Annotated in this window: 55 protein-coding genes (2 of these 55 cut by a window edge); 31 read left to right on the top strand and 24 right to left on the bottom strand. The window is 65.3% G+C overall.

The genetic code is table 11. The annotated features are described in order from the left end of the window. A protein-coding gene (locus tag VF34_RS21115) for a YihY/virulence factor BrkB family protein (protein ID WP_045842004.1) crosses the window boundary here: on the top strand, positions 1-521 show its 3' portion. The gene continues 316 nt to the left of window position 1, outside the view; 521 of the gene's 837 nt are visible here — the last part of the coding sequence; the start codon falls outside the window, past its left edge; the stop codon is at positions 519-521. On the opposite strand, the gene VF34_RS21110 is transcribed toward VF34_RS21115, so the two are convergent. From VF34_RS21110 to VF34_RS21095, 4 genes are all read right to left on the bottom strand, one after another. Next, a complete protein-coding gene (locus tag VF34_RS21110) occupies positions 469-1,182 on the bottom strand; it encodes a CDP-alcohol phosphatidyltransferase family protein (protein ID WP_051365079.1) in 714 nt (237 codons plus the stop codon). The genes VF34_RS21115 and VF34_RS21110 overlap by 53 nt on opposite strands. Before the next feature lie 98 nt (positions 1,183-1,280). Next, positions 1,281-1,478, bottom strand: a complete 198-nt coding sequence (locus VF34_RS21105) for a hypothetical protein (protein WP_156158546.1) — start codon at positions 1,476-1,478, stop codon at positions 1,281-1,283. Between the two features lie 133 nt (positions 1,479-1,611). After that, entirely contained in the window at positions 1,612-3,861 is a 2,250-nt protein-coding gene (locus VF34_RS25645; RefSeq protein WP_231578258.1) for a glycosyltransferase, read from the bottom strand. 65 nt (positions 3,862-3,926) lie between these two features. After that, complete coding sequence (locus tag VF34_RS21095; RefSeq protein WP_052718711.1) at positions 3,927-4,871, bottom strand: WcbI family polysaccharide biosynthesis putative acetyltransferase; 945 nt, start codon at positions 4,869-4,871, stop codon at positions 3,927-3,929. A 202-nt stretch (positions 4,872-5,073) separates the two neighbouring features. Between VF34_RS21095 and VF34_RS21090 the strand changes: the two genes are divergently transcribed. From VF34_RS21090 to VF34_RS21070, 5 genes are read left to right on the top strand one after another with little or no spacing between them, the layout of a single operon-like run. Next, complete coding sequence (locus VF34_RS21090; RefSeq protein ID WP_230074238.1) at positions 5,074-6,108, top strand: glycosyltransferase family protein; 1,035 nt, start codon at positions 5,074-5,076, stop codon at positions 6,106-6,108. Then, on the top strand, positions 6,105-7,217 hold the full coding sequence (locus tag VF34_RS21085) for a glycosyltransferase (RefSeq protein WP_032366263.1): 1,113 nt from the start codon (positions 6,105-6,107) through the stop codon (positions 7,215-7,217). Before VF34_RS21090 ends, VF34_RS21085 begins: the two co-directional genes overlap by 4 nt. Further along, positions 7,214-8,233, top strand: a complete 1,020-nt coding sequence (locus VF34_RS21080) for a glycosyltransferase (RefSeq protein ID WP_032366262.1) — start codon at positions 7,214-7,216, stop codon at positions 8,231-8,233. The genes VF34_RS21085 and VF34_RS21080 overlap by 4 nt, the downstream gene beginning before the upstream one ends. Beyond that, on the top strand, positions 8,230-9,081 hold the full coding sequence (locus VF34_RS21075; RefSeq protein ID WP_045842002.1) for a glycosyltransferase family 2 protein: 852 nt from the start codon (positions 8,230-8,232) through the stop codon (positions 9,079-9,081). Before VF34_RS21080 ends, VF34_RS21075 begins: the two co-directional genes overlap by 4 nt. Before the next feature lie 33 nt (positions 9,082-9,114). After that, positions 9,115-10,137: an LLM class flavin-dependent oxidoreductase gene (locus VF34_RS21070; RefSeq protein WP_045842001.1), complete on the top strand. Its 1,023-nt coding sequence runs from the start codon at positions 9,115-9,117 to the stop codon at positions 10,135-10,137. A gap of 69 nt (positions 10,138-10,206) precedes the next feature. Here VF34_RS21070 and VF34_RS21065 read toward each other — a convergent pair whose 3' ends face one another. After that, on the bottom strand, positions 10,207-11,400 hold the full coding sequence (locus tag VF34_RS21065; protein WP_027496218.1) for an esterase/lipase family protein: 1,194 nt from the start codon (positions 11,398-11,400) through the stop codon (positions 10,207-10,209). Between the two features lie 353 nt (positions 11,401-11,753). On the opposite strand from VF34_RS21065, the gene VF34_RS21060 reads away from it, so the two are divergent. Both VF34_RS21060 and VF34_RS21055 read left to right on the top strand, forming a co-directional pair. Next, entirely contained in the window at positions 11,754-13,010 is a 1,257-nt protein-coding gene (locus VF34_RS21060) for a PucR family transcriptional regulator (protein WP_032366259.1), read from the top strand. After that, positions 13,007-13,741, top strand: coding sequence for an EAL domain-containing protein (locus VF34_RS21055; protein ID WP_231578257.1), 735 nt, complete (start codon positions 13,007-13,009; stop codon positions 13,739-13,741). The genes VF34_RS21060 and VF34_RS21055 overlap by 4 nt, the downstream gene beginning before the upstream one ends. 62 nt (positions 13,742-13,803) lie before the next feature. Here VF34_RS21055 and VF34_RS21050 read toward each other — a convergent pair whose 3' ends face one another. Continuing rightward, positions 13,804-14,001 carry a CsbD family protein gene (locus VF34_RS21050; RefSeq protein ID WP_027496220.1) on the bottom strand — a complete coding sequence of 66 codons (198 nt, stop codon included), beginning with the start codon at positions 13,999-14,001 and terminating at the stop codon, positions 13,804-13,806. Between the two features lie 118 nt (positions 14,002-14,119). Here VF34_RS21050 and VF34_RS21045 point away from each other — a divergent pair, with 118 nt between their 5' ends. Beyond that, positions 14,120-14,581, top strand: a complete 462-nt coding sequence (locus VF34_RS21045; protein ID WP_027496221.1) for a hypothetical protein — start codon at positions 14,120-14,122, stop codon at positions 14,579-14,581. A 74-nt stretch (positions 14,582-14,655) separates the two neighbouring features. On the opposite strand, the gene VF34_RS21040 is transcribed toward VF34_RS21045, so the two are convergent. From VF34_RS21040 to VF34_RS21030, 4 genes are all read right to left on the bottom strand, one after another. Continuing rightward, complete coding sequence (locus tag VF34_RS21040) at positions 14,656-15,204, bottom strand: Dps family protein (RefSeq protein WP_027496222.1); 549 nt, start codon at positions 15,202-15,204, stop codon at positions 14,656-14,658. Between the two features lie 79 nt (positions 15,205-15,283). Next, complete coding sequence (locus VF34_RS21035) at positions 15,284-16,348, bottom strand: TerC family protein (RefSeq protein WP_027496223.1); 1,065 nt, start codon at positions 16,346-16,348, stop codon at positions 15,284-15,286. Continuing rightward, entirely contained in the window at positions 16,345-16,500 is a 156-nt protein-coding gene (locus VF34_RS25380) for a hypothetical protein (protein WP_167326732.1), read from the bottom strand. Before VF34_RS25380 ends, VF34_RS21035 begins: the two co-directional genes overlap by 4 nt. Positions 16,501-16,660: 160 nt before the next feature. Beyond that, positions 16,661-17,875, bottom strand: a complete 1,215-nt coding sequence (locus VF34_RS21030) for a PucR family transcriptional regulator (protein WP_032366258.1) — start codon at positions 17,873-17,875, stop codon at positions 16,661-16,663. Positions 17,876-18,090: 215 nt separating this feature from the next. Here VF34_RS21030 and VF34_RS21025 point away from each other — a divergent pair, with 215 nt between their 5' ends. Further along, positions 18,091-19,530, top strand: a complete 1,440-nt coding sequence (locus tag VF34_RS21025) for an amino acid permease (RefSeq protein WP_032375651.1) — start codon at positions 18,091-18,093, stop codon at positions 19,528-19,530. Further along, complete coding sequence (locus VF34_RS21020) at positions 19,527-20,426, top strand: universal stress protein (protein ID WP_027496226.1); 900 nt, start codon at positions 19,527-19,529, stop codon at positions 20,424-20,426. Before VF34_RS21025 ends, VF34_RS21020 begins: the two co-directional genes overlap by 4 nt. Positions 20,427-20,433: 7 nt before the next feature. Here VF34_RS21020 and speB read toward each other — a convergent pair whose 3' ends face one another. Next, positions 20,434-21,393, bottom strand: coding sequence for an agmatinase (gene speB, locus VF34_RS21015; RefSeq protein WP_032375625.1), 960 nt, complete (start codon positions 21,391-21,393; stop codon positions 20,434-20,436). 115 nt (positions 21,394-21,508) lie between these two features. Between speB and VF34_RS21010 the strand changes: the two genes are divergently transcribed. From VF34_RS21010 to VF34_RS21000, 3 genes are read left to right on the top strand one after another with little or no spacing between them, the layout of a single operon-like run. Continuing rightward, positions 21,509-22,141: a helix-turn-helix domain-containing protein gene (locus VF34_RS21010; protein WP_032375626.1), complete on the top strand. Its 633-nt coding sequence runs from the start codon at positions 21,509-21,511 to the stop codon at positions 22,139-22,141. Continuing rightward, positions 22,138-22,983, top strand: a complete 846-nt coding sequence (locus VF34_RS21005; RefSeq protein WP_032375627.1) for a carbon-nitrogen hydrolase family protein — start codon at positions 22,138-22,140, stop codon at positions 22,981-22,983. Before VF34_RS21010 ends, VF34_RS21005 begins: the two co-directional genes overlap by 4 nt. After that, positions 22,980-24,665 carry a flavin monoamine oxidase family protein gene (locus tag VF34_RS21000; RefSeq protein WP_032375628.1) on the top strand — a complete coding sequence of 562 codons (1,686 nt, stop codon included), beginning with the start codon at positions 22,980-22,982 and terminating at the stop codon, positions 24,663-24,665. Before VF34_RS21005 ends, VF34_RS21000 begins: the two co-directional genes overlap by 4 nt. Here the strand turns inward: VF34_RS21000 and VF34_RS20995 are convergent. Both VF34_RS20995 and VF34_RS20990 read right to left on the bottom strand, forming a co-directional pair. Further along, positions 24,662-25,372, bottom strand: coding sequence for a YoaK family protein (locus tag VF34_RS20995; protein ID WP_032375629.1), 711 nt, complete (start codon positions 25,370-25,372; stop codon positions 24,662-24,664). The genes VF34_RS21000 and VF34_RS20995 overlap by 4 nt on opposite strands. Positions 25,373-25,400: 28 nt before the next feature. Then, a complete protein-coding gene (locus VF34_RS20990; RefSeq protein ID WP_032375652.1) occupies positions 25,401-26,897 on the bottom strand; it encodes a PucR family transcriptional regulator in 1,497 nt (498 codons plus the stop codon). Positions 26,898-27,026: 129 nt separating this feature from the next. Here VF34_RS20990 and gabT point away from each other — a divergent pair, with 129 nt between their 5' ends. Together gabT and VF34_RS20980 are read left to right on the top strand one after the other, a co-directional pair. Continuing rightward, positions 27,027-28,391: a 4-aminobutyrate--2-oxoglutarate transaminase gene (gene gabT / locus VF34_RS20985; protein WP_032375630.1), complete on the top strand. Its 1,365-nt coding sequence runs from the start codon at positions 27,027-27,029 to the stop codon at positions 28,389-28,391. Position 28,392: 1 nt separating this feature from the next. Next, the gene (locus VF34_RS20980) at positions 28,393-29,844 is read left to right on the top strand and encodes an NAD-dependent succinate-semialdehyde dehydrogenase (RefSeq protein WP_032375631.1); all 1,452 of its coding nucleotides are present in this window, start codon (positions 28,393-28,395) and stop codon (positions 29,842-29,844) included. A 108-nt stretch (positions 29,845-29,952) separates the two neighbouring features. Here VF34_RS20980 and VF34_RS20975 read toward each other — a convergent pair whose 3' ends face one another. Both VF34_RS20975 and VF34_RS20970 read right to left on the bottom strand, forming a co-directional pair. Next, on the bottom strand, positions 29,953-30,984 hold the full coding sequence (locus tag VF34_RS20975) for a Glu/Leu/Phe/Val family dehydrogenase (protein ID WP_045842106.1): 1,032 nt from the start codon (positions 30,982-30,984) through the stop codon (positions 29,953-29,955). Between the two features lie 283 nt (positions 30,985-31,267). Then, on the bottom strand, positions 31,268-31,747 hold the full coding sequence (locus tag VF34_RS20970) for an Lrp/AsnC family transcriptional regulator (protein ID WP_027496234.1): 480 nt from the start codon (positions 31,745-31,747) through the stop codon (positions 31,268-31,270). 134 nt (positions 31,748-31,881) lie between these two features. On the opposite strand from VF34_RS20970, the gene pdhA reads away from it, so the two are divergent. From pdhA to VF34_RS20955, 3 genes are all read left to right on the top strand, one after another. Continuing rightward, the gene (pdhA, locus tag VF34_RS20965; RefSeq protein WP_032375633.1) at positions 31,882-32,964 is read left to right on the top strand and encodes a pyruvate dehydrogenase (acetyl-transferring) E1 component subunit alpha; all 1,083 of its coding nucleotides are present in this window, start codon (positions 31,882-31,884) and stop codon (positions 32,962-32,964) included. Further along, a complete protein-coding gene (locus VF34_RS20960; protein WP_032375634.1) occupies positions 32,961-33,965 on the top strand; it encodes an alpha-ketoacid dehydrogenase subunit beta in 1,005 nt (334 codons plus the stop codon). Before pdhA ends, VF34_RS20960 begins: the two co-directional genes overlap by 4 nt. A gap of 75 nt (positions 33,966-34,040) precedes the next feature. Continuing rightward, positions 34,041-35,336 (top strand): dihydrolipoamide acetyltransferase family protein, encoded by a 1,296-nt coding sequence (locus tag VF34_RS20955; protein WP_032375635.1) that lies wholly within the window; start codon positions 34,041-34,043, stop codon positions 35,334-35,336. A 32-nt stretch (positions 35,337-35,368) separates the two neighbouring features. On the opposite strand, the gene VF34_RS20950 is transcribed toward VF34_RS20955, so the two are convergent. Beyond that, positions 35,369-36,838: an MDR family MFS transporter gene (locus VF34_RS20950; RefSeq protein ID WP_032371088.1), complete on the bottom strand. Its 1,470-nt coding sequence runs from the start codon at positions 36,836-36,838 to the stop codon at positions 35,369-35,371. A gap of 110 nt (positions 36,839-36,948) precedes the next feature. Here VF34_RS20950 and VF34_RS20945 point away from each other — a divergent pair, with 110 nt between their 5' ends. Then, on the top strand, positions 36,949-37,596 hold the full coding sequence (locus VF34_RS20945) for a TetR/AcrR family transcriptional regulator (RefSeq protein WP_052063193.1): 648 nt from the start codon (positions 36,949-36,951) through the stop codon (positions 37,594-37,596). 67 nt (positions 37,597-37,663) lie between these two features. On the opposite strand, the gene VF34_RS20940 is transcribed toward VF34_RS20945, so the two are convergent. Next, the gene (locus VF34_RS20940; protein ID WP_032375654.1) at positions 37,664-38,806 is read right to left on the bottom strand and encodes an NAD(P)/FAD-dependent oxidoreductase; all 1,143 of its coding nucleotides are present in this window, start codon (positions 38,804-38,806) and stop codon (positions 37,664-37,666) included. Beyond that, positions 38,803-39,300 (bottom strand): Lrp/AsnC family transcriptional regulator, encoded by a 498-nt coding sequence (locus VF34_RS20935; protein ID WP_027496240.1) that lies wholly within the window; start codon positions 39,298-39,300, stop codon positions 38,803-38,805. Before VF34_RS20935 ends, VF34_RS20940 begins: the two co-directional genes overlap by 4 nt. A 172-nt stretch (positions 39,301-39,472) precedes the next feature. Here VF34_RS20935 and VF34_RS20930 point away from each other — a divergent pair, with 172 nt between their 5' ends. Continuing rightward, on the top strand, positions 39,473-40,039 hold the full coding sequence (locus tag VF34_RS20930; RefSeq protein ID WP_032366526.1) for an antibiotic biosynthesis monooxygenase: 567 nt from the start codon (positions 39,473-39,475) through the stop codon (positions 40,037-40,039). A 46-nt stretch (positions 40,040-40,085) separates the two neighbouring features. Further along, positions 40,086-40,610, top strand: a complete 525-nt coding sequence (locus tag VF34_RS20925; protein ID WP_027496242.1) for a peroxiredoxin — start codon at positions 40,086-40,088, stop codon at positions 40,608-40,610. 3 nt (positions 40,611-40,613) lie between these two features. On the opposite strand, the gene VF34_RS25725 is transcribed toward VF34_RS20925, so the two are convergent. Beyond that, a complete protein-coding gene (locus tag VF34_RS25725) occupies positions 40,614-40,736 on the bottom strand; it encodes a hypothetical protein (protein WP_255032376.1) in 123 nt (40 codons plus the stop codon). 91 nt (positions 40,737-40,827) lie between these two features. On the opposite strand from VF34_RS25725, the gene VF34_RS20920 reads away from it, so the two are divergent. Beyond that, a complete protein-coding gene (locus VF34_RS20920) occupies positions 40,828-41,946 on the top strand; it encodes a class I SAM-dependent methyltransferase (protein WP_032375636.1) in 1,119 nt (372 codons plus the stop codon). A gap of 24 nt (positions 41,947-41,970) precedes the next feature. Here VF34_RS20920 and VF34_RS20915 read toward each other — a convergent pair whose 3' ends face one another. Then, positions 41,971-42,396 carry a hypothetical protein gene (locus tag VF34_RS20915; RefSeq protein WP_027496244.1) on the bottom strand — a complete coding sequence of 142 codons (426 nt, stop codon included), beginning with the start codon at positions 42,394-42,396 and terminating at the stop codon, positions 41,971-41,973. A 197-nt stretch (positions 42,397-42,593) separates the two neighbouring features. Here VF34_RS20915 and VF34_RS20910 point away from each other — a divergent pair, with 197 nt between their 5' ends. Next, a complete protein-coding gene (locus VF34_RS20910; RefSeq protein ID WP_032375637.1) occupies positions 42,594-43,442 on the top strand; it encodes a Bax inhibitor-1/YccA family protein in 849 nt (282 codons plus the stop codon). A gap of 63 nt (positions 43,443-43,505) precedes the next feature. Here VF34_RS20910 and VF34_RS20905 read toward each other — a convergent pair whose 3' ends face one another. Together VF34_RS20905 and VF34_RS20900 are read right to left on the bottom strand one after the other, a co-directional pair. After that, entirely contained in the window at positions 43,506-44,726 is a 1,221-nt protein-coding gene (locus VF34_RS20905; protein WP_027496254.1) for an acetyl-CoA C-acetyltransferase, read from the bottom strand. A gap of 72 nt (positions 44,727-44,798) precedes the next feature. Beyond that, positions 44,799-45,845 carry an SGNH/GDSL hydrolase family protein gene (locus VF34_RS20900; RefSeq protein ID WP_371828237.1) on the bottom strand — a complete coding sequence of 349 codons (1,047 nt, stop codon included), beginning with the start codon at positions 45,843-45,845 and terminating at the stop codon, positions 44,799-44,801. A gap of 62 nt (positions 45,846-45,907) precedes the next feature. Between VF34_RS20900 and VF34_RS20895 the strand changes: the two genes are divergently transcribed. Next, the gene (locus VF34_RS20895) at positions 45,908-47,293 is read left to right on the top strand and encodes a cystathionine beta-synthase (RefSeq protein ID WP_032375640.1); all 1,386 of its coding nucleotides are present in this window, start codon (positions 45,908-45,910) and stop codon (positions 47,291-47,293) included. Between the two features lie 87 nt (positions 47,294-47,380). On the opposite strand, the gene VF34_RS20890 is transcribed toward VF34_RS20895, so the two are convergent. Both VF34_RS20890 and VF34_RS20885 read right to left on the bottom strand, forming a co-directional pair. Beyond that, complete coding sequence (locus tag VF34_RS20890) at positions 47,381-48,580, bottom strand: DDE-type integrase/transposase/recombinase (protein WP_231578256.1); 1,200 nt, start codon at positions 48,578-48,580, stop codon at positions 47,381-47,383. Between the two features lie 144 nt (positions 48,581-48,724). Further along, positions 48,725-49,897, bottom strand: a complete 1,173-nt coding sequence (locus VF34_RS20885; protein ID WP_032373922.1) for an acyl-CoA dehydrogenase family protein — start codon at positions 49,895-49,897, stop codon at positions 48,725-48,727. Positions 49,898-49,978: 81 nt separating this feature from the next. Between VF34_RS20885 and VF34_RS20880 the strand changes: the two genes are divergently transcribed. The 6 genes from VF34_RS20880 to madC all read left to right on the top strand — a co-directional run. Further along, positions 49,979-51,151, top strand: coding sequence for a cystathionine gamma-synthase (locus VF34_RS20880; protein WP_032365667.1), 1,173 nt, complete (start codon positions 49,979-49,981; stop codon positions 51,149-51,151). Then, a complete protein-coding gene (locus VF34_RS20875) occupies positions 51,148-51,918 on the top strand; it encodes a glutamate racemase (RefSeq protein ID WP_032373921.1) in 771 nt (256 codons plus the stop codon). Before VF34_RS20880 ends, VF34_RS20875 begins: the two co-directional genes overlap by 4 nt. Positions 51,919-52,002: 84 nt before the next feature. Then, entirely contained in the window at positions 52,003-53,235 is a 1,233-nt protein-coding gene (locus VF34_RS20870) for an MFS transporter (RefSeq protein WP_032373920.1), read from the top strand. Positions 53,236-53,433: 198 nt separating this feature from the next. Then, positions 53,434-54,705, top strand: a complete 1,272-nt coding sequence (mdo, locus tag VF34_RS20865; RefSeq protein WP_027496261.1) for an NDMA-dependent methanol dehydrogenase — start codon at positions 53,434-53,436, stop codon at positions 54,703-54,705. An 82-nt stretch (positions 54,706-54,787) separates the two neighbouring features. Beyond that, the gene (locus VF34_RS20860; RefSeq protein WP_032373919.1) at positions 54,788-55,825 is read left to right on the top strand and encodes a MadB family AAA-type ATPase; all 1,038 of its coding nucleotides are present in this window, start codon (positions 54,788-54,790) and stop codon (positions 55,823-55,825) included. Then, positions 55,822-56,717: the 5' portion of a MadC family VWA domain-containing protein gene (madC, locus tag VF34_RS20855; protein WP_032373918.1), read on the top strand. Its footprint extends 622 nt past the window's final position; only the first 896 of its 1,518 coding nucleotides appear in the window; the start codon lies at positions 55,822-55,824; the stop codon falls past the right edge of the window. The genes VF34_RS20860 and madC overlap by 4 nt, the downstream gene beginning before the upstream one ends.

The raw sequence follows: 56,717 nt of genomic DNA, 5'->3' as shown, positions 1-56,717 counted from the left end.
GAGAGGGTCTGCGGAGGGCGATCGTGCGCTTCGCCCCGACCCGTGAAACGTTCACCGGGTGGCGAGGCAGAGCTGCGATGGTGCCCTTTTTCGTTGCCGCCCCGGTGTTGCTCCTCGGGGTGCTGACCGTCGCACGCGTCCTGCAGGCGACCACGGGCGGCGGGGGTGCCGGTGCGCTGGCTCTACGAATATTTCTGGGGTTCAACTGCCTATGGCTGATCCTGGCCGTTCCGCTTGCCTGGACCTACCGGGTCATCGCGCCGCGGGCGGTGGGGTGGCGGGCACTCGTGGCCGGCTCCTTGGTCACGTCGTCGATCGTCACCGGGTTCATGCACGGCTTCATCTTGTTCCTGGCCATTCCGGTCGACCTCGGTGCACCGTTCGGCGGTCTCACCGACATCGGCGGCGGTGTGGCAATCATGCTGTGGATGTTCGTCTTTCACGTGCTGGCGCTCGCCGGCTGGCTGATCACCGCCGAGTTCGATCGGCCCGTCGGTACAGCCCGAACATCAGCTGGGTGAACCCGAGAACAGCCAGACCACACGTCACCGATATTCCGATCGTCGCGGACGTCTGAGCGCTACCGGGGCCCGCGCCCGCAACGGTCGCGGTGACGACTGCGGCAACGACCCGAGACGGCCGCTCCCACACTGTCAGAAAGCCGACGTCGGAAATCCCGGCTCCGACGGCACGCGCGCGGGCCGTCTCGTGCAGCAATGTCGTCACACCGACGGCAACGACGATGGGCATCGGAGCGCCCAGCGCGAGGCTGCCCGCGAGGAACAGCAGATCGCTGCACCGATCCGACACCGTGTCCAGCAGATAGCCCCACTGCGATTGGGAACGGCCGATCATGGCCACGCCGCCGTCGATACCGTCGAGCAGCCCGGAGAACACGATGAGCACCGCCGCCAGGAGGGGCAGCGAGGTGCCCGGCCGGGACAACGCCACCGATCCTGCAGCCGCAACCACCGCGGCGACGGTGACGACGTGGGCCGAGACGGATGCGCGCACGAGCGGGGCGCTCAGGAAGTACACCAGACGAAGCCACGTCGACACGAGCACCGACGACGATGGATCGATGTTGCTGTGCAGACCCGACCATGTCGACAGATATTCCTGGCGGGTCGCCGGAAGTTCGGACGAAGTGCGCCGGCTCGGTGTGCTGCGCTGGTTGACCATCGACGATCCTTGCTCGGCAAATCGAAAGACCGACTCTACGAAAGATTCGTCGGTGTATACCCGCCTATTCGAAACCCACACCCGAGCGGCTCCAACAGTTACTGCTCGTCGGAGTTGCTCTGTCTCCTGCGGGCTTTGAGCCGCGATATTTTGATCCCGACGGCCGCGAACAGAATCAGCCATCCCGCGATCAACACTCCGCCTCCGACGAATGCCGCTCGCTGCAGAGGATGGGTGTCTGCGTACACGTAACCGACTGTGCCCCACAGCAAAGCGACGAAAAAGATAATCGCCATCATCCACATCATCGAATACAGCGTTCTGTTCATCATTCGCCCGATCTCGCCGTTGCTTTTGTCTGCCGCCGATTTACATTCTCCCACTGGCCGTACCCGATTCGGTCGAGTCGACACCGGAACCACCCCACATTCACCACGCGAGTTTCGGTTGAACCTCGCCCGCGAAGAGCCCGAACTCCGCGCCTGTCCGATGCATGTGCCCGAACAGGGCCTCCGCGAGGTCCTCGGAAGCCGTTCCCATCGTCGACGACCACCGTCGAGCGCGAGCGCTCGACCGAGACGTGCGCAGTTCGACCGTGCCCGAGTTGCCCACGTCGACCGTCAGCCGATCCGCTCCTGTCTCCACGAGACGACGAAGTGCGCCGGCACCGAACAGGACGAGGCCGCGCACCTCGAGCACCGCGTGAGAACGTGCGGTGTCTCCCGGAAGACCCACCTGGATGCGGCAGTCGGCGTCGCCCCACTGCCGCCGTAATTCTTCGGCACCGGGTCCGTGAATCCACACTCGACAATCAGGATGCCTCAGGACCGAGCCGACGGTCTCGAGGAGGGACGCAGCGCTGTGCCCGGTGGTATCGACAACCGCGACGATCTCCGGCAGCGCGTAGGTCAGACCCTGGGAACGCGCCGCAGGGTCGGTGATGCGGGAGGCCAGCATCAGCGCTTCGGCGTTCTTCCGCTCTCGGTCTCCGCCCGTGCGTTCGGCCCAGTCGGGCCCGTCGTGCCAGGCGACTGCTCGCGGCCGATGGGCCAGGACGGCACCTGCGGCGTAGGCCCGATGCGCGAATTCCCAGTCTTCTCCGCCGTACCCGACGAACGTCGGGTCGAACCCGCCGAGTTCCTCGAACAACGTTCGGCTGCAGGACATCACGGCACTGATGACGTATCGGTACGAACGACGGTCCGCGTCCAGAAGGTCTCGCGAGCCGGCGTAACCGTCACGAAGCCATGGAGGCTCGGTGAATTCCGTCGGGCCCGCAGATCGGCCGTCGAACCAGGTACCGACGTCCGCGGGCGACCACCCGCCGAGATCGGCATGTCGACGCCTACCCACCGTCACCGCATCGGGAAGGGCCACGATCAGGCGTACCGATTCCTCGATGTAATCGGGTTCGGGCACGGTGTCGGCGTCGAGGAAGCAGAGGATGTCTCCGCGCGCTGCGGACGCACCGAGATTGCGTGCGGCGGCGGCCCGGAATCCGAGATCCGGTTGGCGCACGACGGTGATGTCGAGAGCCGAGCCGAATTCCTCCACGTTCGGTTCCTCGGGAGATCCGTCGTCGGCGACGATCACCTGGATGCGGGACGCGGGCCAGGTCTGCGCGGTCAACGCTGTCAGAACCAGGTCGAGCTGGTGCTGCTGCCGGAAGTAGGGAATCACGACCGACACTCGGGGCGTGTCGGATGCGGTCGGTGCCAGATCCCACCGATTGTGCGGAACCACCGAGCGGCCATCGGGCAGCGCGATGGACGGTAGAGCCATGCCTTCTCGGAACAGGGAGCTGTACAGGTCGGCCGCCTGCGCCGGCGATGGATACGGTGCCGAGTCGGCGGCCTGCCATGTCTTCTCGGGTCGGCGTAACGCTTCTGCCATGGCCTCGGCCAGGCCCTCCACTGTGTCCTCGTGAATCCACAGCGCATCGGGCGAATTGACGGCCATCTCGTCGACGTATCGACCACGAGGGACCAGAGGGCGACGGCCCGCCGCGATCCAGGTGTTGATCGAACCGGATGCCGATACATGCCGGTGGAAAGCAACCGGGACAGCAATGGACCGCAACCGGCCGCCCAGTTCGGCATCGGGCACGAAGCCGGTCGTCGAAAACGGCCTGCCCAGATGCCGGGCAGTGCCGCGTAGTTCGTCGAGCACGTCCTCGTGTCCGGCCGACGCGGCCCCGACGATCTCGAACCCGACGTCGGTGTCCAGTGCAGACATGGCACCGAGTACTTCGCTGTGTCCCTTCCCCGGATAGACGAACCCGAGAATCCCGACGACTCGCCGGGGGACGACGTCGTCGGATCGTAGTGCCGGGCGGTCTATCGGTAGGGGAATGACCCGGATGTCGGGTCGGCTGTCGAGTATGTCCTCGACAAGCAGTCGCTCGTGCACACTCGACACCACGACCGTTGCAGCGCAGTCGATCACTCGGCGGTAGCAGTCGGTGCGTGCCGCAAACGCGGAGCCGTCCGAGATCTGGGGTACGTCGTGCAGCGTAACGGTGATGCGGGCTCGATGCTGCTGTGCCAGTGCGACAATGGCATCGGCTGCCTCGTGCGCGGTACGTCCGAACAGCCGGTCGGTGAAGTGAATGTGGACGGGAGTGTCGGGCGGTAGTCGGTCGGGAGCGGTCACCACGGGACTCGCTGTGGCCGTAGCCATGTCGCGGGCACACCGGACGACTCCGTGGTCCGGTGGGCCGACCACGAGATGATGCACGGGTGCGATCACGGCGTCGTCTGCAGGATTCGCAGGAGCTCGGAGTGGCGGGCCAGTGCGGCGTCGACGAACTGGGGATGTGCCGCATACCAATCGAGGTGAGCGCGGTGCACGACGTCGCTGGACACGTCGGAACCGTCGACCGTCCAGTCTGGGCGAGCTTCACCGGGGAGGCCGAGGGCGCGCAGTACCCGACGTTCGACGGGCGCTCGCACACCGCCGAGCAGTTCTCTCCCTGGATCACCCACAGTGCAGGCGGTGTCGAGGTGGTCCAGGATCCGCTGCGCGAGTGCAGTCAACACCACGTTGGTCGGATGGTTGATCGTATGAGTGGCACGGCTTCCCGCACTCTGGAACAGGTCGGACGCAGCGATGTCGGTGTCGCGGCTCTCGCGTCGTCGTAGCTCGTCCAGGCTCGCCTGCGCGGCATCACGAAAGCCGGCGTCGGATACCGGGAGGTCCCAGTTCTCGCCGGGCCGCACGCCACGCTCGAAGGCCACGATCGTCCGCAGATCGTGGTACGGAACGAGATCCGGAACGGCCGCTGGGTCGCTCGGATGCCGAACGATGACTTGAAAAGGATGCAGCGCAGCGTATCTCAGCACGGGCCAACGAAGTACCACGGCGTGCGGCGGGAGTGCTCGTGTCAGATCGGGGACCCCGAGCGGCAAATCCCGATAGCCCTCCCGCACAGGCTGAGTCAGCAGTACCGAGGTCTGCCGGACCAATCGATCGACGTGCGGCAGATCGGCGGATTCGAGTTCGTGTACCGGCGGGATTCGTACCGTCCGAAACGGCATCGCCGCATCCGAGCTCAGCAGAATGCGCATCGCCTCGGCCTGGCAGTTACCCCAGACGAGCAACAGGGGGCGATCGTCGACGGGTGTACGTGGCGCGGCCTCGAGCCCCGATATTCCGTAGAAATCGTCGTAGTGGCGAGTACGCCCGTCCATGTCTGCCCCGACGTCGTGTGAGTGCGTGTGTTCGACCATTCTTCTGGTCAACGTAGCCCCGCCGAACCTGCGACGCCAACCGCGATTGAACTCGGTACGAAGTGGGTACAGACCCCATGCGCGTGTCGGGAACAGGCACGATTCGTCTGACCTGTACCCGAAGGAATTCATGATTCGTATTGCGTCCGTACCCTCCTCTCACGTGTACGTACAGCACGTGCAGCCGGTGCCAGACGGCTCCGGTAACTCGGTGGTCCTCTTGCCCGATCCGACGCCGGTTCGCGTCGATGTGCCGGGCCAGTGGTGGCCGCCTCGTCTCCTCGACGCCGGGTGGTTGGCCGAGCAACCCGATTCGAGCTTCGACGTTCTGCACGTGCACTTCGGCTTCGAGTCCTTCTCACCGGAAGACTTGACCCGCACGGTCGAGTATCTGAGGGCCCGTCGCAAGCCCCTGGTGCTCACGGTCCACGACGCGCACAATCCCCACTTCGCGGACAACACCGGTCATCTGGAGCAGCTGGACGTGTTGATACGTGGTGCCGATGCCGTGATCACCCTCACCGAGGGAGCAGCTGCGTGGATAGCCGATCGGTGGAACGTGCATGCGACGGTGATCGAGCACCCACACGTGGTGCCTCTCGAGAGAATGAACGTCCCACGCCCGGTGTCGGACTCGTTCGTCATCGGAGTCCACGCCAAGAACCTGCGAGCGAACATCGACCCGCTTGCGGTGATGGACGCCGTCGTCGAGGCGGCTCGATCGCTACCGGCTGCGACGGTGCGGTTGGACATCGACGAGGACGTGTTCGACACGGCCGGCCACTGGTACGACCCGACCGTCGGCGCGAAGTTGCTGGACTACAACAGTTTCCCCGACGTCGATGTGCGGGTGCACGCCCGATTCGACGACGAGCAACTGTGGGACTACCTGTCTTCGATCGACGTCTCGGTGCTGCCGTATCGGTTCGGTACACATTCGGGTTGGCTCGAGGCCTGTCGGGATCTGGGAACGGCCGTCGTCGCGTCCGATTGCGGCTTCTATGCCGACCAAGCGCCGATTCACAGTTTCGTCATGAACACCGACTCGTTCGATCCCGCCACGTTGGTGGCAGCCGTGCAGGCGGCCCACGCCGATCGGACCACAGCGCTCGACGCCGCAACCCGGGCCGAGCAGAGACAACGAATCGCAGCGACCCACGCTGGGATCTACGCAGCAGTGACAAAGGAGATGCGTTGAACGAGAAGCCACTTCGCATCGCGGTGCTGGCGTCATCGAGTTTTCCGGTGGCACAGCCTTTCGCGGGCGGTCTGGAGGCACACGTCTACAATCTGGTGCGGGCGCTGACCGACCGTGGGCACCACGTCAGTCTGTTCGCCGCAGACGGATCGAGCGTCGATCTGGATGCCACGATGTTGCCGGTCCGAACGCTGGATCTGACACCGATTGCCCTCGCCGATCTCGCGGTCACCCCCACTGCGGTTCGCGAGCACCACGCATACCTCGCCGTGATGATGGAACTGGCCGGTGCGCTGTCGAACTCGTTCGACATCGTGCACAACCACAGCCTGCACTACCTGCCGTTGGCTATGTCCGCCACACTGCCGGTGCCGATGGTGACCACTCTGCACACGCCGCCGTTCGCGTGGCTGGAGTCGGCTGTTGCCCTGGCTCCGTTCGGTGCCAACACTTTTGCTGCGGTCAGTGCGTTCGCAGCCGAACAATGGGCCGACGTCGCGTCCGGGACGATCGTCATCCGGAACGGGATCTCGCTGCAGGACTGGCCGTTCGGTGCGGGCGGCGACTACGTGGTGTGGTCCGGACGGTTGGTTCCCGAGAAAGGATTGCACCTGGCCATCGCCGCCGCGAAGCTCGCCGGCCGGTCACTACGAATCGCCGGACCCATCAGCAACCTCGAATACTTCCACGGTGTCGTCGAACCCCTGCTCGACGATCGAGTCCGATACGTCGGACACCTCGATCAGCCGGCCCTCGCCGCGCTGGTGGCCGGTGCCGAGGTCGCGCTGGTGTCGCCGGTGTGGTCCGAGCCGTACGGTCTGGTGGTCGCCGAAGCTCTGGCCTGCGGTACCCCGGTGGCGGCGTTCGCCCGCGGAGGGATACCCGAGATCATCGACGCCTCGTCCGGAGTGTTGGTACCCGCCGACGACGTGGCCGGGCTGGCCGCCGCGATTCCCGCCGCGGCAGCGTTGAACAGGCACGACGCGCGGGCGCGCGCCGAGCAGGTGTGTTCGGTGGACCGGATGGTCGACGAGTACGAGGAGCTGTACCGATCGACCCTCGAGTCCGCATCGGCACCGGAGTCCGCCCACGGTCTCGCGATTGCATGATCGGCTACTACGCACACCACCACGGGGTAGGCCACGTCACTCGGTCCGACGCGATTGCGCGCCGCCTGGGTGAGCCGATCACGGTGCTGTCCTCGCGGGCGCGGCCTCCGGAACATGCTGCAGCGGAATGGATCGCACTCCCGCTGGATGTGAACGACACCGTGGGCGAGGCAGCCGCCGACGACATCTCGGCGGGGGGAGTGGTGCACTGGGCACCCCACGACGTCGACGGGCTGACCGCACGGATGGCGATCATCGCCGACTGGGTTGCGCGTGAGCGACCGCGGGCAGTGGTTGTCGATGTGTCCGTGGAAGTGGCGATGTTTCTGCGGCTGATGGGTGTCCGGGTGATCGTCATGGCGATTCCGGGAAACCGGGCCGATCCCGTCCACGCGATGGCCTATCGCGCGGCGACGCACATTCTCGCACCGTGGTCACGCAGTGTGTACGACCCGGCCTGGTTGCATCCGTACGCCGCCAAGACGACGTACTCGGGCTCGATCAGCCGGTTCGCCGGACGAGCCCGAACGGAGGGCTCGAACACTGCGGCCACCGAAGGCCCGGTTGTCGTACTGGGTGCGGCGGGCGGCACCTCGTTGACGCGTGAACTGGTGGACTCGTGGTCCGCCGCGGACGACCGGTTCGACTTCCGCACACTCGGAGTGGCGGGCGGTGACTGGGTGGACGACGTGTGGCCGGTGCTGTGCTCGGCGGCCCTCGTGGTGACCAACGCCGGGCAGAACGCCGTGGCCGACGTCGCCGCGTCGGGCACACCGGCCATCGTGGTTCCGCAAGCCCGGCCGTTCGACGAGCAGGCTGCCACCGCGCACGCACTGGCGGCCGGATCCATCGCCGCGGTGCTCGACGAGTGGCCCTCGGTCGATCGGTGGCGACGCGCTGCCGACTGCGCCCTGGGCATCGGCGGACGGACATGGTCGCTGCTCGGTACCGACGGCGCACCCGATCGGGCGGCTCGCGCGATCGAGCAGGCTGCGTCCGGGACGGCTCGGCGATGAACGTGGTTGTCGTGACCGTGGTCTCGGGCCGTCACGATCACCTCGCCGCGCAGATTCGCGGGTGGGCCGAGTCCACCGACCGGCCCGTCGAGCACATCGTGGTCGCCATGGGCGATGACGACATTGCGGACGTGGTCGCCCGATCCGGCTCTGCGGCAACGGTTCTCGACATGGTGGCACAGACCCCGCTGCCGGTGGCGCGAGCGCGTAACCTCGGGGCAGCCGCTGCCCTCGATCGGGGTGCCGAGCTGGTGGTGTTCCTCGACGTGGATTGCATACCCGCCCCGGAGATGCTCGACAGGTATCGCCGCGCCGCGCTGCGCCCCGACAGTCGGCGAACTCTGTTGTGCGGACCGGTGACCTACCTGAAACCCGACAGCGTCGGGCTCGAAGGTGACGCTCTGATCCCGCTCACCGCGCCGCATCCGGCTCGACCGAATCCGCCCGCGGGCGCAGTGGAACCCGGACACGATTTCGACCTGTTCTGGTCGTTGTCCTTCGCCGTGCACGCCGACACGTGGACCGAGATCGGCGGCTTCTGCGAGGACTACACCGGGTACGGGGGCGAGGACACGGATTTCGCGGCCACGGCCCGCGCGTCGGGCATCGGGTTGCGGTGGGTGGGCGGCGCTCACGCGTACCACCAGTTCCATCCCGTGTCCGATCCTCCGGTGGAACATCTCGACGACATCGTCGTCAACGCTCGGATCTTCTTCCGTCGGTGGGGCCGGTGGCCGATGGTCGGATGGCTCGAAGCGTTCGCGTCGCTCGGACTGCTCGAGTACGGCGGCACCGAGATTCGCCGTCTCACCGCCGCTGTTCACGACACCGACGACGGTGTGAATTAGGCTGGCCGGACTTTCACGAAACGAGGTCCAGACGTGCCCGAACCATCCAGGCCCCTGCGTTCGCTCGGATTTTTGACCATCGGGCTCTTCGACGAGAACGCACCCGGGGTCGGCCACGAATCGACGCTGCGCATCATCGAACTCGGGGAGCGGCTGGGATTCGACAGTGCGTGGCTTCGTCATCGTCACCTGCAGTTCGGTATCTCGTCTCCCATCGCGGTCATGGCCGCCGCGTCGCAACGTACCGACCGCATCATGCTCGGTACTGCGGTGACGCCGTTGGGTTGGGAGAACCCGTTGCGTCTCGCCGAGGACCTGGCCACGGTGGATGTGCTGTCCGGTGGGCGCGTCAACGCGGGAATCAGTGTGGGACAACCGATGCACTTCGATCGCGTCGCACACTCGTTGTATCCCGACACCGCCGAGGACGAGGACTTCGGCTACGACCGAGTCTCGCGGCTGCTTCGGTTCGTAGCCGGTGAACCTGCGTCCACGTGGTCGGGGACCGAGGGAATCGAAGCGTATTCCGAACGAGTACAACCGTATTCGCGTGGTCTACGGGACCGAATGTGGTACGGCGGGGCCAGTCTCCGGTCTGCCCAGTGGGCAGGGGAGAACGCGATGAATCTTCTGGTGAGCAGTGTGGTGCGCGCCGAGGACTCGACGGATTTCGATGCGATCCAGCGCGCGCACATCGCGCGGTTCCGCGAGGCTCACCCGGCCGGGGCCGACGCGCGGGTCTCCCAGGGGCTGGTGGTCATCCCCACCGACAGTGCTTCCGCCGCGCAGAAGCGCAAGTACGAGGACTACGTTCACACGCGTACTGCACGGACCGGAGCACCGCAGGGGCCGGCTCGGATGATGTTCGCACCGGACCTCGTGGGTACCTCGGACGAGATCGCGGAGCAGTTGTACGCCAATCGATCTTTTCGCGAGGTCGACGAGGTGGCGTTCGCGCTGCCGTTCAGCTTCGACCACGAGGACTACGTGCAGATCCTGACCGACACGGCGCAGAAGCTCGGCCCGGCGCTGGGGTGGACCCCAGCACAGAACTGACCCGGACTTCCGCCGAGGGCGATCGGCCCGATCGGCCGATCGCCCTGGTGGAACAGAGGTACCGGTGTCCTACTGGCCCGTGATGGGCGAGTTGTAGGCACACGGGATCGACTTCGCGGGGAAGCCCTTCGGATCCAGTGCGTTCTTGACGATGCCGATCGCGCGCGGTGAGACGGAGATCGACAGGTGGTCCGACAGGTCGATGCCGCAGCCGTCCTGCAGGGTGACATTGTTGACGGTGGCACCGGGGCCTGCGGTGAGGAACGTCGTCTTGTACGGGGTGACGACCTCGTCGTACTTGGTGCCGATCACGGTGTACTTGATGCCGGGGTCGGTGTCACCGCCGACGGCCAGTCCCTTGACGAGTGGCGAGTCGATCACCTGGTCCGAAGCTGCCGGCCCGGCGATGGCACCGACGACTCCCAGGACGTTGAGTCCCAGGTTGTTGATGGTGCGCCCCAGAGTTCCGATGCCTACGAGGGTGGTGCCGTGATTCGATCCGGCGACGCTGACGACCGTGTTCACTTTGTTCTTGGTCGGGTCGGTCGGATTGGCACCGCCCTCGAAACGGAGGTACTGACGGGTGACGAGCCCACCCTGGGAGTGGCCGACGATGTCGACCTGCGCAGAGCCCGTGGCCGTCCGCACAGCGTCGACGTAGGTGGCGATCTCCTTCGCGTTGGACGCGACCGATGCGGTACCGCGAAGCGACGGGAGATTGCCGACGACACTGGAGTCCCCGTCTCCGTAGTTGAGCGCGAAGATGCAGTAGCCCTCCTTCTTCAGGGCAGGCGACATGCGCGCGAAGTTGTTGTACGCGTTCTCCCAGGTGCCGTGCAGGAGGACGACCGGGCGGGGGTGCGCGGCGGTGGGCTTGCAGTTCCAATCGTTGGCACCTTGGGGTGCGACGTTGGGGTTGACGATGCTGTAGAGGAATCCGGCCAGGAAGTTCTTCTGATCGGGCCCGTATCCGGTGGTCTCGGTCCGTGGGTCGTACGTCGCGGTGGCGGGGGCAGCCGAATCGATGCTCGGTGCCGTGATGCCCTGATCCGAGGCCTTCGGGTATGCGCCGGTCGGCCCCGGCGGAACAACGGTGTTGCCCTGCACGGTTGCGGGCGGTGCCGGTACCGGGACGGGTGCCGGCTGAGCCTGTGCTGCGAAACCGGAACCGAGGGCAACGGAGCATGCCATTGCAGCAATCATCGCAGCGCGGACTGTCGTGGCCTTCCTCGTTGCACGGAAGGTGGACCGAGAAGTGGTCATGGAGCCTGACTTTCGACGAGGGTCAAGTGGACAAGTCGGAACTGTAGGCCCGGATTTCGGCCCGGAACGTGCGCCGCATCACGTTTGGAAACCGCCCGCACGTGACCGTTCATTCGTGATGGGGCGTCACAAATGACAACGAACCGGACGCTAATGCGGATTTGTTGCCGGGTTCACGGTCCAAAACAATCCCCAGGTTTTATTTGTGCACTATGGTTCGAGTGTCTTCACCCCGGCCGACGGTTCGGCCGGGGAAGGACGGTTCGATACCGAGGCAGGGGCGTTGTGGGCAGACATCGGCCGCCTGAAGGACATGACCTGACGCGGGTTTCGAGTACGAGGGGTGGGGTTCGGTGACTGCAACAGACAGTGTGGACACGGCGCAGGAGGAGTACGCAGGTGGTCGACGTGCATCGGACCGCTTGCGGACGCCCCGGGAGACTGCCGCGCGAATGCTGAACCGGTATTTCGTCGATCCGGAGGACGTACCGCCGCCGCGCGACTGTGCACGGGGCGAACTCGACGACATGGCGACCACCTGCAGCGAACTGGCTGCAGGTGTCCTCGATTCCGGTCGACTACCGGTCGCGGGGGCCATGGACACCTTCCGGGACGCCGCAACGCGGTGGGCCCGCGACGGAGTGCCACTCGGCCGAATTCAGCACGCGATCAACGAGGGCTGCGCGCTGGGTCTACGGGCTGCCGAGTCAGCGGTGAACCGGGAGGCAGGCGCGGCGGGTGATGACCGGACGATCCTGATCATGGAGCTTCTGAACGTGGTCACCGAGGCGGTGTCCGACGCTTATCTCACCGAGTTTCGCACGTTGGCGCAGAACGGTCCACGGCACGACGTCGAATTGCTCGACGCTCTGCTGACCGGCGACGGCACTGCCCGCAGGATCGCCGATCGAATGGGTGCGCTGCTCGCCGAGGAGTATCACGTCGTGGCCCTGCACTTTCCGGCGCATGCCGACGAAGGGGGTAGGCGCGGCGATGCGGCGATGATGGCCGCACGGAAGCTGCGGAGAATTCACGCGGCCCTGGCAGCGCACAACGGAGACATCGCCCCCATCGCATCCATCAGTGCGACGGGCGGAACGGTACTGCTGCCCGACGTTCCGGGTGCCGACGTCGACGAACTGGTCGAGCGGCTTGCCGACGCCGGCCAGGTCGCAGTGACGGCGACGACCGGGTCGGCAGCGATCGACGACATCTCGGTGACTGCGCCGCACCTGTACGAGCTCTTGAGCCTGGTCCGCAGGTTGCACTACACGCCGGGCACCTACCGCATCTCGGATCTGGTGTTCGAGTACCAGGTGAGCCGGCCCGGACTCGGTCGGAAGCACCTCGTGACTCTGATCGATCCACTCCGTGACTCGGTCGACCTACTCCCGACGCTGCAAGCCTTCGTGGACTCCGATTCCAACAGGAAGAAGACAGCCACGTGGCTGACGGTGCATCCCAACACCGTCGACTACCGCCTCAAGCGGGTGGATCAACTCACCGGTCTCGATCCGATGAAACCGTCGGGGTTGCGGCGACTGCACGCAGCACTGATCGCCGATCGCCTCGAGGCACGCCGAACCCCGGTGGACGAGCGATCACTGTGACCGTCTCGGACGGCGCGGTGCTGGCAGCGTCCGCGGCGCTCGAGGCGGTGGATTCGGTGGCGGCGCTGTTTCAGCCGGTCGTCGAACTGTCGACCGGACATGTCGTCGGCTACGAGGCCCTCGCTCGGTGGCCGTCGCCGAGCAGCGCACTTCCCGAGGATGTCTTTGCTCTGGCCCGTGAACGGGGACTCGTCGGCCGAGTGGATGTGGCCTGCCGCGCGGCAGCTCTGCGCGCGGCGAGGGAACGTGCCTACTCCCGCAGGGTGCGGTTCTTCCTCAACATCGAACCGGGTTGCTTCCGTGACGAGCAGGACGTCGACATGCACCTCGACGCCATCGGCGACGATCTCGACGTGGTCCTCGAGATCACCGAGCGTGATCTGGATCGGAACGTTCCGTTGCTGATGGCCCTCGTCCGCGGCGCGCGCGCACGCGGGATGGGGGTGGCCATGGACGACGTCGGAGCGACACCGGCAACCCTGGATCTACTGGCGCTGGTGGCACCGGACATCGTCAAGCTCGACGCGTCGATCGTGCGAGCTCCGCTGCGATCCCGACCGGCAATGCGACAGATTCGCGCCTACGTTCGGTCGAGCAACGCGATCGTGCTGGCGGAAGGCATCGAGACGCGTCGGCATCTGCGACGTGCGAAAGCGCTCGGTGCCAGCTTGGGGCAGGGATGGATGTTCGGGCGGCCGTTGCCGCTGCCGAATCCGACGGAAGGCCTGTGACGGAGAAGAACCCCGCACCCGAGCCGTGAAGGCTGGGTGCGGGGTTCTGCTGCATCGATGGATCAGTTCGTGAACTTGTCCTTGATGTTGCCGGCTGCGTCGGAAACGTCGTCGCCGACCTGCTTGGTCTTGCCCGACGCCTGGTCCTTTGCGCCTTCGGCAGCAAGGTCGTCGTTGTCGGTCTTGTGGCCGATCTTTTCCTTGGCTTCGCCCACGAGCTCTTCTGCCTTGTGCTTTGCCTTGTCGATGAAATCAGCCATGTGAACTCCTCGAAATCGATTGTGCTGCTCGTGCATGGGAGCTATACCCGAGATCGCGGTCGGTAATCATCGGACTCCCGGCCGTGTTGCCGGCACGGGATGCGGGTACGTGCCGTTCATGACTGCACAGACGAACGACCCACATTCGCATGAGACGCCGGCACCGGAGCACCGCCGCCCCGACGGAGTGGACGACGATACCGTGGCGGCCACGGGCAAACTGTCCGAGGCACTCGAATACGTCGAGCGCGCTCGCGGCCACCTGTACTCGTTCCATCAGCTGATGGGACACGCGGATCTGCTGCTCGGGGAGGCCTCCGACGCGTTGTCGGACGCCGGGCACGACGCGTTGGCACAGCGACTCGAGACCGACATGATCGGCCGCAACATCGCTCAGGGGCGGTGGACGTTCCAGCTCGTCGAGGAGTTCGACGACGGGTATTGGACGGTACTTCGTGATCACGAGCGGGCGGTCCGGAACGAGCTGCTCGACGGACGTCGGCACGTCTTCGAAGCCGAGATGAAAGAACAGCGACGAACGCACGGTCGCAGCGGCCACGAGGCGCGTCCGACGGAGTGATCTGGTTCTGTCACAACGAAAAGCACCGGCCTCGCCGTGATCGGCGAGACCGGTGCTTCGGGTGGAAATGTCTGTCAGCCGGCTTGCTTCGCAGCGTCGACTTCGCTGGTCGCGCTCGCGGTGGAGAGCTGACCACCGGAGTTCTCCAGGTGCGCGCGGACGAACCAGTGGAACAGTTCGAGCTGGGCGCTCTGGCCGATGAGCATGTCCTCGGTGATCGGATCGATCTCGCCGACCTCTTCGATGTTCTTGCGGGTGGTCTCGATGACCCCGGTGTACACGAGATCGAGAGCGCCGAGGTGCTCGATCGCCGTCGCCCGGCCGATCGAGTAATCGTCCCAGGAACGTTCCTTGACGATGGTGCCCGGCGTTCCCTTCGCAGAGGAGCCGAGGGTCGCGATGCGCTCGGCGACCTCGTCGGCGAAGCCGCGCACGGCCTCGACCTGAGGATCGAGCATTTCGTGGACAGAGATGAAGTTCGGTCCGACCACATTCCAGTGAATGTGCTTGAGCGTGAGATGGAGGTCGTTGTAGGCGTTCAGGCGATCCTGCAGGATCGCTGCGACGCGCGCGCCCACGTCCGACGAGAGTCCGGGAACGGTGTACGAGTTCTTGTCAGCCATGACGACGGTTTGCCCCATCACGGCGAAGTACAAACATGCCCCGCCGGATCGATTCCGGCGGGGCATGTGTCGTGCGGAACTACTTGTCGAGTCGAGGCGAATCGGTACCCGACGTACCCGTCGACGAGGTGCCGGCGGTGGAGGTTCCGTCCGTCGGATCGACGATCGGACTGTCGGCTGCAGCCTTGTCGACCGCGTCGGCGCTGTCTTCCTCCGGGGGATTCTTCAGGCTCAGGATGATCGAGCCTGCCAGTACCACGACGATGACCACCAGGCTGACGAAGGACGGGATCTCGGGGATCGACGTGCTGATCACCTTGTGCCCGGCCTGCAGGATCAGCTTGACGCCGATGAAGGCGAGGATGATCGCCAGTCCCTTGGACAGGTAGTGGAACTTCTCGAGCAACCCTGCGAGCAGGAAGTACAGGGCACGCAGGCCGAGGATCGCGAACGCGTTCGAGGAATACACGATGAACGGGTCGTCGGTCACTGCCAGAACGGCAGGAACACTGTCGACCGCGAAGACCAGGTCGGCGGCCTCGATCGCCACCACGACGGCGAGCAGTGGCGTGGCCACCCGCTTGCCTGCTTCCTTGACGAAGAACTTGGTACCGGAGTACTCGTCCTGAACGGGGACGATCTTCTTGAGCAAGCGCACTGCAATGGAGGTGCCGGGGTCGTACGAGTCGTCCTCGTCCTTCATCAGCTTGTACGCGCTGTAGAGCAGGATGGCGGCGAAGACGAACAGAACCGCGGCGAACTTGCTGACGATGGCCACACCGGCGGCCAGGAAGATGGCACGGAAGACCAGGGCGCCGATGACACCGAAGAACAACACGCGGTGCTGGTACTCACGGGGGACCTTGAAGTAGCCGAAGATCAGCGCGAAGACGAAGAGGTTGTCGACCGACAGACTCTTCTCCAGCAACCATGCCGTCGTGTACTCGACTCCGGCCGTTGTTCCCAGCGTGAAGAACACCACGATGCCGAAGATGATGGCGACGCCTACCCACAGTGCGCTCCACCACGCGGCCTCCTTGAAGCCGATGATGTGCGCGCCGCGGTGCGCCAGCAGGTCGATGGCCAGCAGGATCAGGACGACGGCACCGAATGCGGCCCACGCCCACCATGGGACGACGTTCATGAACGTCCACCCTTACCGGTGAACTTCGTGCCCAATTGCTTCAACTTCGCCTGATTCTCTGGCTTGGTTGCATATCGGCGCGCTCGGTCGATCATCTGTTTGCCCTGAGGGCTGCGAGCGAACGCGGTCAACTTCTGTGTCAACGACGACATCTGTCCTGCTCCTTACGTTCTCGTTCGATCGGTATGTGGGGCGGTTCGACCGCAACTACTCCAGTCTGACTGTTTGCTTTACTGCAGGCAGGGTTGTTTTGCGGACATGTTTCAGCAGACTTTCTTGCCGACATCCGGCAATCTCGGCCTCAGGTGCGATTCAGGAGTGCAGGCCGGATCGCGGCCAGTCGAGCAACATCGCGCCGAGTACTGCCGTGTGCAGCGCAAATGCCTCGACGGGATTGCCCACATCTTGCCCGGTCAAATCTCTTATTCGCGACAATCTGTACGTGACCGCGCGCACTGACAGATGCATCCGGCGTGCGGTGGACGCCGAGTTCGCGCCGGTCTCGAAGTACACCTGCAATGTTTCCAGCAGTGGGCCTGCTCCGCCCCGAGCGCTCGTCAACGGGGTCAGCAACGTCTCGACCAGATCGGCGATCGCAGCGCGATCACTGATCAGAACGCGATAGACGAGCAGATCACGGGCGTCGACGACGGGTGTGTCGAGCCCCAGCGACGACGCGAGGTCGAGCGCGTCCAGGGCGTCTCGGTACGACGCCGCCACGCCGACTGCGCCGCTGCGTGGGCGACCGACTCCGAGCTGTATCCGTCCGTATTCGCCGCGACGGCGCAGGTCGACCGTATCGCTCGGGCCGGCTGCAGACGCACCGAGGACTCGTCCCACACGGGTGAGCACGTGGTCGACGGCCTCGCGATCGGGTGCCGGAAACACCACGATCAGCCGACCCTGCTTGGTGGCGACGAGGAGATCGGCGTCCCCTTTGCTGCCCTGCACGCTGCGTTCGACCAGCCCGATGGCCGACGTCGCGTCGGTGAACGGAGTTGTGGACGTGACCACGGCGACTGCGTGCGGACTCGACAGATCCAGCCCGAACGTCTGCGCACGTCCCAGGACACCGGCGACATCGGCCGTTCCGGAGAGCAGATCGTCCACGAACTCGCGGCGTGCCAATACCTCCACGCGAACCAGGGTCCGCCGGGCGAGCTGAAAGCCTTCGGCGAGTTCGGCCGCGGCGTCGTCGACGGCTCGAAGCATGACCTCGCCCGCGGTGACGACCCCGGCCGGGTCTGCTGCGGCGGCCTGCACGGCGGGCAACTCGCGCCACAATCGCCACGCCGCCGACAGGTAGAGGTCGAGCAACGCGCGCAGAGCCACACCCGCTCGGGCTGCTTCGTCGCCGTGTACGCGGCACTCCCGAAGTTGCTTGCGGGTGAGCGGAACACCTGCGTCCACCGCATCGGTCACGACGTCGAGAAAGTTCCCCAGGAACGCGACGTCCAGGCCGCCTGCGTCCGAGGCCGCTTGCGCGGCCACCGCGTCGAGCGGTGTCGCGTCCGGCTGTGTGGCCATGTGTTCGAGGGTCTCCCATCCGAGTCGAGGTCAATGGTAGGCGGCGCTCACACCGACACCGGCTCGACGACGAGCTCGTGGACCGCGCGGCGTGTTCGGTGTGCGACCGGGTGGCTCGGGGAGCAGAATCACCGAAATCGCCTCGCGTCGGCTGCTGTACCGCCCGCGGCACGGTTCGGTCCGCACCGTTCGTCTTCACGTTGGGAGTCTCGACCATGACATCGTCGAACGGACCCGCATCGGGTCTGCGCTCGCAGTTGTTCCGCAAGAAACCGATCGCAGAACCGGACCAGCAGCCCGGTGGTCTGGAACGCACCATCGGGACGTTCCAACTGACGATGTTCGGAGTGGGAGCGACCATCGGTACCGGCATCTTCTTCGTGCTCTCGCTCGCTGTTCCCGAAGCCGGTCCAGCCGTGGTCTTGTCGTTCCTGGCCGCAGGAATTGCCGCCGGGCTCGCCGCTATCTGTTACGCCGAAATGGCCTCGGCGGTGCCGGTGTCGGGATCGACGTACTCCTACGCATACGTGACGATGGGGGAGGTGGTCGCGATGGGTGTTGCGGCCTGCCTGCTGCTGGAGTACGGGGTGTCGAGTGCCGCGGTGGCGGTCGGCTGGAGCGGATACCTCAACGAACTTCTCGGCAATCTCTTCGGCTTCACCATCCCGCACGCGTTGTCCGCGGCACCGGGTGACGCCGATCCGGGAATCCTGAATCTGCCCGCCGTCGTGCTGATCGTTCTGTGCGCCGTGTTGCTCATTCGCGGTGCGAGCGAGTCCGCAGCGGTGAACGCAGTCATGGTCGTCATCAAGCTGGGCGTGCTCGCGCTGTTCGCCGTCGTCGGATTCACCGCCTTCGATTCCGGCAACTTCTCGGACTTCATGCCGCTCGGAGCGGCAGGTGTCACCGCGGCGGCCGGCACCATTTTCTTCTCGTTCATCGGTCTCGACGCCGTCTCGACAGCCGGGGACGAGGTGAAGAATCCACAGAAAACCATGCCGCGAGCCATCATTGCCGCACTCGTCGTGGTGATCGTCTTCTACCTCGTTGTTGCGGTCGCGGCGTTGGGAACTCAGCCGTGGACAGCATTCGCCGGGCAGGAAGAAGCCGGGTTGGCCGAGATTCTCCGAAATGTGACCGGACGGGCATGGCCGGCCACGATTCTGGCGGCGGGCGCGGTGATCTCGATCTTCTCGGTGACTCTGGTGACGATGTACGGGCAGACGCGCATTCTGTTCGCCATGGGCCGAGACGGGATGCTGCCCAAGGCGTTCGCGAAGGTCAGTCCCCGGACTCACACCCCCGTCAACAACACCATCGTCGTCGCGGTCATCATCTCTGTACTCGCCGCGTTCGTTCCGCTGGACAAGTTGGCCGATCTGGTGTCGATCGGAACGCTCGTCGCGTTCATCGTCGTGGCCATCGGCGTGATCGTCCTGCGCCGGACGATGCCCGACCTCGAGCGTCCGTTCAAGGTACCGGGCTACCCGGTGACACCGATCCTGTCCATCGCCGCGTGCATCTACATCCTGTCCGGCTTGCGCTGGACCACGTGGTTCTGGTTCGGGCTCTGGCTCGCCGTGGTTCTCGCGTTCTACTTCCTGTGGGGTCGGCATCATTCGGCGCTTCGATCGGTCGGAAAGGACGCGGAATGAGCGTGCTGATCGCCTTCGCGCCCGGCAAGGGAAGTGTCGGTGCCCTCGATCTCGGTGCGCAACTGGCCCGATCCCTGACCACGAACATCGACGTGGCAACCGTGGTTCCCAAGCCGTGGTCGACGCCGTCGATGGCCCGGGTCGACGCCGAGTTCGCCGACTGGGCCGCGTCGACGGCCACCGAGTCGGAGGCGAAAGCCCGTCACTACTTGGAGGAACGCGCACCCGATGTCGCGGCGTCGTTCCACCGGATGTCGCACCGCTCGGTGTCCACTGCATTGACCGAGGCCGCGGAGACCACCGGGGCGTCGATCCTGGTTCTGGGTTCCTCGGGTGACGGTGCTCTCGGGCAAGTTGTCGTCGGTTCCACCGCGGACAAGTTGCTCCATTCCTCGCCGGTCACCGTCGCGTTGGCCCCGCGCGGCTACCGCATTCGAGATCGGGCCGTCCTGACGCGGATCACCTGCGCGTTCTCGGGCGACAGCGAGGCCACCCGCGTCGTCGGGCCCACAGCGGAGTTGGCCCGCGACACCGGTGTGCCACTTCGCTTGGCCTCGTTCGTCGTTCGCGGGGCAACGATGTATCCGCCCGAGATCGGGCTGCGAGCCGAGGACGACGTAGCAGCGGAGCTCGCCCGAGGACTGAGCGAGGCGCTGACCGCTGCGGTGGACGACGCTGTCGCGGTGGGGTTACCGGCCGACCGCGTCGACACCGAGTTGGCGACCGCGGGCAGCTGGCGAGAAGCACTCGACGAACTGCACTGGCAGGACGGCGAAGTGCTGACCATCGGATCGTCCGGGCCGTTGGGTCCGATCGCTCGGGTGTTCCTCGGTTCACGGGCAACGAAGATCATCCGCCACTCGCCCGTACCCATTCTGGTGTTGCCGCGCCGGTGAGTGCCCGCTACCGGTTCAGCGCCAGCACCGACAGCAACTCGTACGCGACATGGGCCGCCGCGATGCCGGTGATCTCGGCGTGGTCGTATGCGGGTGCGACTTCCACGATGTCGGCACCGACCACGTTGAGCCCCACGAGACCGCGCAGCGTGTTGAGCAACTCGCGCGAGGTCATCCCGCCGGCCTCGGGTGTGCCGGTGCCCGGAGCATGCGCGGGATCGAGAACGTCGATGTCGACCGAGACGTAGACCGGGCCACCGTCGAGGCGACGACGCATCCGCTCGACGATGCTGGCCACGCCGTCGACCTCGTAGTCGTCGGAGCGAATCACCTGGAAGCCGAGAACCCGGTCGTCCTCGAGGTCCTGCTCACTGTAGAGAGGGCCGCGGATACCGATGTGCTGGGAGCGTTCGAGGTCGATGAGCCCTTCCTCGCTGGCTCGTCGGAACGGCGTCCCGTGTGTGTACGGCGCACCGAAATACGTATCCCAGGTATCGAGGTGGGCGTCGAAGTGCAACACCGCAATCGGCCCGTGATCACGCGCGAGCGAACGCAGGATCGGGAGCGCGATGGTGTGGTCGCCGCCGAGAGTCAGCACCGAAGAGCCGTCGGCACGCAGGTTCGTCACGGCATCGTGCACGGTCTGCAGCGCTTCGGTGATGTCGAACGGATTGACCCCGATGTCGCCGAAGTCGGCTACCTGTTGGCGTGCGAACGGCGAGACCTGCAGGGCAGGGTTGTACGGCCGCAACAGTTTCGACGCCGCACGGATGTGGCCGGGTCCGAAGCGCGCACCCGGCCGGTAGCTCACCCCCGAATCGAACGGTACGCCGAGAATCGTCACGTCTGCCCGCGACAGCTCGTCGAGCCGGGGGAGTCGCGCGAATGTCGTCGGTTCGGCGTAACGGGGGACCTTGGTGGCGTCGAGCGGGCCGACCGGGGTGTGTTCCGGGTTGTTCGCATTCATCGAGATGTCCCTCCGCAGTCGAGCGCCCGGCCGTCGAAAGGTCGACCATGTCGCTCGGCAAGCGTTACTCTGATGCTCGGTCTTGTCAACACAAGTTTCCTGAAAGGCGAAAAGGGTGTCTTCAGCCGCGCAGGTCGACGTCGATGCGCCACGGATCGGTGCGCGCCTGAAGGAGGCGCGCCTGAAGAAGCGGCTCACGCTCGACGCGCTCGCCTACACCTGCGGGGTCACCAAGGGGTATCTGTCCAAGCTCGAGCGCGATCAGGTGAACGCATCGGTCGCATCCCTGGTTAGAGTCTGCGCCGCGCTCGACGTACCGGTCGGCTCGCTGTTCGACGACGCACCCGTCGGCGAAGTGGTACGCGCACAGTCGTTGCCGCGCATCATGTTCGGTGGAGAACAGATGACCGAGTATCTGCTGACGCCGGTAGGGGAGCGTCGCGTGCAGGTGTTGTTGGGGCATATCGAACACGGCGGCGGAAGTGGGCCCGAGGCGTACACGCTGCCGCTCGACGTGAGCTTCGTGTACGTGATCGACGGCGAGCTACGGGTGATCTTCGAAGCCGATCCCGGCGCGGACTTCGGCGGGGACGACATCTCTCTCGGGGCGGGGGACGCCTTCACGTTCTCGCCGCGCCGTCGGCACAGTTTCCGCAGCGACAGCAGCGGTGGGGCGCGAGTGTTGTGGGTACTGGCACCGGCACTGCCCGAAGAACTACCGATCGGAAAGCCGGGGTTGCATCGGTGACGAACACCGTCTCGCTCTATCAGGGGCCGGAGGACTCCGGCGATGTCGAGGCCAACCTGACGGCACTCGATGCTGCGGCTGCGGCAGCCGCGGCGGCAGGTGCATCGATCCTGGTCACCCCGGAGATGTCGGTCAGCGGTTACGACATCGGTGAACTCGTCGTCGATCGTGCCGAACCGTTCGACGGGCCGATCTTCGGGAGGGTCGCACAGATCGCCCGTGCTCACGGCGTCGCGATCGTGTACGGATATCCCGAACGCAGCGGCGAGTCGGTGTACAACGCCGTTCAGGTGGTCGACGCGACCGGTACGTCACTGGCGCGTTACCGCAAGACGCACCTGTTCGGTGAGCTCGATCGTGCCCACTTCACCCCCGGCCAGGAGTTGGTGGTGCAGTTCGACTTCGGAGATCTGCGCTGCGGTCTGCTTACCTGTTACGACGTCGAATTTCCGGAGACCGTCCGCGCGCACGCCGACGCGGGTACGCAATGGTTGATCGTCCCTACCGGTCTGATGTCGCCGTTCGAGATCATCGCAACCCACGTGGTTCCCACGCGGGCCTACGAGAGTCAGGTGTTCGTCACCTACGTCAACCGGTGCGGCACCGAGTCGACTCTGACCTATTGCGGCCTGACGTGCGCCGTTGCTCCCGATGGCACCGACATCGCCAGAGCCGGTGTGCACGAGCAACTGTTGACGGTGCACTTGGACCCCGCCGACCTCGACAGGTCCCGAGCGATCAACACCCACCTTTCCGACCGACGTCCGGATCTGTATCGGACGGCACCTCGTCCCGCAGGGACCGCAGGCCCGGTACGAGCCGAGCAGGAGAACGACAGATGACCACACCCGTCACCCCGGACAGCGCGATCGAGTTCGAGGACGAACAACCGCTCACCATGTTCGGGCCGGACTTTCCGTTCGCTTACGACGATTACCTCGCCCACCCGGCCGGCCTGGGTAGCGTTCCCGACGCCGCACTCGGTACCCGAGTCGCGGTGGTCGGCGGCGGACTCGCAGGAATGGTCGTGGCCCGCGAGTTGCTTCGGCTCGGCCTGGAACCGGTTGTCTACGAATCGGATCGAATCGGCGGCCGCATGCGATCGGTGCCGTTCGAGGGGCATCCGGGTGTGGTGGCCGAGATGGGCGCGATGCGGTTTCCGCCGTCCTCGACCGCGTTGTTCCACTACCTCGACTCCGTCGGGCTCGAGACGACTCCGTTTCCGAACCCGTTGGCCGAGGCGACCCCCAGTACGGTGATCGATCTCAAGGGCACCAGCCACTACGCCCGCAAGCTCGAGGATCTCCCGCCGATCTTCGCCGAGGTCGCCGAGGCATGGAACAGAACGCTCGAGGAGCACGCCGAACTGATTCCGTTGCAGCGCGCCATCCGCCGGCGGGACGCGGCCGAGATCAAGCGCATCTGGAACGAACTGATCGTCAAATTCGACGATCAGACCTTCTACGGATTCCTCGCTGCGTCCGAGCATTTCTCGTCGTTTCGCATGCGAGAGTTGTTCGGCCAGGTAGGTTTCGGAACAGGAGGTTGGGACACCGACTATCCCAACTCCATTCTCGAGATCCTTCGTGTCGTCATCACCGCAGCCGACGATCACCACCGCGGCATAGTCGGCGGGTCACAGCAGTTGCCGATGCGGTTGTGGACCGACACACCCGCGGACCTGGCGTACTGGCCGGCGGGTACGTCGGTGTCCTCGGTGAACGGCGGCACGACGATGCCTCGCGTCACCGAGATCAGGCGCACCGGGGGCGGCACGACGATCCACGACGACCGAGGAAACATTCGGACGTACGCGGCCGCGGTCGTGACCGCGCAGAGTTGGATGTTGCTCAGCAACATCAGGTGCGACGACGATCTGTTCCCGATCGACCACTGGACCGCCATCGAACGTACCCACTACATGGGGTCGACGAAGGTGTTCGCACTCGTCGATCGGCCGTTCTGGAAAGACAAGGACCCGGTGACCGGGCGTGATTTGGTCAGCATGACGCTGACCGACCGGATGAGCCGCGGCACATACCTTCTCGATCAGGGCGAAGGAAAGCCGGGGCTGATCTGCCTGTCCTACACCTGGTCCGACGACTCGCTCAAACTGCTGGCTCTCGATCCCACCGAACGCATGAACATCATGTTGCGATCGCTCGAGGAGATCTACCCGGGCGTCGACTTCCGCAGCCACATCATCTCGACTCCGGTGACGCTGTCCTGGGAGACCGAGCGCGACTTCATGGGTGCGTTCAAGGCCAACCTGCCGGGGCACTACCGCTATCAGGAAAGACTGTTCACCCACTTCGTGCAGGACGAACTCGAACCCCGACACCGCGGCATCTTCCTTGCCGGCGACGACATCTCGTGGACCGCCGGTTGGGCGGAGGGCGCGATTCACACAGCACTGAACGCGGTATGGGGCGTCGTACATCACCTGGGTGGCATCTCGGCACCGGACAACCCGGGCCCGGGGGACGTCTTCGACACCATCGCGCCGCTTCGACTGGGCGACTAACGCTTCGCTGCAGCCGATCGAGGTGGGCGCTCGTCGAACACGAACAGTGCCAGCGCAACGATCAGCATGACGGCCACCACCCAGATCGCGCGCAGAGCGAACAGCTCCACCGACACCGCGCCGAGTACAGCGCCACCGAGAAATCCGGCGATGACCGTGCCGAACCGCCGAGCCCTGATCCCCGCCTCCCGATCGTGCTCGACCACACGATGAAACGCCGCCATGGCCATGGTGCGGAGGTTGCCGGTCGTCATCGTCGTGTTGAACGGCGAATCCACCAACACCCGAAAGGTCGTCACCTGCACGCCCGCGACATGCGCGAGGACGACCGACACCACCGCATCGGGAACCGTTGCCGGCAGAAACCCGACGATCACCAGAACCAGGATCTCGTAGCAGAGCACGGCCCGCACCGGCCTGCGCACGATCCTCTCGATCGCAGGCAACGCGATGAACTCGGCCGTCATGACACCCAGAACGAACGCCGTCAACGGCGGCAGGAACACCAGCGCCTCCACCCAACGCCCGCCCGCCACGTCCACGCCGAGCAGCACCACGTTGCCGGTCTGGGCACCGGCGAACACACCGCCGCGAGTGACGTAGGTGTACGCATCCAGAAATCCGCCGACTGCCGCCAGCAGCACTCCGAGCCGAACCGACTTCGCGGTGGCGACGGAGATCTGGGGTTCAGGACGAGGGGTGGTCATCGCGAAATCCTGACACAGAGGGGCGCTCTCATGCCGCGAGTAGGGAGAGCAACAATTCCGCTCGCACCCGCGCCGACGTGAGATCCACCCCCAGCAATTCCTCGCATCGTGTGATGCGGTTACGCAAGGTGTGACGATGCACCGACAGGTGGGCAGCGGCGGTTTCCCAGTGCCCGTTGGCCTCCAGGAACGCCCGAAGCGAACCCACCAGATCCGCGGTGTGAGTGCGGTCGTACTCGGCCAGTACGGCGATGGTGACGGCAGCCATGGCACGCAACGACTCCCGAACCGGTTCCGACGCCAGCAGCATCGACCCGGTGAAGTGGACGACCCGATCACCGGGACCGGCCGCCGCGCACGCGAGCCGCGCTTGTCTGAGCGCGGTGGGGGCCTCGGTGATGTGCATGTCGGTGCCGACCCCCGCACACACCGAACGGGGAAGCGAATTCATCAGCTGCGCAACGAAATTCGCGTCGTCTCCGGGTAGCAGCATCTCGGCACCGTCGTCGGTGGACCTGACGAACGTCGGCCGTGCATGGGCGCGGAACTGAGCATCGACGGCATCGGCGATGGAACCCGTCCGCCCCGTCGCGCCGCGGAGAACCACCACGGTGATGCGTGAGTCGTCGTCGGCCGCATCGGCGAGATAGCTCGGTACCTGCGTGTCACCGGGGGACAGGAGATACCCGTCGAGGAGAAGTCCGAGCGCACGCGAGTTGAGGGCCGTCTGCTCGGCGCGCAGCCGCGCAGGCTTTTCCAGTTCGAGGGTTATCAGCGACACCGCATGCCCGAGCAATATCTGCTCGACTCCCGTCACGGGCCCCTTCGTGCGAATCGCGAGAAAGCTCGGCGCACTGGCGGTGATCGGTACCGAGTGCAGGCTCACGGTGCGGCCCGGCTCGCTCACCGACACCGTCGCGGGTGACGACGACGGACGGATACTGTCGGCGATCTCGCGGGCCTGCGCGATCAGATCCGCCGCGTCGACCGGATGGAACGACTCGGTGCGATGTCCGATGAGCGCGACGGAGGTGGACGTGGCGACCGCCAATTCGCGCACGATCGCGTCGACACCGCCGTGCAGTGCGGCGCGGGTGATGCGACTCTGTACCGACGCCGCCCGCAGGACTTCCTCGTACTCCTGCTCGGCGATGCGTGTGGTGACCGCCCGAATGACCGCGGCGAAAGGAGTGTCGTAGGGAACCTCGACGACGGGTAGCCCGACCTCGTCTGCCGCGTCGAGAAGTTCTCGTGGAATCACGCTGTGCGAGAGACCGGTTCCGAATCCGAGGCAGGCAACCCCTGCCGTTCGGAGGGTGCGGACGTACTGCGCGAGTGCGGGGCCGCCGAAGTCGAAGCCGAGACCTGTCGTGAGGATCAGCTCGCCGCCGGACAACCACGGACTCGGATCGGTGAGCTCGGTCGCCTGCGCGAAGGTGATGGCGGCACCGCTGCGTTCGGGCCCGCCGCGATGACTCAGCCGGAGGTCGCGTTGTCTCAACAACCAGGAAATCTGCACACTCACCTGTCGCACTGTAATCGTGCCTGACGAAATGGCGTGCGCTTCTGTACCTGAATGTACGTATCGGCAGTCTCCGGTCGACCCTCGCGGTCGCATACTTGCTGCACAGAGACCAACCCGAAAGGTGCGACCATGGCTTCGATCGAATACCGACTTCCGCAGGAGCGCAGGATCGTCACCGCGTTCCCCGGCCCGAAATCGTCGGCGCTGGCCGAGCGCCGCAAGGCCGTCGTCGGTGCAGGCGTTGCATCGACGCTGCCGGTGTACGTGGCCGACGCGGACGGCGGCGTCGTGGTCGACGTCGACGGCAATTCGTTGATCGACCTCGGTGCCGGTATCGCCGTGACGACCGTGGGTGCGTCGAATCCGGCTGTCGTTGCCGCCGTGCAGGATCAGGTCGCTCACTTCACGCACACCTGCTTCATGGTCGCGCCCTACGAGGGATACATCGCGGTCGCCGAGAAGTTGGCCGAACTCACGCCGGGAGATCACGACAAGCGCACCGTCCTGTTCAACAGTGGTGCCGAGGCCGTCGAGAACGCAGTCAAGATCGCCCGGCACGCCACCGGCCGCTCGGCCGTGGTCGTGTTCGACCACGCGTATCACGGCCGCACGAACCTGACGATGGCTCTGACCTCGAAGTCGATGCCGTACAAGAGTGGATTCGGGCCGTTCGCTCCCGAGGTCTATCGAGTTCCGATGTCGTACCCGTTCCGTGAAGGACTCGGTGCCGACGGATCGGCCGTCACCGGTGCACAGGCCGCCGCCCGTGCGATCTCCATGATCGAAAAGCAGGTCGGCGCAGACAATCTCGCGGCCATCCTGATCGAGCCGATCCAGGGTGAGGGCGGCTTCGTCGTGCCGGCGGACGGCTTCCTGCCTGCGCTGACCGAGTGGGCGCGCAAGCACGATGTCGTGTTCATCGCCGACGAGGTGCAGTCCGGATTCACCCGCACCGGTGCCTGGTTCGCCAGCGAGCACGAGGGGATCGTGCCGGACCTGATCACCATGGCCAAGGGCATCGCGGGCGGTATGCCACTGGCCGCGGTGACGGGCCGGGCCGATCTGATCGACGCCGTGCATCCCGGTGGGCTCGGCGGCACCTACGGAGGCAATCCCGTCGCATGCGCCGCTGCGCTGGCATCGATCGAACAGATGGAGACCCTCGACCTCAACGCCCGCGCTCGCGACATCGAACGCATCGTCGTCGATCGGCTCACGGCGTTGATGCCGGAGGTGGGGATCATGGGTGAGGTTCGAGGCCGTGGGGCCATGCTCGCCGTCGAGCTCGTCGTACCGGGTGGACGTGAGCCGAACCCCGAGGCCACCAAAGCCGTTGCCGCTGCGGCACTCGCGGCAGGCGTGATCGTGTTGACGTGCGGAACCTACGGCAACGTCATCCGCCTGCTTCCGCCGTTGGTGATCTCCGACGAGTTGCTCGACGACGCACTCACGGTCCTCGAGAACGCACTGCGCGACGCTTCGAAGGGACTCTGACATGGCCGTCGAGCAGTTGTTGTCCTCGTTGCCCACCGACCTGTGGCTCGGTGGAAAGCAGACCCCCGCGCAGTCCGGCGCGCGATTCGCCGTCCTGAATCCCGCCACCGGTGAGGAGCTGACCACCGTCGCCGACGCGGGCGCGGCCGACGGCATCGCGGCCCTCGATCTCGCTGCCGCGGCGCAACCGGAGTGGGCGGCGACGCCTGCACGGGAGCGAGCCGAGATTCTGCGGCGCGCCTTCGATCTGCTGCAGGAACGTGCAGCAGATTTCGCTCTGCTGATGACCCTGGAAATGGGAAAGGCGTTGGCGGAGAGTCGCGGTGAAGTGAACTACGGCGGTGAATTCCTGCGCTGGTTCAGCGAGGAAGCGGTCCGGATCGGCGGCCGGTACACCCCTGCGCCCGCCGGTATCGGCCGAATTCTGGTCACCAAGATGCCGGTCGGCCCGGTGCTGGCGATCACTCCGTGGAACTTCCCGCTGGCCATGGGAACTCGCAAGATCGGTCCCGCGCTCGCTGCGGGTTGCACCGTCATCGTCAAGCCGGCCGAGGACACCCCACTGACGATGCTCCTGCTCGGCCAGGTGTTCGCTGACGCCGGATTGCCCAGCGGTGTGTTGTCGGTGCTCCCGGCCTCGGATGCTGCATCGGTCACCGGGCCGTTGATGGACGACCCCAGACTGAGGAAGGTCACGTTCACCGGATCGACCGGAGTGGGAAAGCTGTTGGTGCGCAATGCAGCCGACCGACTGCTCCGGACATCGATGGAGCTCGGCGGCAATGCGCCGTTCATCGTGTTCGAGGACTCGAACATCGATGCCGCGGTCGACGGGGCGATGCTCGCCAAGATGCGTAACGGCGGCGAGGCATGCACTGCAGCAAACCGTCTGTACGTGGCCGAGTCCGTTCGCGAGGAGTTCACCGAGAAGCTGACCGCGAGAATCGCGGCGCTGACGGTCGGCCCCGGTGATCGCGACGGCACCGACATCGGACCACTCATCAACGACAAGCAGCGACGGACGGTGTCGGCACTCGTCGACGATGCCGTTGCCAAGGGCGCCCGCATCCGCACCGGCGGATCGGCACCCGACGGTCCCGGGTTCTTCTTCACACCCACTGTGCTCGACCGCATCCCGGCCGACGCAAACCTGTTGCGCGACGAGATCTTCGGGCCGGTTGCCGCCATCGTCGGATTCGAGACCGAGGACGAGGCCGTCGCCGCGGCCAACGACACCCGATACGGATTGGTGGCCTATTTCTACACCGAGAGCCTCGATCGGGCTCTGCGGGTCTCGGCTGCTCTCGACACCGGCATGGTGGGGGTCAACCGGGGTGCCATCTCCGACGCCGCGGCCCCCTTCGGCGGTGTGAAGGAGTCGGGCTTCGGACGAGAGGGCGGCTCGGAAGGGATCGAGGAATACCTCGAGACCAAGTACATTGCGCTGCAGTAGACGGGCGCCGCAGTAGATCGCAGCGGTGCAGTAGATCGCAGCGGTGCGCTCCACTCCTGAGGCCAGCGCGGTACATGCGCTGCCGGGTGGAGCGCACCGGGCGTGCGGTCAGTAACCTCGGGCGGCTGCAATTCGCCTCTCGGCCAGCCGGTCCGCGGCTGCTCCGAGCAGGATCCCTTCACTGCGTGCCATGGCGAATATGCCGGCGACGGTAGTACGGATCTGTCCGATCGTTGCCATCACCTCGGCCGAATTTCGTCCGCGCAGTTCACCTTCCACCTGAATCAAGCCGCCGGCGTTGGCCACGTAGTCCGGTACCCAGACGATGCCTCGGGCGGCCAGCAGCGATTCGACGTCGGGCGTGAGCAGTTGATTGTTCGCGGCACCGCACACGATGGACGCCGACAGCCGGTCCACCGAGGACGCGTCGAGCGTTGCTCCCATGGCGCACGGGGCGTACACATCGATGTCGGCTCCGATGATGTCGGTTCCGATCGTGACGCCGGGGAAGTCCTGGGCGATCCGTTCGAGGGCGGGTTCGTAGGAGTCGCTCACGAGCACGTCGGCACCCGCTCCGCGCAGGAGCGCCACCAGGTTGTAACCCACCTTGCCTGCGCCTTCGACACCTACTCGTCTGCCGGTCAGATCGTCGGAGCCCCAGGTCGATTCGGCTGCCGCCAGCAGGGAGAGATAGACCCCCAGGGCCGTCTGTGGACCGCTGTCGCCGGTGCCGCCCGCAGTGGTGTTCTTACCGACGACGTAGGCCGTTTCTTCGGCGACGATATCGAGGTCGTCGCTGTTGGTGCCGACGTCGCCTGCCGTGACGTACGTGCCGCCGAGCGATTCGACGAACCGGCCGTAGGCCTCGAGCAATGTCGGGGTCTTGATGACGGTCGGGTCGCCGATGATGACTGCCTTCCCGCCGCCCAGATCCACCCCTGCGACAGCCGCCTTGTAGGTCATCCCGCGGGAGAGTCTCAATACGTCGGTCACGGCGTCCTGCTCGGTTGCGTAGGGGTAGAAGCGAGTTCCGCCGAGTGCCGGTCCCAGCACGGTCGAGTGAATCGCGACGATCGCGCGCAGACCGGTGTCTCGATCGTGGCAGAACACCACGCGCTCGTGCGCGGAGTCGGATGGCATGTCGGGCCGGTCGAAGACACCGGGTGCGGCCGGTGCCGAAGCCGAATTCGCGGTCTGGGCAACAGAAGAGCGATGTCGAGTGGGTGTGACGGCAGAGTGGTCGGCAACGACGGACACAGTCGGTCTCTTTCGGTCAGGGGATGGGAGCAGATGCAGCGGCTACCCGGATGTCTTGTCCGTCACAGGGTGTCGTGCACGACGCAGACCGGTCAACCGGCATCGCTCGGACCGTGCAGATTGCGTGATGCGGTCGGTATCGGCCCGGCGGGGATGGTCGGGGTGCTCAGCGGCGGCCGTCGTCGGCGAGCTGTTCGAGCAACGGCTTGGTTCGGTACTGAATCAGCTCGGACATGGCAATCGACATGTTCGTCCGCTCGACGCCAGGAATGTCGAGGATCAGGCCGGCTATGCGGTACAGGTCGTCGGCGTCGACCGCCGCAATGCGGATGTGCATGTCCGCGGCACCGGACAGGCCGAACACCTCGAGTACCTCGGGGATCGTGCGGAGGTGCTCGGTGACCGCTGCCAACGTGTGCTGATTGACCTGAGCGGTCACGAAGGCCTGCAACGGACGTCCCAGCGACTTCGGCGGAATACGGTGATCGATGGGGGTGAGAGACCCCTTGTCGTCCCACCGCCCGAGGCGTGCCTGGACGGTGTTGCGGGACAGGCCCAACGTGGTGGCGAGTTCGACGCCGGTGGCTCGAGGCTTGGCGCAGAGGGCGAGGAGGAGTCGGGCGTCGGTCTTGTCGAGATCGGTCATTGCGCACTTCCTGTAGCTCGGTCGTTACCCGATATTGTGCACACTGCGTAATTCTGAAGTCATCACTTGTGCACGCTGGGTGTCGGTGGTGTCCTTGTGAAGGACATCACATCACGACGGAGAGTGCCACGGACATGAACACCACCTCGCTGATACAGCTGATCAAGGAATCCGGAACGGTGGTCCGCAACGAGACGTATTCCCCTCTGGTCGCGGACATCGACACGGCTGCGATGAAGGAGATCTATCGCGATCTCGTGGTCGTCCGGCGCATCGACGCCGAGGCCACCGCGCTGCAGCGGCAAGGCGAGTTGGGGCTGTGGGCTCCGTTGCTCGGACAGGAAGCGGCACAGGTCGGCTCGGCCCGCGCGCTCGACTCCGAGGACTTCGTGTTCGCCAGCTACCGCGAGCACGGGGTCGCCTACTGCCGCGGAGTCGATCCCACTCGCATGCTCCGCTTCTGGCGCGGATCGACCCTGTCGGGATGGGATCCGTACGAATATCGAATGACGACTCCGGCGATCATCGTCGGCTCGCAGGGTCTGCACGCGACCGGATACGCAATCGGCATGCAGCTCGAGGGTGCCGACGGTGCTGCCATCACTTACTTCGGAGACGGAGCAACCAGTCAGGGCGATATCTCGGAGGCTCTCGGTTTCGCCGCCAGTTTCCATGCGCCGGTGGTGTTCTTCTGCCAGAACAACCAGTGGGCGATCTCCGAACCGGTGACCGTGCAGACCAAGTCGACGATCGCGGCACGCGGTGAGGGATTCGGCATCCCGTCGGTACGAGTCGACGGAAACGACGTGCTCGCTGTGCTGGCCGTGACCAGAGCGGCGCTCGCCCGAGCCCGTGAGGGCAGCGGCCCGACGCTCATCGAGGCCGTCACCTACCGAATGGGGCCGCACACCACGTCCGACGATCCGACGAGATATCGATCCGGGGCCATGGACGACGAGTGGCGTGCCAAGGATCCGATCGACCGAATCGAGAAGCTGCTCAGACGAATCGGCGTGTTCGACGACGAGTTCGTGGCTTCGGTCCAGCGGACGGCGGACGACGTCGCCGCCGATTTGCGACGTGGATGCCTCGAGACCGTCGAACCCGAGGCGATGACGGTATTCGACAACGTCTACGCCGACCCGCATTCTCTGCTGGACGACGAGCGGGCCCAATTCGCCTCCTACCAAGCTGGATTCGAAGGAGTCACGTCATGACCACCCTGGAACGGCCCACCAGCCTGCCGCTGGGCAAAGCCATCAATGCCGGCCTGCGTCGCGCGATGGAGAACGATCCCAAGGTGTTGCTGATGGGTGAGGACATCGGCAAGCTCGGTGGCGTCTTCCGCATCACCGACGGCCTGCAGAAGGACTTCGGGCCCGGCCGAGTACTGGACATGCCGCTGGCCGAATCGGGCATCATCGGTACCGCTGTGGGCCTGGCGATGCGCGGATTCCGTCCCGTGTGCGAGATCCAGTTCGACGGCTTCATCTACCCGGCGTTCGATCAGATCGTGTCGCAGGTAGCCAAACTGCACTATCGCACGAGCGGAAATGTCAAGATCCCGATGACCATCCGCGTGCCCTACGGCGGCGGAATCGGTGCAGTGGAACATCATTCGGAATCGCCGGAGGGCTACTTCGCCCAGACCGCCGGACTGCGCGTGGTGACCTGCAGCAACGCCGCCGACGGCTACTCGATGATCCAGCAGGCCATCGCCAGTGATGATCCCGTGCTGTTCTTCGAACCCAAACGTCGATACTGGGAGAAGAGTGCGATCGACCTCGGTGCCGACGATCTCGACACCGCCTTCCCGCTGCATCGGGCGCGGGTGGTCACCGAGGGCACCGACATCACACTGGTGGCCTACGGACCGTTGGTGTCCACTGCCCGTAAGGCAGCCGAAGTTGCTGCACACGAGGGTATCTCGATCGAGGTCATCGATCTGCGGTCGCTCTCGCCGATCGACTTCGAGACCGTCGAAGCGTCGGTGCGCAAGACCGGACGGCTCGTCGTCACACACGAGGCCCCGGTTTTCATGGGACTCGGCTCGGAGATAGCCGCCCGCATCTCCGAGCGGTGCTTCTACAACCTCGAAGCGCCGGTGCTGCGGGTCGGTGGATTCGGAACGCCGTACCCGGCGTCGAAGCTCGAGAAGTTCTATCTTCCCGACGTCGACCGGATCCTCGACGCAGTGGACCGCTGCCGTTCCCATTGAGCTGCCGTTCGCGCTGAGCTGCCGTTTCGCCCGATCTCACATTCTCCGCCGATACCGACCGAACAGGATTCGACGATGTCCACCATCAAGAGTTTTCCGCTACCCGACCTGGGGGAGGGCCTCACCGAGGCCGACCTGTTGACCTGGCTCGTCGCGGTCGGTGACACCATCGAACTCAACCAGAACATCGCCGAGGTCGAGACGGCCAAGGCTGCGGTCGAGTTGCCTTCCCCGTTCGCCGGGGTCGTTGCTGCCCTGCATGTTTCCGAGGGCGACACGGTGGAGGTCGGAGTGCCGATCATCGACATCAGAGTCGGCGGTGAGGACGAACCGGTTGCTTCCGATCCGGAGCAGTCCGTTTCCCCGATTCAGAACACCTCTTCCGGGGAGGACGAGGACGAGCGCGTTCCGGTGCTCGTGGGTTACGGCGTCGCGAAGGAAGGCTCCAGCCGACGCGGTGGCCGCGTCGACTCACCCGCGGCGTCCGCGGCGAACGTCCAGAACGGAAAGCCGCTTGCGGCCCCACCGGTACGAAAGATGGCCAAGGACAACGGCGTCGATCTCAACGAGCTTCCCGCGAGTGGCTCTCACGGCGACGTCACCCGTCAGGACGTGGAGTCGTACCTGCAGAGTGACACCGATGTGCAGCAGTCGGTATCCGGGCGGACCGGTCGGGAGGAGCGCACTCCGATCAAGGGTGTACGCAAGCACACCGCCGAGGCCATGGTGCGAAGTGCATTCACTGCACCTCACGTCACCGAATTCGTGACCGTCGACGTGACCGAGATGCTCGAACTCCTCGAGTCGCTGCGGTCCTCCACACATTTCCGGGACGTGCGTCTGACGCCGTTGGCTCTGGTGTCCAAAGCCGTTCTCGTTGCCCTGAAATCGAATCCGTCGCTGAACTCGAGCTGGGACGAGGCTGCGCAGGAAATCGTGACCAAGTACTACGTCAACCTCGGCATCGCGGCGGCGACACCCCGCGGATTGATGGTGCCCAACATCAAGAACGCACACGAGCTCTCTCTGGTGGACATCGCGCGTGCCCTGGCCGACCTGACGCGTATCGCGAAGGAGGGCAAGAGCAGTCCGGCCGATCTGGCCGACGGCACCATCACCATCACCAACGTGGGGGTGTTCGGAGTCGACGCAGGCACGCCGATCCTCAACCCCGGCGAGGCGGCCATCCTGTGCTTCGGGTCCATCCGTCGCACGCCGTGGGAACACAACGGCGAGATCGCTTTACGGTCGGTGACGACACTGTCGCTCTCGTTCGATCATCGACTGGTCGACGGCCAACAAGGGTCGGAATTCCTCGCCCTCGTCGGTCGTTTGCTGACTCACCCGATCGATCTGATCGCGCTCGGCTGACCGCGGCGGCGCGGTGTGAATGCCGCCGGGGTTCAGTGCACCGGCTGCGCCGACACGGCCTCGTCTCGATCACTGCTTGCCTGTGCTCGGATGAAGAACGACGCAGCCACCGCGACCAGTGACACCGCCCCACCGCACAGGAATGCGGTGTGGATGCCTGCCTCGGAACCACCCACCTGCGTTGCCCCGTCGGAGATTCGGGCCGCTGCGGTGTTCGACATGACGGTGACGAACAACGCGGTTCCTGCGGCTCCGGCCAGTTGCTGCACGGTGTTGAAGATTGCGCTGCCGTGGGAGTACAGGCGGGTGGGAAGGGATCCGAGCGAGGAGGTCATCAGCGGAGTCATGATGAGCGCGAGCCCCGCCGAGAGCAGCATGTGGATACCGACGACCAGCGGTAGTGCCGACTGTGCGTCCAGCACCGTCATCGACCACAACGCGGCGCTCACCACCATGGCTCCGGGAATGACCAGCGGGCGCGGCCCGATTCTGTCGAAGATGCGGCCGACGAAGGGGGCGAGCAGACCCATCAGCAATCCGCCGGGCAGGAGCATCAGGCCGGTTGCGAGGGTGTCGAGTCCGCGCACGTTCTGCAGATACATCGGCAGGAGGATCAGGGCACCGAACAGGGCCATCATCGAGATCGCGATCATGCCGAGTCCGATGCTGAAAGTGGGGGTGCGGAACGGACGCATGTCCAGCAGCGCGCCGCCGCGTTCCTGGCGGGCGATCTGCCGCAGCACGAAGACGACGAGTGCGATCACTCCCACCACCAACGGCAACCAGACCGGTACGACGGACTCCTCGGCGGAATGACCGAGGCTGCTCAGGCCGTAGACGATGCCGCCGAACGCCAAGGCGGACAACACGACCGACGTGGGATCGAACGAGGGCCGTCCCGTCTCGGTCACGTTCTTCACCAGTGTGGTTCCGATGCCGAACGCGACGAGCGCGATGGGAAGCACCAGCCAGAACATCCAACGCCAATTCAGCGAGTCGAGAATGACTCCGGAGATGGTGGGGCCGACGGCAGGCGCGACGGCGATGACGATGGAGATCACACCCATCATCGCGCCGCGCTTGTGGGCCGGGACGACGGTGAGCACCGTGGTCATGAGCAGCGGCAACATGATCGCCGTCCCGCTGGCCTGCGTGATGCGGCCGAGCAGAAGTAGCTCGAAACCGGGTGCCGAGGCCGCGAGCAGGGTGCCGACGGTGAACAGGGTCATCGCTGTCACGAACACCTGACGCAGTGTGAAGCGTTGGAACAGGTAGCCGGTGACGGGAATGACCACCGCCATGGTCAGTAGGAATCCGGTGGTGAGCCACTGGGCCGTCGTTGCCGTGATCTCGAGGTCGACCATCAGGGTCGGGAGCGCCACGCTCATGATCGTCTCGTTGAGGATCATGACGAAGGCCGCGATGACCAATATGCCGATCAGTAGCTTGCTGCCCGGCGCGAGTTGCTCGTCGGGGGTGCGGTCGGTCTCGGGTGAACTCATGTGTCGACAAACTTTCGCGTATGGGATCGAAGCGTGCAATCGTATGTAGATAGCTTCAATCATTATGACAGTGACTGTCAACTTGACGATTGCTGGTAAGTTGACAGCGAATGACGACCGCAGCCGACGGATGGACGAGGATGAGCGAACGAGTGCCGGACCTGCGAGAGCGACGTCGCCGAGACACTCGGCTCGAGATCACTCGCGCCGCACTCGAGCTGTTCGAGAAGCAGGGCTGCGCCGCGACCACGGTGGACGAGATCGCGCGCCGAGCGGGGGTGTCACCGAGTACGTTCTTTCGCAGCTTCGCCTCGAAGGAGGAGTCCGTTCTCGGCATCGACCCTGACTTCGAGGTCGACTTCGACCAGTGGCTCGCTGCCACCGCGCCCGAGCACATCACGCTGCCTGAAATCGAAGCGTTGTACGAGCAGTCCGTCGAGCGACTGTCGACAGCGCCCGAGGAGGAGCGCGACCGACTCCTACGCACTCGGCGACTGATCGGTATCGACGCGCATCTGCGGGCCGCAGCCTTCGCGGCCGACGCGATGACACTGTGCCGCGTCACCGATGCGGTGACCGAGCGTCTCGGTGACCACGAATCACGTTCGTATGCACGACTGTTGGTCGAAGGTGCCGGTATGGCCCTGCGCATCGCCTTCGACGACTGGGCGGTACGGATCGACGGCGGGCAGGATGCAGACCTGCTGGACATCTATCGGACGACAGTGCGCGATCTGCGACGCGTCGTCGCCGGCTGAGGTCTCACGTCGTGAGTGGAACTTCGTAGCCCAGGTCGAGTTTCCGCGCACGTGGCGCGCAGCGCCTCTAGCCGAGGCGGCGGGGCGACAGATCCGCTTCGAGAAGGCCGCGCTCGGCCACATCTGCCGGAACCGGTTCTCCGCGAACGACAGCCGCGCCCACCCGGGCCAGCGCCGCGCACGTCTGGATTCCGTAGCCGCCCTGCCCGGCGCACCAGAAGAAGCCCTCGAGCTCGGGGTCGAACCCGACCACCGGGGTGCGATCGGGAACGAAGCTGCGCAGTCCGGCCCAGGACGAACGAACGTGTCGCGCGGTCAGGGTGGTCACCTCGGCGATGTCGTCGAACGCCCGCGCGATCTCCAGCTCGTCCGGACGGGCATCGCTCGGTTCGACCGCCGTCTCGTCGGCCGGCGAACACAACAGTTGTGCGCCTTCGGGTTTGATGTAGAACTTCTCGTCGATGTCGCTCAGTGTCGCCAGATCCTTTGTGTCCAGATCGTCGGGTGCGGAAACCATGAAGACCGACCTGCGCTTGGGAACCAAGCCGATGTGGCGGGCCCCCGCCATCGCGCCGACCACATCCGACCAGGCCCCTGCCGCGTTCACGACCAGTGGAGCCCGATGAGTCGTCCCGTCAGAGGTGCGCACGTGCCACAGACCGTTGACGCGCTCGAGTTCGGTCACCGAGGCTTTGGTGTGAATCCGACCGCCCCGCTGTCGCAGCCCTCCGACGAAGCCCTGATGCAGAGCATGGACGTCGACCTCCATCGAATGCGGTTCGTACAGAGCGCAATCGATCAGCTCGGGCCGTAGCGGTGGGAAGAATGTGCATGCGTCGGTGGGGGAGACCAGCTGCGCGTCGGGAGTGAGGCGACTGACGTCGCTGTACATCGCTTCGAGCGCATCGCCGCGTCCCGTGGCCGCGAATTGCAACAGTGGACGCGGAGTGAGCAAATCCGACCGGAAGCAGTCGGGTGGGTTCACCAGAAAGTCTCGGCTGGCGGTCGTCAAGGCGCGAATCGTGCTGTTGCCGTATGTCTCCAGAAACAGAGCCGCGGATCGACCGGTGGTGTGGAACGCCAACGTGGACTCACGCTCGAGCAGAGTGACACGGCGGTCGCCGGCGAGTTCGTATGCGAGTGAGACACCGCCGATGCCGCCGCCGATGACAACGACGTCCGAGAGGGCGGGCTGTTCGGTGGCGCTCATGGATGTCTCCTGTTCGGCTTCGGCGTGAACCACTGCGCTCCGGGGCCGACTGCTTCGTCGAAGATCAGCCACGTCCGCGTCGAGAGTATCCCGTCCAGCCCCTGCAACTTGTCGAGTACCAGGTGTCGCAATGCCGAGTTGTCCGGAGCGCGCACGAGGACCAAGGCGTCGAAGTCGCCGCCCATCAGGCTGACGTGTTCGACGAAGGGGAACGTGCTGAGGTCGTCGGCGACAGCCCGCCAGGAATCTTGCCGAATCGACAGTGCGACATACGCGGATGCGCCGAATCCGGCCTTCTCGTACGCGATGCGGGCGGTGAAACCCTCGATCACACCTTCGTCGACGAGGCGGTCGACGCGAACGTAGGCATGTGCGCGGGAAATGTGGGTGGCCTCGGCGAGGGCCCTCATGGACATGCGCCCGTCTCGGCTCAGTTCGGTGACGATCCGTCGGTCGACGTCGTCGAGTTCGTACTCGGTCTCGCTCGGTGCCATACGTCCACTCCAGACCGATCGCGATGGAAGCTCGTGGACGAATAGTCACACAGCGAGCTCCAGTATGCCATCGGTCTGCAATCCGGTTCCTGATTTGATACTCGGTCCATTTCGACACAGTCTGTGTAGAACGCACCGACGACGAACCAGCGCAGGAGGGGACCCCATGGCCATGACCGACACGCTCGAGCACGTCACGACCTCGGTCGCACGACGCGTTCGCGAGGGACACGAGGCGGACTTCGTCGAATGGACCGACCGGGGCATCGACCTGGTGCGAACCTTCCCGGGCTTTCTCGGCGGAGGCTGGCTGCGCAGCTCGGCCGAATCCAGTGACTATCACGTGGTGTATCGATTCGAGACGCACGACCATCTCGAGGCGTGGTTGCGTTCGGAGGCGAGGCGCGATTGGCTCGGCCGTGGCCGACCGATAGCGGACGACGTTGTGACACATCGGCTTTCAGGCGTGGAGGGATGGTTCGAGCCACAGTCGAACCTGACCGACGCCGTGCGCGTCGTGGGCGGTCCGCCGCCGCGGTGGAAGCAGGCCGTGTCCATCGGTGTTGCGTTCTATGCCGTCAGCCTGTTGGTGAACCTCGTGATCACTCCACATCTGACCCACCTGAACGTGGCCCTGCGGACTGCGGTCGTAGTGATGATGTGCACTCCGCTGATGGTGTACGTCGTGATGCCGTTCGTCACCGCACGACTGCGAAAGTGGCTCGTACCGCGCGGTTGACGGCCACGGCCCTGCTCGTTGCGAGCCGAGCGGTACCCTCTGCGTCATGCGAATCGGACAGACCGCCCCGGATTTCGAGCTGCCCGATCATTCCGGTGAACGTCGTGCGCTCACCGAGCTCACGGCGTCGGGGCCGGTGGTCCTGTTCTTCTATCCGGCTGCGAACAGTCCGATCTGCACGGCCGAGGCGTGCCATTTTCGGGATCTGGGAGCGGAGTTCGGCAGGTTCGGTGCGCAGCGAGTGGGGATCAGCACCGATACCCGAGACAAGAACCAACATTTTGCTCTGCAGAGGTCGTTCGACTTCCCGTTGCTCTCGGATTCCGACGGTGCGGTGGCCGAACAGTTCGGAGTGCGGCGCGGCGGGTGGTTCGCGCGTAGGCGTCGACTTCGGGATTTCGAGCGCGGCCACTCGAACGTAGCTCGTCGCAGTTACCTACGGCAGTTGTTGTCCGTGAAGCGGACGACGTTCGTGATCGATCGGCACCGAACGGTGCGGATGGTGGTGCAGAGCGAGCGCGGTCACGTACACGCGACCAAGGCGCTGGAGTACCTGCGGTATCTGTCGTGAGGGTCAGTCGTTGGCACCGCTGAAGAGGGCCGTGTAGACGGCGGGCTTGGTCGCTTCGGCCGAGGCATCGGTCGATGCGTCGTCGGGGTGGCTGAAGAGCGCCTCGTTCTTGTCTTTGTGTTCCATTCCCCGAGCATGCACCTCATCGGTCGCAATAGCCACTTGCCGCGCGGAACGACCGCGCTCGGCCGGTCGCGTTCGGTGGAATACTGCCCGGGTGTCCGATGAAACGTTGTTCGAAGCTCTGCGGCGTGAGCCCGATGCCGAGGCACCCAATCTGCATGCGGTCGACGCGGCAGATCGTCTGCTGCTCGATACCGTCGACGAACTGGGGGTCGACCGCACGGCACCGATTGCTGTGATCGGCGATCGCTACGGCGCTCTGACTCTGGGTGCGGCGGCCCTGGGGTTCACCGACGTGCGAGTGCACCAGGACGCTGTTACCGGCGCACGCGCTCTGGAGCTGAACGCGGCGCGTGTGTCGATGGTCGGCACGTACACCCACCACGGGCTGGGTGCGGGACTTCTCGACGGCGTCGGCACCGTGTTGATGCAGTTGCCGCGAGGTCTGGCCGAGCTCACCGAGATCGCCGAGCACATCGCGGCGCATGCTCTCCAGAACGTCGTCGTCCTGGCCGGCGGCCGAGACAAACACATGACGCCTGCGATGAACGACATCCTCGGGCGGTCGTTCGAGACCGTCACGGCGGGTCGGGGACAGCAGAAGGCGCGGGTACTGACCGCGACCGGGGCAGTGGCGTCGGAGATGACGTATCCGGTCGACAAACGAATCGACGACCTCGGCCTGACGGTCGTGGCCCACGGCGCGGTCTTCGCCGGGGCGGGCCTCGATATCGGGACGAGGTTCCTACTGGGGTTCGTGCCGAAGATGGCACCTCGCGCAACCAACGCCGTCGATCTGGGGTGCGGCAGTGGAATCCTCGCGACCGAATTGGCTCGAACCAGGCCCGGTCTCGAAGTGATCGCGACGGACCGATCGGCCGCGGCCATCGCGTCGGCCGCTGCCACCGCCGAAGCGAACGGGACCACGATCTCGGTGATCGCCGACGACGCGATGTCGACGTTCGAGTCCCGGTCCGTGGACCTGATCGTCTGCAACCCGCCGTTCCACGAGGGCGCTGCAGTACACACAGGCGGGGCAGGCAAGTTGTTCGAGGCCGCCGGACGCGTGCTGCGGCCGGGCGGACAGCTGTGGACGGTGTTCAACACGCACCTGAACTATCGTCGGGCTCTCGCCGACGCCGTCGGGCCCACCGATCCGATGGGACGCAACACCAAGTTCACCGTCACTCGCTCGGTGCGCCCGAGCGAGTAACGGTGAAGACCAGATGCGCGAGCGTCAGGTGACGGGGCCGCCGTCTTCCGGGGTGCCGTCGATCTGGCCCCTGTCGCGCCCACGATCCTCGACGAGAGTCCCTTCGACGATCTCGGCCTGACGCTGGCCTTCCGCGTAATCGATGTCGGGATCCTCGTCGGACTCCTCGATGACGTGGTCGACCAGTTCTTCGGTCAGTTCGTCGTCCGGGGTCTCGGTGATCGGGCGGTCGAGATCCTCCTCGACGGCGATGTCGGGTTCTTCTTCGCTGAGCTTGAGGTCGAGGCTCTCACCCTCGGCTGCTTCACGGGCGGTGGTGCCGAAACTGTTGGCTTCGCTCCAGTGGTCCGGGGGATCGACCACGGTGTCGCCGTCGTCGTTGCGCACCTCGTCGGAGTCGAGGCTTTCGCTCTGGTCCAAGGTCTGGTCGGGTCCGTCTTCGATTGCCATTTCCTCATAGTGCCCGTTTCGATTCGGTGTCACACACGCGGTCGTGGCTGCCTGTCGAGGGGCGACCCGGTAGAGTCCGTTTTGTCCGACGTAGAGGTTCTCGTCACGGGAACTTTTGTCCGGATGTCGAACGTTCTACTGATGACCGACGGGGAGATCCCCGGTGGGGATCAGAACTTACGAAGGGAAGAGACACGGTGCGCACCTCCAGCAACCCGGTGTTCCGCAACCTGCCCAAGCAGCAGGGCGGCGGATACGCCACATTCGGATCTGCGACGGCTGGAGCCTCGCAGGCCGCAACGTTCGGCCAGCATCCCGGAACACAGGCCGACCCGTACACCACGCAGCCCGCTCAGCGGGCCATGACGATCGACGACGTCGTCACCAAGACCGGCATCACGCTCGGTGTGCTGAGCGTCACGGCGATCATCTCGTACCTGTATGCATCCGCCAACCCTTCGGCCGCACCCGCGTTGCTCATCGCTGGTGGACTGATCGGCTTCGGCCTCGTCATGTTCGCGACTTTCGGGCGCAAGATGGACAACAAGTTCATCGTCTTGGCCTACGCGGCAGCCGAAGGCGTTTTCCTCGGTGCTCTGTCGCTCGTGTTCACCGGAGAGATCTTCGGAATGAGCGGTGGATCGGGTCTCATCGGCCAGGCCATTCTCGGCACGTTCGGCGTGTTCTTCGGCATGCTGGTCGTCTACAAGACCGGCGCAATTCGCGTCACGCCGCGTCTGACTCGCATGATCGTCGGTGCCCTCATCGGTGTCGTCGTGCTCATGCTCGGCAACCTCGTCGCCAGCTTCTTCATGGACGGTGGATTCGGGCTGCGTGACGGCGGACCCATCGCCATCATCTTCAGCCTCGTCTGCATCGGCATTGCGGCGTTCAGCTTCCTGCTGGACTTCGACCAGGCCGATCAGCTGATCCGCGCACAGGCTCCCGAGAAGGCAGCCTGGGGCGTCGCCCTCGGTCTGACCATCACGTTGGTCTGGCTGTACGTCGAGATCCTGCGTCTGCTGAGCTACTTCCAGAACGACTAGTACTCACGCGAAAAGCCCCGCCCTCCGATCGGAGGGCGGGGCTTTTCCGTTGTGCGTCTCGGATCAGCTGAGACGTTCGAGCACCATGGCCATGCCCATGCCGCCGCCGACGCACATGGTCTCGACGCCGAACGTCTTGTCGTGTGTCGTCAGGTTGTTCAGCAGAGTCGTGGTGATGCGGGCACCGGTCATGCCGAACGGGTGGCCGACGGCGATGGCACCGCCGGAGACGTTGAGCTTGTCCTCTTCGATGCCGAGGTCACGGGCGGAACCGAGGACCTGCACCGCGAAGGCCTCGTTGATCTCGAACAGGTCGATGTCGGAGATGGACATGCCCGCGATCTTCAGCGCCTTACGGGTGGCCTCGATCGGCCCCAGGCCCATGATCTCGGGAGACGTGCCGGTGACGCCGGTGGACACGATGCGAGCCAACGGGGTCAGGCCCAGCTCCTTGGCCTTGGTGTCGCTCATGATGACGAGCGCTGCTGCGCCGTCGTTGAGCGGGCACGCGTTACCGGCGGTGATGGTGCCGTTCGGACGGAAGACCGGCTTGAGCTGGCTGATCTTCTCGTACGTGGTGCCGGCGCGAGGGCCGTCGTCGGTGGTGACGACGGTGCCGTCGGGCAGGGTCACCGGCGTGATCTCCCGCTCGAAGAAGCCGGCGTTGATGGCCTCTTCGGCGCGGTTCTGGCTGCGGACGCCCCAGCGGTCCTGGTCCTCACGGCTGATGCCGGTGAGCAGGGCGACGTTCTCGGCCGTCTGGCCCATCGCGATGTACGCGTCGGGCAGCTCGCCGTTCTCGCGGGGATCGGTCCAGCTGTCCGCGCCCTCTTCCTGTGCCTTCTTGGTACGGGCCTCGGCGTCGGCGAAGATCGGGTTGTGGCTTTCCGGAAGCGAATCCGAGCTGCCGTGGATGAAGCTGGACACGCTCTCGACGCCTGCGGAGATGAACACGTCACCCTCGCCTGCCTTGATCGCGTGCAGCGCCATGCGGGTGGTCTGCAGCGAGGACGAGCAGTAGCGCGTGATCGTCGTTCCGGGCAGCGAGTCGTAGCCGAGCTGAACCGCGACGATGCGCGCGAGGTTGTTGCCCTGCATCCCGCCGGGCAGGCCGCAGCCCAGGAGCAGGTCGTCGATGTCCTTCGGGTCGAGCGAGGGCACCTTGGCCAGCGCAGCGGCGACCATCTGAGCGGTGAGGTCGTCGGGACGAATGTCCTTGAGCGACCCCTTCATTGCCCTGCCGATGGGTGAGCGCGCGGTGGCGACGATGACTGCCTCTGGCATGAGATCTCCTTCGATATCGGTACTGCTTACCTGCTCTGTTACCGCCGAGTAGGCGATGTCTCCTGATCGAACTTACAACCCTGCCTGACGGCCATCGCCACGACGTAGGAGATCCTCCGCCGCGCTGTCGATCTCGGCGTCGATCTCGGCAGTTCTACGCCGGAGAAAGCGGTCCACTGCGGCGGTGGCGCGGGGGATGGCTCTGCGTGATTCGGCAGCGGCGGACACCGTCGGCAGTTCGGGCAGTGGACCGCCGTGCCATACGCCGAGGGCCGAGGCGAGCACCGGCAGAATCTGTTGCGCGGCCAGCTCGTAACCCGCAGCGGACGGGTGGAAGCGGTCCGCCGAGAACATCGTGTCGGGGGCGGCCAGAAACTCCGGTGCCAGCAGATCCGCCAGGGCGACCGGATGCCCGCCGGCGCCGAGAGTCCTGGCCGTCTGGGCATGGGCCAGCCGCCGACCCCAATTGCGGACGACGGTACGCAGCGGTTGCGGAATGGCCGTCACGACACCGAGATCGGGGCACGTTCCCACGGCGACGACGCAGCCCTTGGCCGTCAATCGTTCGACTGCATCGCCCAGCCTGGCCGCTGATGCCGGAATGGAGAATTTCTTGGTGACGTCGTTCGCGCCGATGAAGATCACCGCGGCATCGGGCGGCGGGCCCGCGACGAACATGGCGTCGACCTGACCTTCGAGTCCCTTGGACGTGGCACCGGCAATTGCTTTGGTGCTCAAGCGGATTCGTTGACCGGTTTCCTCGGCCAACCCGCGGGCGAGCAGGACACCCGGGACCTCGTCGGCCACAGTGCAACCCACGCCTGCCGCGGTGGAGTCGCCGAAGATCATCAGATGAATATCTGCTGAACTTCCCATGCGCCACCGCTCAGGTGCTGCGCAGCCGGCGGTGTAGACCCCGTCGGCCTCGGGTGGCTTGGCAATGTTGCGTCCGATGACACCGCGAGCCGCGGCGGCCTGTCCCATCAGATGTCGGTACGCGGCCCAGGACGCAGTCCCTGCTCCTGAGCCTGCAAGTACCGTCGCGGCGCTCGCTTTCGCGGCGGTACGCCATCCGCTCGCCGTCACAGATCGATCCCTCTCGTCGTGCCCCCTCACCATCGTATGCGGGTGTCGACAGCCGTGGCCGAGAGTCCGATACCTGCATCTGGGAAGATGGAGCAATGCGCATCGCACAGCACATCACCGAACTCATCGGCAACACCCCGTTGGTGAAGTTGTCCTCCGTCATCGGCGACGGCGCCGGCACGGTCGCAGCCAAGATCGAGTACCTCAACCCGGGTGGTTCGTCGAAGGACCGCATCGCCGTCAAGATGATCGACGCAGCCGAGGCCTCGGGCGAGTTGAAGCCCGGCGGCACCATCGTCGAGCCCACGTCCGGTAACACCGGCGTCGGCCTCGCGCTCGTCGCTCAGCAGCGTGGCTACAAGTGTGTGTTCGTGTGCCCCGACAAGGTCGGTGAGGACAAGCGCAACGTGCTGCGTGCCTACGGTGCCGAGGTCGTCGTCTGCCCCACGGCCGTCGCGCCCGAAGACCCCAACAGCTACTACAGCGTCTCCGACCGACTCGTCCGCGAGATCGAGGGAGCGTGGAAGCCGAACCAGTACGCCAACCCGGCCGGCCCGGCCAGCCACTACGAGACCACCGGGCCCGAGATCTGGGCCGACACCGACGGCAAGATCACGCACTTCGTCGCAGGCGTCGGCACCGGCGGCACCATCTCCGGCACCGGCAAGTACCTCAAGGAGGTCTCCGGCGGCAAGGTCAAGGTCATCGGCGTCGACCCCGAGGGATCGGTGTACTCCGGTGGCACGGGACGTCCGTACTTGGTCGAGGGTGTCGGTGAGGACTTCTGGCCGACCGCCTACGACCCGTCCATCCCGGACGAGATCATTGCCGTGTCCGACAACGACTCGTTCGACATGACTCGTCGCCTCGCCCGCGAGGAAGGCCTGTTGGTCGGCGGCTCGTGCGGCATGGCTGCTGTCGCGGCCATTCAGGTTGCCGAACGCGAAGGTCCCGACGCGTTGGTCGTCGTATTGCTGCCCGACGGTGGCCGCGGCTACCTGGCGAAGATCTTCAACGACTCGTGGATGTCCTCGTACGGATTCCTGCGTTCGCGGTTGGACGGCACCACCGAGGAGACCTCGGTCGGCGCAGTGCTGCGCGGCAAGTCCGGTGCCCTGCCCGATCTGGTGCACACCCACCCGTCCGAGACCGTGCGTGACGCCATCGAGATTCTGCGCGAGTACGGCGTCTCGCAGATGCCCGTCGTCGGAGCCGAGCCGCCCGTCATGGCAGGCGAGGTCGCCGGCAGCGTCACCGAGCGCGATCTGCTCAGCGCCGTGTTCGAGGGTCGCGCAGCGTTGGCCGACCCGGTCGCCAAGCACATGAGTGCCCCGTTCCCGCTGATCGGTGCCGGCGAAACCGTCTCCGACGCCACCAAGGCACTCGGGGAGTCCGATGCGCTGATGGTCGTCGAAGAGGGCAAGCCCGTCGGCGTCATCACTCGCCACGATCTGCTCGGGTTCCTCAGTAAGGGTGCCTAGGCATGTGAGTGGAACTTCGTAGCAGGCTACGTGTGCTGTCTTGATACATGTGGGACACGGGTGTCTCGATACATGTGAGACACGATTCTAGGCTGCGGGGCGGTGGAGTTGTCCTTGGTAGCGCTTGTCGGTGTTCAGGTGCAAGTGGCCGAGGACTTCTCCGCTGGCCGTGTAGGTGGTGATGTGGTTGCCGTCGCGCAGGACGGTCACGCGAGTGTGTGCGTGGGGCCGTCCGACCGAGATCGTGTGGTCGCCGACGGAGATCACGCCGGAGCCGGAGACGGAGTGGGTGCCGACTGTGGCGTCGACCTGGGTGGGTAGGTGCTGCGGGCCGCCCAGGGTTGTTGCGCGGTTCCATGCCTGCTGCGGGGGCATGTTCACGGCACTGTGGCGGCGGTCGTTGTTGTAGAACTTCTGGTAGCGGTTGCACGATGTCTGCAACTCGGCGGTGGTGGCGGGCCGGGTGGGTTGGTCGGTGAGCCACTGTTTGAAGGTGCGGTGGTGGCGTTCGACTTTGCCGTTGGTCTGAGGGTGGTACGGGCTCGAGTGAATGAGCCTGGCACCGGACCCGGTGACGAACGCGCCGAACTTCGAGCGGCCCTTCGACGCGGTCGCGCAGAATGCCATTCCGTTGTCGGACAACACGATTGCCGGTACTCCGTAGTCGGTGAACGCTCTGCCGATGGCGGTGATGGCTCCGGCGGTGGTCTCGGCGTGGCAGACGTACGTCGCGACGAGGGTGCGGGTGCAGTCGTCGAGAACTTCGAAGACGGTGGCTTTCCCGCCGCCGGAGAGTACGACTTCGGTGGCGTCGATCTGATAGCAGTCACGGGGCCGGGCGTATTGGAACCGGCGGTAGGACGATTTGGGTCGCTTCTTGGGTTCCGGGGTCACCAGGCCGTGGCGGGTGAGGATGTTGTTGATGGTCGATCGGGCCGGGACCTTCCAGCCTTTGCCGGCCCAATCATGTTCGGCGGCAATCTTGGTCAGCTCGTAGCTGATGTTGTCGGCACCGTTGTCGCGGCCCAATTTGCCGCGGAGCGCGATGATGCGGGCTTCGATGGTGTCGGGGGTGCGTGTCGGGCTCGAGCGGGGCCGGCGGGAGTCGAGTTCCCACCGGCCCCGTTCTCGGATCCGGGCGGCGTGACGGTTGGCGGTACTGCGGGAGAGCCCGTGGTCGGCGCAGAAGCCTGACAGGCCTCGTTCGTCGAAGACGTCGGCTCCCTCGATGATCCATGCGGTCAAGGTGGCGTCGAGCAGGTTCATCCGGGCATCCGATCTGGCCATGGATTACTCCATAGCCGGTCACAGTGCCCCGCAGCATCATCACAGCCCGTGTGTCACATGTCCGTGGACATCTCGTGTCTCATATGTCCCCAGACTGAACACGTAGCAGGCTACGAGGTTCCGCTCACAAGCGGCGCAGCCGCCTTATCGGAAAGCGCTGGAGCCCGTCAGCGCCTGCCCGATCACGAGTTGATGGACCTCGGATGTGCCCTCGTAGGTGAGGACGGATTCGAGGTTGTTGGCATGCCGGAGTACGGGGTATTCCAACGTGATTCCGTTGGCGGCCAGGATGGTTCGGCATTCACGAGCGATCTTGATGGCCTCGCGCACGTTGTTGAGCTTGCCGAGTGACACTCGCTCGCCCGGCAGTTCGCCCTTGTCCTTGAGCCGGCCCAGATGCAGCGCGAGCAGTTGACCCTTGCCGAGTTCGAGCGCCATGTTCGCGAGCTTGGCCTGGGTGAGCTGGTATCCGGCCAGCGGCTTGTCGAACACCGCGCGGGTCTTGGAGTACTCGACGGCCGATTCGATGCAGTCCCGCGCCGCGCCCATCGCTCCGAACACGATGCCGAACCGGGCCTCATTGAGGCAGCTCAACGGTCCGCTCAGGCCGCGGGCCTCGGGCAGCATCGCGTCGGCCGGGAGACGGACGTCGTCGAACACCAGCTCGCCGGTGATCGACGCGCGCAGAGACAGCTTCTTCTTCACCGTGTTGGCGGTGAATCCGGGGGTGTCCGTGGGGACGACGAAACCCCTGACCTTGTCGTCGGTCTGAGCCCACACGACGGCGACGTCGGCGACCGGACCGTTGGTGATCCACATCTTGCTGCCGTTGAGAATCCAGTCGTCACCGTCGCGCTTGGCTCGGGTGAGCATGCCGCCGGGGTTGGACCCGAAGTCGGCCTCGGTGAGACCGAAGCAGCCGATGAGCGAACCCTCGGCCATCCGCGGCAGCCACTGCTGCTTCTGTTCCTCGGACCCGTACTTCCAGATCGCGAACATCGCCAGCGAGCCCTGCACCGAGACCAGTGAGCGGATGCCGGAATCGATGGCTTCGAGTTCGAGGCAGGCCAGGCCGTACGCCGTCGCCGATGTTCCGGCGCAGCCGTAGCCCTCGAGGTGCATGCCGAGCAGGCCGAGCGAGCCCAGCTCCTTGGCAAGTTCACGCGCGGGAACGGTGCCCTCGTCGAACCAGTCGGCGATGTGTGGTCGGATGCGTTCGTTGCCGAACTTGCGGACGGTGTCCCGGATCTGACGTTCTTCGTCGTCGAGGAGGGAATCGATCGCGAACAGTTCGTCGACGCTCTGGGAGTTGGCCACGGTGCCTCTTTCCGCTGGGGGTTGTCTTCGCAGGTTACCCACGCCCCTGCCGGGCGACGCAGGCCGATTAGTGTGGAGGCCATGAGTGAGCAGCGCAGCAAGGCAGACAACACCTCCTGGCAGGGCTTTTCCACGAAGGCGGTCCACGCGGGTTACGAGCCCGATCCACTGACCGGCGCGGTCAACGTGCCGATCTACGCCAGCTCCACCTTCGCGCAAGACGGGGTCGGCGGAATGCGTAGCGGATTCGAGTACGCGCGCACCGGCAACCCGACGCGTCGGCCGCTCGAGGCCAACCTCGCAGCCATCGAATCCGGTACCTACGGTCGCGCTTTCTCGTCGGGCATGGCCGCTACCGACTGCATGCTGCGGTCGGCGCTGCGTCCCGGTGACCACCTCGTCATTCCCAACGACGCCTACGGCGGCACGTACCGATTGATCGACAAGGTCTTCACCCAGTGGGGCATCGAGTACTCCGTGGCTGCGGTCTCGAACGTCGACGAGGTCCGCGCCGCGATGCGTCCGAACACCAAGTTGGTGTGGGTCGAGACGCCCACCAACCCGTTGCTCAACGTCGGTGACATCGAGGCGCTCGCGGGTGTCGCGCACGAGGGCGGGGCCAAGCTGGTCGTCGACAACACGTTCGCGTCTCCCTATCTGCAGCAGCCGTTGTCCCTCGGTGCCGATGTGGTGCTGCACTCGACGACCAAGTACATCGGTGGCCACTCCGACGTCGTCGGCGGCGCTCTGGTGACCGACAGCGAAGAGCTCGACACCGCGTTCGCGTTCCTGCAGAACGGTGCCGGGGGCGTTCCCGGACCGTTCGACGCATTCCTGACCTTGCGCGGCATCAAGACCCTCGCGTTGCGGATGGAACGGCACAGCGACAACGCGGAGAAGATCGTCGAATTCCTCGACGGGCATCCGGCCATCTCGCAGGTCATCTACCCCGGCCTCGAGTCGCACCCGTCTCACGCGGTGGCCGCGAAGCAGATGCGACGGTTCGGCGGCATGGTCTCCGTGCGGCTGGCCGGCGGCAAGCAGGCCGCTCTCGATTTCTGCGCGAAAACCGAGATCTTTACTCTCGCAGAGTCTTTGGGCGGCGTCGAGTCGCTCATCGAGCATCCCGGCGCGATGACGCACGCGTCGACTGCCGGTTCGCTGCTCGAGGTCCCGGACGACCTGGTGCGTCTGTCCGTCGGTATCGAGGACGGTGCCGATCTGGTGGGCGACGTCGAGCAAGCACTGGCATGATCGTCGCACTGATCGACTCGGGGTTGGGAATGCTCCCGACGGCTGCTCACCTGCGTGAGTCGCGTCCCGAGCTCGATCTGGTGCTGATGATGGATCCCGACAACGCTCCGTGGGGTCCGAAGCCGGATGCGTGGGTGATCGAGCGGGTGGTCGGTACCGCTCGGCATGCCGTCGAACTCGGAGCCGAGGTCGTGGTGCTGCCGTGCAACACGGCCAGTGTGACGGCGTTGAGCCAGGTGCGGGCTGCGCTCGGTGATTCGATCCCCGTGGTGGGGACGGTCCCGGCGATCAAACCCGCAGCGGCGGTCAGTGATCGGATCGCGATCTGGGCGACGGCGGCCACGACGGCAAGTGCGTACCAGGCCCGGTTGATCGACGAATTCGCCTCTCGTCGGACGGTGACCAGCGTGGCCTGCCACGGCCTGGCCGATTCGATCGATCGCGGAGACTCGACCGGAATACGTGCGGCCATCGACGCTGCGGTGGCCGCCACTCCCGACGACGTCGAGTCCATCGTGTTGGGGTGCACCCACTACCCGTTGGTGCTGGACGAGATCGTCGCGCGTCTGCCGGACGGCGTGACGATGTTCGACAGCGCGGCGGCTGTGGCCAATCAGACGGTGCGGCGCGCGGACGAGGTCGGTTCGGCGCGGGCCGGCACCGGATCGGTCTCGGTGTGGCTGAGCGGCATCGAAGGCGTACTGCCGGAGAGTGCACATCGTTACCGCGAGGCGACGGTGCTACTCGACGGTGCGCGGGCCCGGTAGTTCCGCGCCGCCGGGGAATGCCCGGTGGGTTCGTGCGTTGTCTTTCACTGAGGTAACGGTTGTTGCAGTGGAGGGAATGAGCACATGGTCGGTGTCGACACGCGGGACGTACAGGGCAGAGCAGCGGCGCGGATTCCGCATCGGTATGCCTTCTGGGTGGTCGGCGTCGCCTTCATCGTGCTCATGGCGTCCTCGGCTGCACCGTCGCCGCTGTACCCGGTGTACCAGCAGTCGTGGGGGTTCAGCGCGATCACCCTCACGGTCGTTTTCGCCGTCTATGCGCTGGCGCTGCTGCTGACTCTGCTCACGGTGGGAAGTCTGTCGGACCACATCGGACGCAAACCGATCCTGGTCGCGTCACTGCTGCTGCTGATCGTCAGTCTGGTGTTGTTCATCGTCGCCGACAGTGTCCCGGTGTTGATCGCTGCTCGCGTCGTGCAGGGAATCGCCGCAGGCGCGGCAACGGGTGCCATGAGTGCGGCCATCATCGATCTGCAGCCCACCGTGTCGACCGGCCCGCTGCTCAACAGCGTCGCCCCCTCCTTCGGTCTGGCGGCAGGCGCGATCGGGGCCGGTTTGCTGGTGCAGTTGGCGCCGGCACCCGAAATTCTCGTGTTCGCCCTGTTGATCGCCGCCGCGGCAGTACTGGCCGTGGCCCTGCTGTTCGTGCCGGAGACGTCGGCGATGCGCGGCTTCGATTCCCGACGTCACCTGGCGTCGACCCTGCTGCCGCGAGCCTCGCTGCCGAAGTCGGTGCGGGCACCGTTCGTGGTCATTGCCCCTGCCCTGTTCGCGACCTGGTCGCTCGGCGGGTTCCACCTCTCGCTGGGCCCGTCGATCATCGGCACCGTCTTCGGTATCGACAACCACATCGTGGGCGGCCTGGAGATCTTCTCGCTGTTCGCCTCGGGCTCGGTAGCAGCTGTCGTCGTGCGCAACGGGCTTCCTCGCACGGTGATGATGATCGGCGCGTCGGTGCTCGCAAGCGGCGTCGCGCTGACCTTGGTGTCGGTCGAAATCGGCTCGGTCGCGCTGTATTTCGTCGGCGCTGTCGTCGCAGGATCGGGCTGGGGAGCAACGTTTCTCGGTGCGATGCGCACACTCGGTTCGTTGGTCCCCGCTGCGGTGCGAGGTGGCGTGTTCGCCACGACATTCGTCATCAGCTACCTCGCCTTCAGCCTGCCTGCGGTGATCGCCGGTCTCGCCGTGCACCGGCTCGGATTGAGCACCACGGTCGAGGTGTACGGGGCGTTCGTCATAGCTCTTGCACTGATCTCGGTCGTCGGGTTCTCGGTTGTGCAACGACGAAATCGTTAGCGCAGCAATCACTCCTCGATCTCCCCTCCCGAGGACGGGCACCACGCACTGCCCAATCGGATAGTCCGGCAGCGGTGTTGGAACGGTTCTACCCTGCAGGTGTTCCGATCTCCTCTCGGTGCGGCCATGGTGGTCATCAGTGAGACGCCGATCACACACCCCAGGCGTTTCCTGACCACACTCACCGAGGAGACACCGATGGCAATCGAGCTCAATCAGATCTGGGAATTCCCCATCAAGGAGTTTCACCCGCTGCCCCGCGCCAAGCTGGGGGTCGGCGCTCACGACATGATCGGCGTCGAGGCGAAGGAACTCGGATTCAAGCGTGCCCTGCTCGTCACCACCGGACTGCGCGGATCCGGGATCATCGAGGAACTGATCGGCAAGATCGAATACCAGGGCGTCGAGGTGGTTCTCTACGACAAGGTCGAGTCGAACCCCAAGGACTACAACGTCATGGACGGTGCCGCGCTCTACCAGAAGGAGAAGTGCGACAGCGTCATCTCCGTCGGTGGCGGCTCCAGCCACGACGCGGCCAAGGGCATCCGCGTCGTCGTTGCCCACGACGGCCGCAACATCAACGAGTTCGAGGGATTCTCCAAGTCCACGAACAAGCAGAACCCACCCCATATCGCCGTATCGACCACCGCCGGAACGGGTTCGGAGACGTCCTGGGCGTACGTCATCACCGACACCTCGGACATGGAGAAGCCGCACAAGTGGCTCGCCTTCGACGAGGCGTCGACACCGACTCTGGCACTGGACGATCCGCTGCTCTACTACACCTGCCCCCAGCAATGGACCGCGTTCTGTGGCTTCGACGTTCTGGCACACGGTGCCGAGCCGTACGTGTCGCGTCTCGATTTCGCGCCGTCGCTGGGCAACGCGATCTACTCGATCGGCCTGGTGTCCAAGCACCTTCGCGAGGCCGTCTACGACCCGGGCAACCTGAAGGCTCGCGAGGGCATGATGAACGCCCAGTACATCGCCACGCAGGCGTTCAACTCCGGCGGACTCGGTGTCATCCACTCGATTTCCCACGCGATCAGTGCGTTCTACGACAGTGCTCACGGCCTCAACAACGCCATCGCTCTGCCGCGCGTGTGGGAGTACAACCTGCCTTCGCGCTACGAGCGCTATGCGGAGATCGCCGTGGCCATGGGCGTCGACACGAAGAACATGACCACCGTCCAGGCGGCCGACGCGGCAGTCGAAGCCGCCATCCGGCTCGCGAAGGACGTCGGCATTCCCGACAACTTCGGGTCGATCCGTTCCGCGACGTACGACAAGAACCGGATGAACACCGGCAAGTACGCCGGTAAGGGCGACGTGATCAAGGGTGACGAGAAGTCGGTACTCAAGATCTCCGAGCACATCCAGGAAGACTGGTGCACCCCGGGTAACCCCCGCGAGGTCACCGTCGAGTCGATGATTCCGGTCGTCTCGCACGCGATCAACGAGTCGTACTAATGCTGCGCAGTGGTGCGGTTATGTGCCCCGGGCGGCGCATAACCGCACCACTGCGGCTCCGCCGCTCTTCGAAGGGAAACACATGATCTCGCTGTCGACAGTGCGTAGCGACGACACCGACACCGTTCGATTCACCGACGCTGCCGACCTGCGGAGGGCGCTCGCCGAGCAGGATTACATCGCCGACGACGACCTGGCGACCGTGGTGCATCTGGCGACAGCGCTCGATCGCCCGCTGCTGCTCGAAGGACCGGCGGGTGTCGGAAAGACGGAGCTGGCCAAATCGCTTGCTGCGGCGAGCGGCCGCAAGTTGGTGCGCCTGCAGTGCTACGAGGGGCTCGACGACAACCGAGCCCTGTACGAGTGGGATTACGCCAAACAACTTCTGCACGTGCAGATGCTGCGTGAACACATCGGTGCGCTGACCCAGCACGTCACCGACATCGACGACGCCTCGAAGATGCTCGCCGCCAAGGACTTCGGCCTGTATTCCGAGCCGTTCCTCTCGGTGCGTCCGCTGCTGGAATCGATCCTGTCCGAGGAGCCGGTGGTTCTTCTCGTCGACGAGGTCGACCGCACTGAGGAATCCATGGAGGCGCTGCTGCTCGAGGTGCTCGCCGAGAAGCAGGTGACCATTCCCGAGGTGGGCACCTTCACCGCACGAAGTGATCCGTGGGTCATTCTGACCTCCAACGACACTCGCGAGCTGTCTTCCGCCCTCAAACGCCGCTGCCTGCACTTTCATCTCGACTACCCCTCTGCCGAACGGGAACGGGAGATCGTCACCGCCCGCGCTCCGGAGGTACCCGATCGGGTCGCAGCCGACATCGTGGCGCTGGCAACCGAACTGCGGGCGCTGCCGCTGCGCAAGAGCCCATCGATCTCGGAGGTCATCGACGCGGCTCGTATCGCGTCGGTCCTCGGCCACACGGAGGACACCCGCAAGTATCTGCTCGCCGCGCTGGTCAAATACTCCTCGGACATGAAGATCGCGATGGCAGGCCCGGCGACGGAGACAGCCTCTGCAGCACCATCTCTCGGAGCCGTCGTCAACACGACTGCGACGGCGTTCCGGGGTCATGGTGGACGGGACAAGGGCGGCATCGGGATTCGACGATGACTGCGGTCGAGCCGTTCGCTCCGTCGGTGGTACTCGACGTGCTGTCGGCAGTGTTCGGCCGGACGCTGCGGCGGTTCGGAGTGGCGGCGTCGCCGGCCGAGGTCATCGAAGTCCGACGCGTGCTCGGGCTCCTGGGGGCAGGTGACCTGACGGTTCTACGCGCGGCGTTACGCGCCACGTGCGCGAAGTACGATCACGAACAGCAGGGATTCGATCTCGCGTTCGACTCGCTGTTCGCAGTCGGCTCGAACGCTGTTGTCCACGAACACACTTCGCCGGTCGGCGCGCAGGTGGCGGGCGGCCTCCCGACCGATCTCGACGTGGGAGCCGACCAGGAGGCGGCGAAGTACGCCGAATACAACGAGCGTGCCGTCGAGATCGGAGATCTGCTCGACGCCCCCGAGGCCGACAAGGGCTTCAACCCACACAAGGACGACGACGACATCAGTCTGTCGTCGGAGGATCACGATCTGTCCATCGATACCGATGGCGACATGGGTCGACGGGGCGTGACCTACACCGTCGATCTGGAGCGTTCCGGTTCGACGGCTGCAGGGGAGTTGGCGTCGAGCACGAGCGGAGCGGTTGCAGGGCAACTGAACTGGGAGGATCCGGCAAGTATCCTGGCATGGTTCGATGCCTACGATCCCAGTAGCGTGTACGGCGATGGCGGAGATTCCGGGCCGCTGAGCGCGGCGATGTTGGACAGGATCACCGATGCCGTCGAAGCCTTCGTCGCAGCTCTGGGTGAGTTGACCGGGACGATGTCGTCACCGGTGCCGGTCGACGGCGCAGGGCGGGGGATCGACAGCCATGCCGAGATCGAGCGCGCAAGTCACGAAGTGTTGCGGCACATGCGCGGGACTCCTCGGCCTCGGCCTCGCGAACACTC

This window comes from Rhodococcus sp. PML026 (assembly GCF_000963615.1).
GTDB lineage: Bacteria > Actinomycetota > Actinomycetes > Mycobacteriales > Mycobacteriaceae > Rhodococcoides > Rhodococcoides fascians.
This window is presented reverse-complemented; position numbering and strand designations above follow the sequence as displayed.

Coding starts and splice junctions, on each gene's coding strand:
- VF34_RS21110 (WP_051365079.1), bottom strand. CDS start 1,182: ATGGTCAACCAGCGCAGCACACCGAGCCGGCGCACTTCGTCCGAACTT.
- VF34_RS21105 (WP_156158546.1), bottom strand. CDS start 1,478: ATGGCGATTATCTTTTTCGTCGCTTTGCTGTGGGGCACAGTCGGTTAC.
- VF34_RS25645 (WP_231578258.1), bottom strand. CDS start 3,861: ATGGCTACGGCCACAGCGAGTCCCGTGGTGACCGCTCCCGACCGACTA.
- VF34_RS21095 (WP_052718711.1), bottom strand. CDS start 4,871: ATGGACGGGCGTACTCGCCACTACGACGATTTCTACGGAATATCGGGG.
- VF34_RS21080 (WP_032366262.1), top strand. CDS start 7,214: ATGATCGGCTACTACGCACACCACCACGGGGTAGGCCACGTCACTCGG.
- VF34_RS21075 (WP_045842002.1), top strand. CDS start 8,230: ATGAACGTGGTTGTCGTGACCGTGGTCTCGGGCCGTCACGATCACCTC.
- VF34_RS21065 (WP_027496218.1), bottom strand. CDS start 11,400: ATGACCACTTCTCGGTCCACCTTCCGTGCAACGAGGAAGGCCACGACA.
- VF34_RS21050 (WP_027496220.1), bottom strand. CDS start 14,001: ATGGCTGATTTCATCGACAAGGCAAAGCACAAGGCAGAAGAGCTCGTG.
- VF34_RS21045 (WP_027496221.1), top strand. CDS start 14,120: ATGACTGCACAGACGAACGACCCACATTCGCATGAGACGCCGGCACCG.
- VF34_RS21040 (WP_027496222.1), bottom strand. CDS start 15,204: ATGGCTGACAAGAACTCGTACACCGTTCCCGGACTCTCGTCGGACGTG.
- VF34_RS21035 (WP_027496223.1), bottom strand. CDS start 16,348: ATGAACGTCGTCCCATGGTGGGCGTGGGCCGCATTCGGTGCCGTCGTC.
- VF34_RS25380 (WP_167326732.1), bottom strand. CDS start 16,500: ATGTCGTCGTTGACACAGAAGTTGACCGCGTTCGCTCGCAGCCCTCAG.
- VF34_RS21030 (WP_032366258.1), bottom strand. CDS start 17,875: ATGGCCACACAGCCGGACGCGACACCGCTCGACGCGGTGGCCGCGCAA.
- VF34_RS21025 (WP_032375651.1), top strand. CDS start 18,091: ATGACATCGTCGAACGGACCCGCATCGGGTCTGCGCTCGCAGTTGTTC.
- VF34_RS21020 (WP_027496226.1), top strand. CDS start 19,527: ATGAGCGTGCTGATCGCCTTCGCGCCCGGCAAGGGAAGTGTCGGTGCC.
- speB (WP_032375625.1), bottom strand. CDS start 21,393: ATGAATGCGAACAACCCGGAACACACCCCGGTCGGCCCGCTCGACGCC.
- VF34_RS21000 (WP_032375628.1), top strand. CDS start 22,980: ATGACCACACCCGTCACCCCGGACAGCGCGATCGAGTTCGAGGACGAA.
- VF34_RS20995 (WP_032375629.1), bottom strand. CDS start 25,372: ATGACCACCCCTCGTCCTGAACCCCAGATCTCCGTCGCCACCGCGAAG.
- gabT (WP_032375630.1), top strand. CDS start 27,027: ATGGCTTCGATCGAATACCGACTTCCGCAGGAGCGCAGGATCGTCACC.
- VF34_RS20980 (WP_032375631.1), top strand. CDS start 28,393: ATGGCCGTCGAGCAGTTGTTGTCCTCGTTGCCCACCGACCTGTGGCTC.
- VF34_RS20975 (WP_045842106.1), bottom strand. CDS start 30,984: ATGCCATCCGACTCCGCGCACGAGCGCGTGGTGTTCTGCCACGATCGA.
- VF34_RS20970 (WP_027496234.1), bottom strand. CDS start 31,747: ATGACCGATCTCGACAAGACCGACGCCCGACTCCTCCTCGCCCTCTGC.
- pdhA (WP_032375633.1), top strand. CDS start 31,882: ATGAACACCACCTCGCTGATACAGCTGATCAAGGAATCCGGAACGGTG.
- VF34_RS20960 (WP_032375634.1), top strand. CDS start 32,961: ATGACCACCCTGGAACGGCCCACCAGCCTGCCGCTGGGCAAAGCCATC.
- VF34_RS20955 (WP_032375635.1), top strand. CDS start 34,041: ATGTCCACCATCAAGAGTTTTCCGCTACCCGACCTGGGGGAGGGCCTC.
- VF34_RS20950 (WP_032371088.1), bottom strand. CDS start 36,838: ATGAGTTCACCCGAGACCGACCGCACCCCCGACGAGCAACTCGCGCCG.
- VF34_RS20945 (WP_052063193.1), top strand. CDS start 36,949: ATGACGACCGCAGCCGACGGATGGACGAGGATGAGCGAACGAGTGCCG.
- VF34_RS20940 (WP_032375654.1), bottom strand. CDS start 38,806: ATGAGCGCCACCGAACAGCCCGCCCTCTCGGACGTCGTTGTCATCGGC.
- VF34_RS20935 (WP_027496240.1), bottom strand. CDS start 39,300: ATGGCACCGAGCGAGACCGAGTACGAACTCGACGACGTCGACCGACGG.
- VF34_RS20930 (WP_032366526.1), top strand. CDS start 39,473: ATGACCGACACGCTCGAGCACGTCACGACCTCGGTCGCACGACGCGTT.
- VF34_RS20925 (WP_027496242.1), top strand. CDS start 40,086: ATGCGAATCGGACAGACCGCCCCGGATTTCGAGCTGCCCGATCATTCC.
- VF34_RS25725 (WP_255032376.1), bottom strand. CDS start 40,736: ATGGAACACAAAGACAAGAACGAGGCGCTCTTCAGCCACCCCGACGAC.
- VF34_RS20915 (WP_027496244.1), bottom strand. CDS start 42,396: ATGGCAATCGAAGACGGACCCGACCAGACCTTGGACCAGAGCGAAAGC.
- VF34_RS20905 (WP_027496254.1), bottom strand. CDS start 44,726: ATGCCAGAGGCAGTCATCGTCGCCACCGCGCGCTCACCCATCGGCAGG.
- VF34_RS20900 (WP_371828237.1), bottom strand. CDS start 45,845: ATGGTGAGGGGGCACGACGAGAGGGATCGATCTGTGACGGCGAGCGGA.
- VF34_RS20895 (WP_032375640.1), top strand. CDS start 45,908: ATGCGCATCGCACAGCACATCACCGAACTCATCGGCAACACCCCGTTG.
- VF34_RS20890 (WP_231578256.1), bottom strand. CDS start 48,580: ATGGCCAGATCGGATGCCCGGATGAACCTGCTCGACGCCACCTTGACC.
- VF34_RS20880 (WP_032365667.1), top strand. CDS start 49,979: ATGAGTGAGCAGCGCAGCAAGGCAGACAACACCTCCTGGCAGGGCTTT.
- VF34_RS20875 (WP_032373921.1), top strand. CDS start 51,148: ATGATCGTCGCACTGATCGACTCGGGGTTGGGAATGCTCCCGACGGCT.
- VF34_RS20870 (WP_032373920.1), top strand. CDS start 52,003: ATGGTCGGTGTCGACACGCGGGACGTACAGGGCAGAGCAGCGGCGCGG.
- mdo (WP_027496261.1), top strand. CDS start 53,434: ATGGCAATCGAGCTCAATCAGATCTGGGAATTCCCCATCAAGGAGTTT.
- VF34_RS20860 (WP_032373919.1), top strand. CDS start 54,788: ATGATCTCGCTGTCGACAGTGCGTAGCGACGACACCGACACCGTTCGA.